Source organism: Halomonas ventosae (genome assembly GCF_004361885.1).
GTDB classification, from domain to species: domain Bacteria; phylum Pseudomonadota; class Gammaproteobacteria; order Pseudomonadales; family Halomonadaceae; genus Halomonas; species Halomonas ventosae_C.
The window spans coordinates 56,830-112,288 of the sequence record NZ_SNWH01000006.1; the positions used below are offsets into that span (position 1 = coordinate 56,830).

A 55,459-nucleotide genomic window follows, 5' to 3' on the forward strand; every position below is an offset into this window, starting at 1 on the left:
CGCGCACCCGTTCCTCCAGGGTCTCGTTGGTCTCCTTGAGGGCGATCTCGGCCAGGCGGCGCTCGGTGATGTCCTGGTAGAGGGCAAAGAAGCCCAGTATCGCCCCGCTGTCGCCGAAGTGAGGGGTATAGGTGACCAGCATGTAGCGCCGATCATGGCCGATCGACATCGAAACCTCGAAGTTGACCCGCTCACCGGAAAGCGCCCGCTCGATCCACGGCGCCCGCTCGCGTGCCATGCCGGGGTCCATGACCTCTTCCACGCGCTTGCCAATCACCGCATTGCGGTCGATGCCGAAGGCTTGCTCGTAGGCGCGGTTGGTGAAGAGATAGCGGCACTCCTTGTCGAAGTAGGCGATCAGCGCCGGCACGTTGTCGGTGTAGATGCGGATGTTGTTCTCGGAGCGGATCAGCGCTTCTTCAATGCGTTTCTGCTGGGTGATGTCCTGATAGGTATAGACGAAACCGCCTCCCGGCATGGGATTGCCCTGCACCTCCAGCACGCTGCCGTCCTGGCGATAGCGAACGTAGCGATGGGGATGACCCTCACGGATGTTGTCGATCAGCAGCCGCACGTGCTCCTCGGGATCACCGGGACCGTACTCGCCGTTGTGGGCGTTGTAGCGGAATATCTTGTCCATCGGGGCGCCGACGCGGATCAGATGGTCGGGGAAGCGAAACAGCTCCAGGTAGCGTTGGTTCCACACGACCAGCCGCAAATTCTGGTCGACCACGCTGATGCCCTGGTGGATATTCTCGATGGTGGCTTGCAGCAGGGCGCGGTTGAACTCCAGCACCTGGGAGGCCTCGTCGACGATGGAGATCACGTCCGAGATGCCGATGCCGCGCCCCTGCAGGGCCGAGTTGACGACGATGCGGGCCGAGGAGGCGCCGAGCACCGAGGCCAGGAGGCGTTCGGTGAACTGGATGACGTCGATGGAGGCGCGGGTGTTGTCCTCGAGCGGCTTGCCGGTGCGCCGGGCATAGTCCTCGAAGGCGCGGCTCACCTGGCCGGCGCCCAGGAAGCGCTCGCAGAGCACCTTGAGATCCCCCACCGTGGTAGCGCCTGTCCAGGGGCGATTCACCGAGGTCTGGCGGGTCTCGACACTGTCGACAAACAGCGAGGCCTGGATCCGCTCGACGACGCGCTGGGGCGTCATCTGCGAGATGAAGATAAAGCAGAAGAGATTGACGCCCAGGGACAGCATCACGCCGTGCGTGAAGCTGTCGCCGACATTGAGGCCGAACAGCGAGGTGGGTGATAGCCAGGGGATGCCCAGCGGGCCGCCGTCGAGCCAGCTTTCCGGCAGTACGCCGGCACCGATCAGGGTCGGCATCAGCAGGCTGTAGGCCCAGATGGCGAAGCCGGCGTTCAGGCCGACGATCACGCCGAGTCGGTTGCCGCGTTTCCAGTAGAGGCCGCCGATCAGCGCCGGGGCGAACTGGGCCGCGGCGGCGAACGAGAGCATGCCGGTATTGGCCAGCGAGCTGAACTCGCCGATTAATTGATAGAAGCCGTAGGCCATGGCCAGGATCACGGCGATGGTGATGCGTCGCGCGCGCAGCACCAGGCGACCATAGTCGCGCGGCTTGGTGTCGAACCAGCGCAGGCGGAATAGCGCCGGAATGACGATCTCGTTGGAGATCATGATCGAGACGGCGACCGCGGCCACGATCACCATGCCGGTGGCTGCCGAGAAGCCACCGATGAAGGTCAGCAGCGTCAGCCATTCGTTGCCCGCGGCCATCGGCAGGGCCAGCACGTAGGTGTCGGGGGAGATGTCGCTGTCGGCGAAGAGAGTCAGGCCGGCTGCCGCGATGGGGATGACGAAGAAGGCGAAGGCCACCAGGTAGAGCGGGAACAGCCAGCGGGCCTTGGTGGCGTCATCGCGGTGGATGTTCTCCACCACCGCCACGTGGAACTGGCGAGGCAGGCAGAGGATGGCCAGCATGGCCAGCAGGGTCTGGGCCCAGAAGCTCTGCCCGAAATCCTGGTCGGCGAGCTGACGCTGCAACTCGAGCTGGATCTCGGCACGTTCCAGCAGGTCGCCCAGGCCGTCGAACATTCCCCAGGTGACGTAGGCGCCGAGGATCAGGAAGGCCAGCAGCTTGATCAGCGACTCGAAAGCCACGGCTTGGATCAAGCCCTCGTGATGTTCGGTGGCATCGGTATGGCGAGTGCCGAAGAGGATGGCGAAGGCGGCCATCACCATCGCCACATAGAAAGCGGTGTCGCCGAACAGTGGCGCCCGGGTGATGTCCGTGGCATCGGTGATCACGCTGAAGGAAGTTGACACCGCCTTGAGCTGCAGAGCGATGTAGGGCAGGGTGCCGATCAGCGCCACCAGGCTGGCGAAGGCGGCCAGCGACTGGGTCTTGCCATAGCGCGAGGCGATGAAGTCGGCGATGGAGGTGACGTTCTGGTGCTTGGCGACACGGATCATCTTGGCCAGCACCGGCCAGAACAGCAGCAAGGTGAGGATCGGCCCGATGAAGATGCTGGCGAAGGACCAGCCCGCCGTGGCCGCCTGACCCACGGCGCCGTGAAAGGTCCATGAGGTGCAGTAGATGGCCAGCGCCAGGCTGTAGATCACCGGGCGGCGTCGGCTTGCGCCATATGCTCGAGCATGACGATCGCCTCGCCAGGCAATGGCAAACAGCACGGTGATATAGAGCAGTGAAACGGCGATCAACAGCCAGCCAGCGAACATGCTTTCTCCTCTTTTGCGGATGCAGCCATTCTAGGGCAAGGCCGGCTAACGGAGCAGCTCTCACCGCGGCGCCGTATCAGCTCTTCTGCAGAGTGTCTGGAAGAGCGGGTTGGAAGCCTCGACTCGGCGCATCCCATCGGTGCGCGGGCGCCGTGATTCTTCCTCCAGGGGTAGCATGTCGCGGGTTGTGCAGTTCATCAGGTAGGCCTGGTGACTTACCTGGTCCACGTACGCCTTCTCGAAGCGGTAGAGGATAAACTCGACCAGGCGACCCCCATCGACCTGACTCACCGCTATGTTATCGCGGTCCACGATGGTGAAAGCTGTGGTCAAGGGAAAGGCGAAGGTCCAGGGACGCCAGAACATCCGCGCCTCCTCCACGGAAACCACCTCGGCCGACGGCGGTAACTGCTGCTGCTTGTTCTCGAACCAGGTGTATTCGCTGTGGATCTGGTAGCCGAGCATGCCCAGGCCACCCAAGGCGGGGATGATCCAGCGCGGCAGCCGTTTGCCGCTTGCCTGCCGCAAGATCAGGCCAACCCCTGCGGCGCCAAGACCGGCGAAGATCGCCGCGATCAGATGCCATATCATGATGGATGCGTCCTAAGAAAGCGATCGGGCTTCCCTGAGGAAGCCCGATCGGTCGTGATGGGACTGGCCCGGCTAGCCGGGCCAGGCGGCCATTATGGCCCAGAAGGTCCTGCGAGGTCAGTGCCCGGTCGCGATACCCGCACCTTTCGGATAGCGCACGCTTTCCACCAGATCCTGGATCTCCTGCGGAGGCTCGTCGGTCGCACTGGAGACGGCGAAGGCCACAGCGAAGTTGACGATCGCGCCCACCGCGCCGATGGAGAGCGGCGAGATCCCCAGCACCCAGTTGGCGGCGGTATCCGCCAGGTTGTTGGTTCCCGGAATGAAGAACCATCCCTTGTAGACGAAGATGTAAACCAGGGTGAAGATCAGGCCTGATAGCATCCCGGCAATTGCTCCCTTGTTGTTCACCCGCTTGGAGAAGATCCCCATCATCAGCACCGGGAACAGCGAAGCCGCCGCGATGCCGAAGGCCAGCGCCACGACCTGGGCGGCGAACCCGGGCGGGTTGGCACCAAGGTAAGTGGCGACGACGATAGCCACCGACATCGAGATGCGTGCTGCCAGCAACTCACCTTTCTCGGTGATGTTGGGGTTGACCGCCCCCTTGATCAGGTCATGGCTGATCGCCGAGGAGATCGCCAGCAGCAGGCCGGCCGCGGTGGAGAGCGCGGCCGCCAGGCCCCCTGCAGCAATCAGGCCGATGACCCAGGACGGCAGGTTGGCGATTTCCGGGTTGGCGAGTACCAGGATGTCGTTATTGACCTGCAACTCGTTGCCTTCCCAACCGCGTTCGGAGAAATCGGCCGAACCGTTGTACATCTGGATGTTGCCGTCGTTATTCTTATCCTCGAAGGTGATCAGCCCGGTCTCTTCCCAGGTCCGGATCCACTCGGGACGGTTTGCATAGGCGATGGGGTTGGTGGCGGCTTCTTCGTAGTTTTCGACCTGGCCCGCCATGTCCGGATAGATGGTCGTCGCCAGGTTCAGGCGTGCCATTGAGGCCACGGCCGGTGCGGTCAGGTAGAGCAGGCCGATGAACACCAGTGCCCAACCGGCTGACCAACGGGCGTCGGCGACCTTGGGCACGGTGAAGAAGCGTATGATGACGTGGGGCAGGCCGGCGGTGCCGATCATCAGCGACAAGGTGAACAACACCATGTTCAGTTTGTTGTCGACCATCGCCGTGTACTCGTTGAAGCCCAGCGCGACCACCACTTCGTTGAGTTTGGCCAGCAGTGGCTGACCCGAGGCGGTGTGATCGGAAAACAGGCCCAGCGCCGGTATTGGATTACCGGTCAGCTCCAGCGAGATGAACACGGCCGGAATGGTATAGGCGATGATCAACACGATGTACTGGGCCACCTGGGTGTAGGTGATACCCTTCATGCCGCCCAGCACCGAGTAGAAGAACACCACGATGGCAGCGATGATCAGGCCGGTGGTCGCATCGACTTCCAGGAAGCGCGAGAAGGCCACGCCGGCGCCGGCCATCTGGCCGATGACGTAGGTGACCGAGGCCACGATCAGGCAGACCACGGCCACCATGCGTGCGGTTCTGCTGTAGAAGCGGTCACCGATGAACTCGGGCACCGTGAACTTGCCGAACTTGCGCAGGTAGGGCGCCAGCAACAGGGCCAGCAGCACATAGCCACCCGTCCAGCCCATCAGGAAGGTCGAGTTGGCATATCCGCCAGCGGCGATGAGGCCCGCCATGGAGATGAAGGAGGCGGCGGACATCCAGTCGGCGCCGATGGCCATGCCGTTGGTGATGGGATGGATCCCGCCGCCGGCAACGTAGAAATCCTTTGTCGAACCCGCCTTGGCCCATATCGCGATACCGATGTAGATCGCGAAAGAGGCCCCCACGAACAGGACGTTGATCACAAATTGACTCATGCCGACTTACTCCCCGAGGCCGAACTGTTTATCGAGTCGATTCATCTTCCAGGCATAGAAGAAGATCAACACTATGAAAGTCAGAATGGATCCCTGCTGGGCGAACCAGAACCCCAGGTCGGTGCCACCGACGGGGATGCCGGCGAGCAGGGGGCGAAACAGGATGGCGCATCCGTAGGACACCAGGGCCCAGACAATCAGGCACCCTGTAATCAGGCGCAAGTTTGCCTTCCAGTAAGCAGCGGCATTGGCTTTGTCGTCTGCCATAGTAGAGCTCTCCACTTGTGAAGTTCAGGTTGGGAAGTTGCCCAGTGCGTTGCGGTGACTCAAGACGCGTCGTGTCGATGGAGCCAGCCTGGCCTGAGCGGTCTTGATCAGCTTGTCATCAGGTTGCCCGCTTCTTGTCGAGATGCAATGTCGACGCGAGATTGTCCTGCATGGCTCGGGGGCAATAGTGGGCAGCAAACGCCTAAAATGAATCCCATACTTTCGTATCATGAAAAGATACCGATGGAATGGATTTAAAAAAATATCATATATATCAATATCATGGATTTATTCTGCGCAAAAGGTCGAGCGAGGGAGTCTGCGCGTATAGGACGATGGTATAGCCCAGAATTCCAGTGGGGGTTGACGTCAGCCAAGGGAGGTCTATGACGATGGTCTAACGCTCTCAGGATGGGACGATTGTCTAGGTTATTTCCTCAAACCCGACTTTGCTATCTTGGGTGCTCGCAGGAATCGGGGCTCAACCCCGCCAGCGGTGCGGTCGATGCCGCACGCAATAGAGGATGGTGCTATGGTCGACGTAGAACTCTCTCAGCCGCCTTTCAGCTTCCTCGACGAGGAGGGGCGGGATCGGGTGCGCAGCGGTATCGACCTGGCCTATTTCGAGCGTGATCAGATCATCCTCGATGCCGGCCAGCCCGGGGAGTACGTCTTCCTGATCCACAAGGGGGAGGTCGCGGAACTCGACCCGACCCTGCCCGGTGCCCAGTCACGCATTGGCCACTACACCGTCGGCGACCTCTTCGGTGCCATCAGCATCCTCAACGGCAAGAGTCGCTATCGCTTCCGGGCCGAGCAGGAGTGTCTGTGCTATCTGCTGCCCAAGGGACTGTTCAAGCAGCTCTGTGAGGCCTACCCGGCCTTTGCCGAGTTCTTCCGTCAGCGTCTGGCACACAAGACCCGACTGCTCACCGAGCGCCGCGCAGAGGGCGGGGTGGCGATGGCCGGCTTCATGCTCGCCAGGGTCGATCAATGCATGCGTGACCCGATCCTTGTCGAGAGCACGACCAGCATCGCCGGCGCGGTGCATACCCTCAATGATAGCCATGCCGACAGCCTGCTGGTGCAGGGCGAGGAGGGGGCCGGCATGGTCACCAAGACCGACCTGCTCAATGCCCTGGTAGTGGAGGGGCTGCCCCAGCAGGAGCCGGTGCGGGAGATCGCTCACTTCGCTCTGATCACCGCCCGTCGCGACCAGTACCTGTTCGAGGTGCTGGTGCAGATGACCCGCTTCAAGGTGGAGCGAGTGGTCGTCATGGAGCAGGACGCTCCCGTTGGGGTCGTGGAACTCACCGACGTGCTCAGCTACTTCTCCAGCCGCAGCTACGTGGTCAGCCTGCAGGTGGAGCAGGCCAACAGCCTCGAGGCACTGGCCGGCGCCAGCCGCCGCACGCCGGAGCTGGTGCGTGCGCTGATGGCCCAGGGCGTCAAGCTGCGCTTCGCCATGGGACTGCTGGCCGCCATCAACGGGCGCATCATCAACAAGGCTTGGGGCTTTGTGATCGACGAGTGCTACCACGCCGACAGCTGCCTGATGGTGATGGGCAGCGAGGGGCGCGGCGAGCAGATTCTCAAGACCGACCAGGACAATGGCTTGATCCTCGCCGATGACCTGGAATGGCCGGATTGCCATGAACAGATGCAGCGCTTCACCGAGACCTTGATCAAACTGGGCTACCCCTCCTGCCCGGGCAACATCATGGTCTCCAACCCGGAGTGGGTTGGCACCGAGACCGAGTGGCGCGGTCGCATCGCGCAATGGGCGGCGAGTCGCGACGGCGAGAGCCTGCTGCGGCTGGCCATCATGCTTGATTCCCATGCCGTGGCCGGCAAAACCACCCTTCTCGAGCGGCTGCGCGAGGAGCTCTTCGAGCGCTGCAGCCGCGATGAGATCCTGCTTTCCTACTTCGCGCGCACGGCGCTGCGCTTCTCCACGCCGCTGACGCTCTTCGGGTCGCTGAAGAAACCCCAGCACGGCATCGATATCAAGAAGGGCGGCATCTTCCCCATCGTCCACGGCGTGCGCACCCTGGCGCTGGAGCGTCGCATCACCGCGACCTCCACCCTGGACCGCCTCGACGCGCTGGTGGCCGACGGTCGCCTGGAAGAGCGCTTCGCTGAGGACCTGGGGGAGGCCCTGTCGTTGTTCACCGAATTGCGTTTGCGTCAGCAGCTCGAACGCCTCGACAACCCGGACGGTCGGGACGAATCGCCCGACCGGGTGGTGGTTCAGGAGCTCTCGTCGCTGGAGCGGGACCTGCTGCGTGAGGCGCTGCATATCGTCAAGGACTTCAAGCAGCGGCTGTCTTACCGCTTCCACCTTGAGTACTCGTGAGTCATCGGGGCTGTTTCAGGGAACGATATTCACGACAGGAGGCTCTTCCATGCTCAAGGCTCTGCGGCGTGCCGCCGACCGTCGACGACATGCCCATGGTGACTATGGCTGGCTCTTCACTCCCTACACGGGAAACGAGATGGTGGCCATCGACTGCAAGACTACGGGGCCCGATGCCCGCCACGCCGAACTGGTGTCGCTGGCGGCGGTGCGTATCCGCGATGAGCGGGTTCTGACCAGCGATTCACTGGACCTATGCCTGGCCCGGCCGGCAAGTCTTGCCGGCGACGCGATCGGTCTCCACGGCCTGCGGGGCATCGATCTAGCCGATGGGACGGAGATCGAGGAAGCTCTGGCGCGCTTTCTCGATTTCGTCGGCAATCGTCCGCTGGTCGGCTGGTGCCTGAAACTGGACTTGGCAGTGCTCAACCATTACCTGCGCCCCCTCTTCGGCTTCGACCTGCCCAATGCCGGTATCGACGTGGCACAGTGCTATCAGCGCCAGCTGCACCGCAACCACCCTGAGCGGGATGTGCGACTGTGCCTCGAGCAGGTAGCCGAGCTCCTAGAGATGCCGGTCATGAGGCGTTACAGCGCTCTGGGTGACGCCGTGACCACGGCGTTGATCCATCTGCGCCTGGCGCGAGGTGCCCTGTTGGCGGAACAGCGTTTCTGTTGAATGGGCATGGCCGCGGCATTTCGCCAGGCGAGCAGGAGGGTGGTAGGATGTCGCCATTATTCCCAGCCGCCCAGTCAGCACCCGAAACCATGCAAGACGCCCTGATGTTCGATCCTCTTGATACCCCAGCACCCGATGGCCCGTCCGCCGATGTGCCGGCCTCGCCTCGCGAGAGGCTCGATGCCCGCGGCAGGCGCGAGTTCAACAAGCTGCACAAGCGCCTGCGTCGCCAGGTGGGTCACGCGATCATCGATTACGGGATGATCCACGACGGCGATCGGGTGATGGTCTGTCTCTCCGGGGGCAAGGACAGCTACACATTGCTGGAGATCCTGCGCAACCTGCAGCGCAACGCCCCGGTGGCCTTCTCGCTGGTGGCGGTGAACCTTGACCAGAAGCAGCCCGGCTTTCCGAAGCAGGTATTGCCTGAGTATCTGGAGGGCCTGGGTGTCGAGTACCACATCCTTGAGCGCGATACCTATTCGGTCGTGAAGGAGAAGACCCCCGAGGGCAAGACCACCTGCGCGCTCTGCTCGCGGCTGCGGCGCGGCTCGCTCTACGGCTTCGCCGAAGAGATCGGTGCCACCAAGGTGGCGCTGGGCCACCACCGCGAGGACATCCTCGAGACGCTGTTCCTCAACATGTTCTTCGGTGGCAGCCTCAAGGCGATGCCGCCCAAGCTGCTCTCAGATGATGGGCGCAACATCGTCATTCGCCCCCTGGCCTACTCCCGGGAGGCGGACATCGCCGAATTCGCCCGGCTGATGGACTTCCCGATCATTCCCTGCAACCTGTGCGGCTCCCAGCCCAATCTGCAGCGTCAGGTGGTCAAGGAGATGCTCGCCGAGTGGGAGGCCCGGCAGCCGGGGCGTCTGGAGAGCCTGTTCAAGGCGGTGACCAATGTGGCACCTTCCCAGCTGGCTGACCGCGAGCTCTTCGACTTCGCCGGCCTCGAGGCGAAACAGGCGCAGAGGCAGGCCGACCGCATCGATATCCATCAGCAGCTGTAAGCTTTACGCCGTAAGGGCCAGACAATCGAATCGCCCCCGTGACAAGGTCACGGGGGCGATTCGATTCAGGCTGCCTTCGAGCTTCGAGCTTCGAGCTTCGAGATTTAGTGCGCGCCCTCCTCCTCGGCCAGCTCGGTCAGCGCCTGCAAGTCGAGGATGTTGACCTCACGACCCGAGACGGCCACCAGTCCTTGTGACTGAAAACGGCCGAGGATACGGCTCACGGTCTCGACGGCCAGCCCCAGGTAGTTGCCGATGTCGGCCCGGGACATGGAGAGTCTAAAGCTGTAGGGAGAGTAACCGCGGCGGCGGAAGCGGTCGGAGAGTCCGGTGAAGAAAGTGGCTAGACGCTGGTCGGCGGTCTTGCGCGAGAGCAGCCTCATCATGCGGCGATCATCCCGCATCTCCTTGCTCATACTGCGGTAGAGTTGGCCCCGGAGCTCGGGCAGCGACTCGGAGAGGGCGTCGAGACGGTCGAAGGGGATCTCGCAGACCGTGGTGGTCTCCAGTGCCACGACCGTGCCGGGATAGCGCTCCTCGTCGATGCCGTCGAGTCCCACCAGTTCGCTGGGCAGATAGAAATTGGTCAACTGGTCATCGCCGCTGCCCTCGGTGGTCACCTGCTTGAGACTACCGGAGCGTACCGCGAAGACGCTGGTGAATGGGCTACCCTGCCTGAACAGCGCCTCGCCCTTCTTGAGAGGCGCCCGACGCCGGATGATGGCGTCGAACTGCTCCATGTCCTGAACCTCTAGCGCCAGAGGCAGGCAGAGCGAGCTGAGACTGCACGTCTGGCAGCGGGTCTCGTTCAGCAAGCAACGGCGCGCGGTGACAGGCATGCTCTTCTCCATCAATGATGAGTGCCATCACAGTATGGAGGATAGTGGCCCACCGGCAAAGTATTCCTGATGAGGTAGGCGTATCTGCAGGCGCGGTGGCATTGTGCTCATCCGCCGGCTCGGGCATCGAAGGCCTCGGCCAGGTGGTGGACCAGCAGCCTGCCCACTGGAGTGACCTTGAGGTACTGATCACCTCGTCGGAGCAGGCCGTCCCGTTCGGCAGGCGCCAGCCGAGCCAGGGCGACGGCCAGATGTCGTCGGTCGGCGTCCCCGCCGAATTCCTCGTCGAGCAGCGACAGGTCAAGGGACATGTCGCACATCAGGCGCTCGATGGCGTATGCGCGCAGATGATCGTCGTCGCTAAGTACAAGGCCTTGCGCTACCGGCAGGTGCCCGGCATCGAGGCGTGCTGCGTAGTCGCTCAGTGCCAGGGGGTTGCGGGCGGCGATACCGCCTATTCGACTCAGGGCGCCCACGCCCAGGCCCAACTGGTCACCGGACGGAAGGGCGCTGTAACCCGCCAGGCCGCGTGACAACTGGCCCTGAACCTGCGCCTTGGCCAGTGGGTCGTCGCCACGAGCGAAGAGCTCCATGCCGATATGCACGTAGCCGGCGTCGGCAAGCATAGCGAGGGCAGTGTCGAGGATCGCCAGCTGTTCGTCCGGTGAAGGCAGTTCCTCGGCGCGGATTCGGCGCTGTGGCGGGAAGTGCGCGGGGCGGTGGGAATAGGGGAGCAGCGACAGGCGGGCCGGAGCCATGGCGAGTACCTGTTCGAGTGTCTCGGCAAGGCTCTCGCGGGTCTGGCCCGGCAGGCCATGCATCAGCTCCAGCCCCAGCGAGCGGAAGCCCAGGCGGTGAGCCTCGTCGATCAGCTGTTCGGTGAGCACCCGGGGTTGGTATCGGTTGATGGCATGCTGGACCCGCACATCCAGGTCCAGTACTGAGAGGCTCAGCCGGTTGAAACCCAGCGCCTGGAGATGGCGCAGGGTGAAGACATCGGCATCGCGTGGATCCACCTTGATGCTGTAGTCCCGGTGATGCGAGTTCGAGAGCCCGAAGCGTGCATCGATTCTGTCGACCAGGTCGCTCATCTGGTTAAGGGTCAGGAAGCTCGGGGTTCCGCCGCCCCAGTGCAGTCGCGAGACTTCCCGTGTGCTGTCCAGGTGGCGCGAGGTGAGGAGCATTTCCCGGTCGAGCCGCGAAAGGTACGATTCGCTTCGCCGGGTGTCCTGGGTGGTGAGCGAGGGGCGGGCACAGTGGTGGCAGCTGTGGCGACAGAAGGGCAGATGCACATAGATGGACAGCGCATGTTCGCTGGCGTTGCTGCGCGCCAGTGCTGCCGTGAGGTCGGCCTCGGAGAAGTCCGCCGTGAAGTGCTCACTGGTGGGATAGCCGGTGAAGCGTGGCCCACCGGCGCCCAGATGACGCAGCACGGCTTTATCGAGGGTCAGGGCGGTACCGCGGGAACGGTCGTCGACGACGGCTCTAGCGGTCATGGTGGGCACTCCGACACGTTAATATATCGGTATGTTAGTGTCCGGTGCCGTAAGCCGCGTTGAGCTGCGTCAAAAGGGGCGAAAATCCCCTCGGATTCAGTGCCCCGCCGAGGCGGGGAGCAGCGTCCGCAACTGCCAGAGGGCGAAGGCGATGATCGACAGCGCAGCCAGCGTGCGAGTGGCCGGATGGCGGATCAGCGCACCGAGCTGGCGGGCGGCGAGTCCAGTGGCCAGCAAGGCCGGTAGGGTGCCGAGGCCGAAGGCACCCATCAGGGCGGCGCCGTACCAGGGATCGGCGATGGCCAGGCTCCAGGCCAGCATGGAGTAGACCAGCCCACAGGGCAGCCAACCCCATACAGCGCCCAGGGCTACTGCCTGGGGGATCTTTACCACCGGTAGCAGACGTCGACCCAGTGGTTCGAGATGCTTCCATAGCCGGCGCCCCAGCGCCTCGACCCGCAGCAGTCCCTTCCACCAGTCGGCGATGTAGAGGGCCATCAGGATCAGCATCACCGCGGCCAGGGCCTGGAGAACCAGGCGGGCCTGGGGGGTCAGGGCGATCAAGGTGCCGAGTCCCGCCACCCCGGCGCCGGCCACCATGTAACTGGTGATCCGCCCCAGGTTATAGCCCAGTAGCAGGCCAGCGAGGCGTGCCGGGCTGCGCATGCTGGGCGGTACGGCGAAGGTTAGAGCACTCATGATACCGCCGCACATGCCGATGCAGTGGGCGCCACCGAGCAGGCCGAAGACGAAGGCGGCGGCCAGCGGGGGCAGGTCGAGGCCGGTGGGGTCCATCAGTCGCGGCGGACCTCGTCCTCGGCGGGCGTATTAGGCTCGCAGGGCCGCCGCTCCTCCTTGGGGCGGTCGTTCTCATCCTCGTCGAAGAGGATGCGGTAGGCGGGCCCTTCCAGGTCCTCGAACTGGTCGTGCTTGACGGCCCAGAAGAAAGCCCAGACGGCCAGCCCCAGCAGGGTCAGCGAGAGGGGAATTAGCAGGTAGAGGATGCTCATGCGTTCACCAGCCTGGGGGCAGCGCTGCCGACCCGGCGTGAGGGGACGTGGCGAGTTAGGCGCAGGGCATTGCCGACCACCACCAGCGAGCTGGCCGACATGCCGATGGCCGCCAGCCAGGGTGGCACGAACCCCATCGCCGCCAGGGGTAGCGCCGAGACGTTATAGACCAGTGACCAGCTTAGGTTCTGGCGGATGATCCGCCGGGTGGCTTGGCCGGTCTCGATGGCCTCGACGATACGCCCCAGGCGTGGGCCGAGCAAGACGGCATCGGCGCGCGTGCGGGCCAGGTCGGTGGCCCCGTTCATGGCGATGGCCACGTCGGCGCCGGCCAGCACTGGAATGTCGTTGATGCCGTCACCGACCATGGCCACGCGTTCACCGCCGGCCTGCAGGGTCTGGAGATGGGCCAGCTTGTCCTCGGGACTGGCCGCCGCCTGCCAGCTGTCGATGCCCAGGCGCCGGGCCATGTCCGCTACCGCCGCGGGGGTGTCGCCGGAGAGCAGCTCTACCGCCAGCCCCCGTGCCTGTAGAGCCTCGACGGTTTCACGGGCATCCTCCCGGAGGCGGTCGTGAAGGGCGAACCAGGCCCGCGGCCGGCCATCCTCAGCCAATAGCAGCCATTGCCCCTCGCCGGGCACAGCCGGGAAGGCTTGGGGAGCGGCGAAATCGGGCTTGCCGAGCCGCCAGCGGCGACCACCGAGCCAGCCTTCCAGGCCCTGGCCGGGTCGGCTGAGCACTTCTTCGGCATTGACGGTGGTCTCGCGGAAGGGACGGAAGGCCCGTGCAATGGGGTGTTCCGAGTGAGCCTCCAGGGCTGCCGCCACACAGCGTGCCGTGGGCACATCGAGGGCATCGTCCGAGTCGCCGATCGGGCGGGTCTCTACCAGGCTCATCTCGCCGCTGGTCAGGGTGCCGGTCTTGTCGAAGATCACCCGGTCGAGCTGCGATAGGGTCTCCAGGGCATCGGCTCGAGTGATCAGCACGCCGCGCCGATGCAGGCGGCCATGCGCGGCCGTGAGTGCGGTGGGGGTGGCCAGCGCCAGGGCGCAGGGACAGGTGACCACCAATACCGATAGGGTCACCCACAACACCCGCTGCGGGTCGATGAACCACCAGGCGAGCGCCACCCCGACGGAGATGATCAGCACCTGGAGCACGAAGTGGTGAGCCATGCGTGCTGCCAGTTGGGCGATGCGCGGCCGGCTGGCGAAGGCACGGTCGGTGAGGTCGACGATGCTGGCGACCCGGGCATCGGCCCCGGCGTGGGTGACGCGCACCGTCAAGGGGCTCTCGATGTTCTGGCTGCCACCGGTGACGCGGTCGCCGATTCCGCGAGCCACTGGCTGGTACTCCCCGGTGAGCATCGATTCGTCGAGGCTTGACTCGCCGGCCTCGATGATCCCGTCGGCCGGCACGCCATGGCCAGGCATGACCAGCACGCGGTCGCCAGCGGCAAGCTCGCTGGCGGGCAGGATGCGCTCCTGCCCTGCTTCGGTGAGACGAATCGCCGAGAGTGGCAGGGCGCCGGAGAGGGCATTGCCGCTGTGCCCGCTGCGGCGGCGCGCCCGCCCCTCCACGTAGCGGCCGAAGAGCAGGAAGAAGGTGAACATGGCCACCGAGTCGAAATAGACATCGCCATGGCCGGTGATCACCGCATAGCCGCTGGCCAGGTAGGCGGCGCCGATGGCCAGTGCCACCGTGACGTCCATGCCCAGCACCCGGGTCTTCAGGTCGCGCAGGGCGTTGCGGAAGAACGGCTGGGCTGAGAAAAGCACGACCGGTGTGGCCAGGGCGAAGGAGAGCCAGTGGAAGAGGGCGAGGAAATCGGCACTGATCTCATCGGGGCCAGCCACATAGAGGGGAATCGAGAACATCGTCACCTGCATCATGCCCACGGCGGCGACAATCAGGCGGCGTACGTTCATGCGCTCTTCGTGTTGCAGGCGCTGTTGAGCGGCATCGGGCTCCCAGGGCTGGGCCGGATAGCCGATGCCCGCCATCTCGGCAAGAATCCGCGACAGGGCGATGCGTTCAGGATCCCAGCTGATCCGCAGACGGTGATGCGTGAGGTTGACCGCGCTGGCGGCGACCCCTTCCAGGGCATTGAGACGGTGTTCGATCAGCCAGGCACAGGCGGCACAGGTGATACCGTCAACCGACAGGGTGGCATGCACCGTGCCGTCGTCTCCCTCGGGATGCACGAAGCGCGCCTGCAGTCCCGGATCATCGAAGATTGCCCAGGTCTCGGCCTTGGCGGCTTGGCGATCGTTCGGTCGCTCGGGCAGTTCGGTGCGAAAGCGATAATAGCTCGCCAGGCCACCCTCGACGATGGCATGGGCCACTGCCTCGCAACCGGGACAGCACAGGGGGTATTCGCGGTCGTCAAGGCGGATCCGCCATGGCGCACCCGCCGGCACGTCACTGCCGCAATGGTAGCAGTCGGGCATTTTCCTGGTAGCAGCGGTTGTCGGCAATGCGGTCATCTAGATTCCGGGGGAGAGCGTGATCCCACCGTCTGTCGGAAAGTGCGCCTCACCCGTCAGCCGCCATTCGGCATCCTGCCCTTGCGTGGGCTGAAGGTGAAGGTACCAACGGTAGTTCAGCGGTGTGTCGATCATGGTCACATAGCGCCCGTTGCGGACATGTTCCAGAATCAGCGAGCGGTCGCGGCTGCTCTCGGTGGGAAAGATCAACTTCAGAAAGAGGCGCGCCGGTCGGCGATCCCCTTGCAGGTCGACGACAATGTCGCCGGTGAGAGGGTCGGCATGCATCACCGCTTCGAGCCCCAGCTCGCGGGCATGTTCCTGCTTGGCCAGTTGCTTGTTGATGGCCAGGCCCTGCTTGTAGTAGTCCTGTTCCACCGTGCCATCGTAGAAATGGATCGACAGGATCAGATAGACGATGCTGAAGATTACCGATGAGGCCAGCAGACTGATCAGAAACCAGGGCCAGAACTGTTTGTACCAGGGCGGAATGAACTCGGGCTCCGCACTCATCAGCGCGTCTCTCCTATGAAGCGGCTTTCCCGCTCGATGGCGATGTCCGCATCGAGCGCTTCCAGTCGCAGGACGATATCGGCGCTGGGACGGTCGATGGCCTCCGGGGGCACGCTGGCCTGGATAACCAGCTGGCGCGACTCGCCGGCAGGCACGCTGACCTCATGGGTGTCCAGGGTCAAGCCTGGCAGGCCCGAGGCCTTTAGCCGATAGTCATGCTGTTGATTGTCCAGATTGCGTACGGTGAGGGTGTAGACATTGCTGATACGGCCGTCAGCTGCCATTTGGAACAGCTGGTTGCGCTCACGCTCGACGTCGAGGCCGAGTGGTGTGCGGTCCGCCACCGCCCAGGTGAAGGCAGCGATCATCGCCAGCAGGACGGCCAGATAACCTATTAGACGGGGGCGCAGGATATGCGTCGGCTTGCCTTCCAGGGCATTCTCGGTGGTGTAGCGGATCAGGCCGCGAGGATAGTTCATCTTGTCCATCACGCTGTCGCAGGCATCGATGCAGGCGGCACAGGTGATGCACTCGTACTGCAGGCCGTCACGGATGTCGATGCCTGTGGGGCAGACCTGCACACAAAGCTCGCAGTCGATACAGTCGCCATAGCCTGCCTCGCGAGCCTGAGCATGGCTGAGGCTCTTCTTGCGGGGGCCGCGTGGCTCGCCGCGGGCACTGTCATAGGAGACGATCAACGTGTCACGGTCGAACATTACCGACTGGAAGCGGGCATAAGGGCACATGTAGATGCACACCTGCTCGCGCAGCCAGCCGGCATTGAGGTAGGTGAAGACCACGAAGAAACCGACCCAGAAGTAGGACCAGCCATGGGCCTCGAGGGTGGGCAGCTCCACCACCAGGTCGCGGATGGGAGTGAAATAGCCTACGAAAGTCACGCCGGTGGCCAGGGCGATCAGCAGCCAGATGGCGTGTTTGGCAGCCTTGCGCCTTAGCTTGTCGGCATTCATTGGTTGCTTGTCGAGCTTGATACGGCGGTTGCGCGACCCCTCCAGGCGATGCTCGACCCAGATGAACAGGAAGGTCCAGACGCTCTGGGGGCAGGTATAGCCGCACCAGACGCGACCGGCGAAAACCGTGATGAAGAACAGGCCGAAGGCACAGATGATCAGCAGCCAGGAGAGCAGCATGAACTCCTGGGGATAGAAGGTCGCCGAGAAGATATGGAACTCGCGACCGGGGAGGTCGAACCAGATGGCTGGGCGATCACCCCAGGGCACCCAGGGCAACAGCAGGAAGGTCAGCATCAGCGCCCAGTTCGAAGTGCGACGCAAGCGCTGGAAGAAGCCCTTGATCTCACGCACATAGAGGTGGCGCCGACTGGCGTACATATGCTGGGTGGCCGTTTCGTGGGGCGTGTGATGTCCCACGGCCTCCGGGGTGACATCACGGGTCGGTATCTTGTTGCTCATGGCAGGCTCACGGCTGGCAAGCAGGGCAGGGTCGAGGCCACTGCAGATGAGCCTATTGTATCGGGGTGGCCGTACAACGAGAAAGAGTGCGACCGGAGGCCGCACCCTTTTCTTTCAAGTTCTTTCAAGCCGATGGCCGATGCCTCACTGCTGGCGGCTCAGGCTGTAGACGTAGGCCGCGACGAGATGAACCTTGTCCTCGCCGATGTAGGCAGCTTGGGCCGGCATTTGGCCGTTGCGGCCGTTGCGCAGGGTCTGGCGTATCGAGTCGGCCAGCGTCTGTCCCGGGGCCTGGTAGAGCCAGGCTTCATCGGTCAGGTTGGGTGCCCCTATTGCCTGATTGCCGGTGCCATTGGGGGTGTGGCAGGCGGCACACACCGAAGCAAAGACCGCTGCCCCTTTCTTGGCCCGTTCGGGATCCTCGGCCTTGCCGGAGAGCGAAAGCACATATTGGGTGACGTTTTCGATGTTCTCGCTACCCAGCTGCTGCCAGGAGGGCATCAGGCCGTTGCGGCCGTTGGTAAGGGTCTGGACGATGTTCTCCGGTGCACCTCCATACAGCCAGGCATCGTCGGTGAGGTTGGGGAAGCCATAGCCACCCTTGGCATTGGAACCATGGCAGACGGCGCAGTTATTGAGGAAGATGCGCTCGGCTACCTGCATGGCCTCGCCGTCCTGGGAAAGCTTGGGGATCGGCACCTCCTGGTACTGGGTAAAGATCGGGGCAAAGCGTTCCTCAGCACGTGCCACTTCCTCCTGCCACTGCTTCTCCTGGCTCCAGCCCAGCAGGCCAGAGAAGTTGCCAAGACCCGGGTAGAGCAGCAGGTAGCCCAGCGAGAAGATCACGGTGGCAATATAGAGCTGGAACCACCAGCGGGGCAGTGGATTGTCATACTCCTCGATCTCGTCGGCGGCATGGCCGGTGGTTTCGACGTTGCCTCCGGCATCCGGGGCCTTGTCGGTCTTGCGATTGGCAAACAGCAGCCAGAAGGCAATCCCGATGGTGCTCAGCGTGATGACGATGATCCAGGTACTCCAGAAGCTGGAAAGGGAGTCACCCCAAAGATTGTTCATGTGTTCCTCTCTCCCTTGTCGTGTCGGGAATCGGCCTCGGCGGAGGCTTTCTGGTCACGGTTCGGCTGTTCATCCTCGTCGGCGAAGGGCAGATTGGCCGCTTCGTCGAAGTCCGGCTTGCGTCGCTTCGAGTAGGCCCACAGGGTGAGTCCCACGAAGGCGATGATCAGCAGGATGATGATCACGCCATTGACGGTCCCGTTCTCCATGGTCAGCGTGAATCCTTGAGCACGGTACCCAGCTGCTGCAGGTAGGCGATCAGGGCGGTGATCTCCCGCTGGCCCCTCACGGCCTCGCTGGCGCTGGCGATCTGCTCGTCGGTGTAGGGCACGCCCAGCCTCTGCATGGTGCGCATCTCGCCGGCGATACGCTCACCGCTCAGGGTGTTCTCGAACAACCAGGGATAGGCGGGCATCACCGATTCCGGCACCACGTCCCGGGGGTTGTAGAGGTGGGCGCGGTGCCAGTCATCGCTGTAGCGGCCGCCCACGCGGGCCAGATCCGGGCCGGTGCGCTTGGAGCCCCACAGGAAGTTGTGGTCGTAGACCGATTCGCCGGCCACGCTGTAGTGCCCGTAGCGTTCCGTCTCGGCCCGGAAGGGACGTACCATCTGCGAGTGGCAGCCCACGCAGCCCTCACGGCGGTAGATGCCGCGACCCGCCAGTTGCAGGGCAGATAGGGGCTCGAGACCCTTGACGGGTTCCGTCGTTTGCTTCTGGAAGAATAGCGGCACGATCTCGGCCAGGCCCCCGAAACTGATTACCACCAGGATCAGTATGGCAAGCAGGCCGACATTCTTTTCGACTATCGCGTGTCTCATTGGTGTCTCGTTCCCTGGTTGGCTCAGGCAGTCTGCGGAAGCGGCTGACGGGCGCCTTCACCGCGGCGTATGGTCATGAAGACGTTGGCGGCCATGATCAGCATGCCAGTCACCCAGCACAGGCCACCGATCAAGCGCACGATGTAGCCTGGGCCGCTGGCCTGCACGGCCTCGACGAAGGTGTACATCAGGGTGCCGTCGGGATTCACGGCGCGCCACATCAGGCCCTGCAGGATGCCGTTGACCCACATGGATGCGATGTAGAGCACGGTACCCACGGTGGCCAGCCAGAAGTGTGTCGCGATCATGCCCACCGAGTACATCTCGGTACGCCCGAACAGCCGCGGGATCAGGTGGTACATGGAGCCGATGGTAATCATCGCCACCCAGCCCAGGGCGCCGGCATGCACGTGACCGATGGTCCAGTCGGTATAGTGGGACAGGGCGTTGACGGTCTTCACCGCCATCATCGGTCCCTCGAAGGTGGACATCCCGTAGAAGGACAGGGCAACCACCAGGAAACGCAGGGTCGGGTCGGTACGCAGCTTATGCCAGGCCCCCGAGAGCGTCATCATGCCGTTGATCATGCCGCCCCAGGAGGGGGCCAGCAGGATGATTGACAACACCATGCCCAGCGACTGGGTCCAGTCGGGCAGGGCGGTGTAGTGTAGGTGGTGTGGGCCAGCCCACATGTAGACCATGATCAGCGCCCAGAAGTGGACGATGGACAGACGGTAGGAATAGACCGGGCGCTCGGCCTGCTTGGGCACAAAGTAGTACATCATCCCCAGGAAGCCCGCGGTCAGGAAGAAGCCCACCGCGTTGTGGCCGTACCACCATTGCACCATGGCATCGATGGCCCCGGCATAGATGGAGACGGAGAAGGTTGCGGTGACCGGGAGGGAGGCGCTGTTGACGATGTGCAACACGGCCACGGTGATGATGAAGGCCGCGAAGAACCAGTTGGCCACGTAGATATGGGACGTCTTGCGCAGCTTGATGGTCCCCAGGAAAACGATGGCATAGCTGATCCACACCACGGCCAGCAGGATATCGATCGGCCACTCCAGCTCGGCATACTCCTTGGTGCTGGTGTAACCCAGCGGCAGGGTGACGACCGCGGACAGGATGACCGCCTGCCAGCCCCAGAAGGTGAAGGCTGCCAGCTTGTCCGAGAACAGGCGCACCTGGCAGGTACGCTGGACGACGTAGTAGGAGGTCGCAAAGAGTGCCGAGCCACCAAAGGCGAAGATCACGGCGTTGGTGTGGAGCGGACGCAGGCGACCGAAGCTCGTCCACGGCAGTCCAAGGTTGAGTTCCGGCCAGACCAGTTGCGAGGCGATGATGACACCAAGGGCCATACCCACGATGCCCCACACCACCGTCATGATCGCGAACTGCCGAACTACCTTGTAGTTGTAGGTCGGGTGTTCAAATGCTGTGCTCATGTCAGGTTCCCATCGAACGCGGTTTGGGGGTTGCCGAGGCCTTTGTGACCCGGCGCGACCTCCACAGGATGATACAGGTCGATAACCAATCCTGATTCTAGCGCAGGTATGCCGTAAGCTGAACACACCAATGGATTGATTCGTGAACTCGAGGAGGCATGGATTGTCAGACTCATTTGGTTGGGATTTGCCGATTATCACACCCGAGGCGCTGCGCCGATTGCTGAAGCTTGGCGAAACCGGTAGCTGGAATATCGCCGGGCTCGGGCCTCTGGAGGTGCGCGGAGAATGCCGCATTGGCCGGTTGCTGATGACCCACGGCGCCGGTGCCGGACAGGATTCGCCCATGCTGCGAGGCTTGCGTCATGCCCTGGCCGGAGAGGGCGTTCAGACCCTGGCCTTCGAGTTCGCCTACCTGCAGCAGATGCGCCGTGAGGGGCGACGGCGACCGCCGCCGCAGGTTGATCGTCTGGTCGAGGAATTGGCGCAATGGTGCGACAGTGTGTCGCATACGGACCTTCCGAAACCTTGGTTTGGTGGCAAATCGCTGGGTGGGCGAGTCGCCAGTCTGCTGGCGGCTCGTGATACTGCCCGTGGCCTGGTGCTGTGCGGCTATCCCTTCCATCCGCCCGGTAAGCCCGAACGTCTGCGCCTTGCTCACTGGCCGCTGCTGGCATGTCCGACCCTGGTGGTGCAGGGCGCGCGCGATCCCTTCGGGAGCCGTGACGAGGTGGCAGGCTATGCGCTTCCCGGGTCGGTGCGGTTTCATTGGCTCGAGGAGGGCGACCATGACTGGAAACCGCGCCGCGCCGGGGGCAGCACCCAGGCGCAGCTGATCGACGAGGCGGCAGCGGCGATCGTCGCCTTTATGGCAGCCCACCCCTGAAACGCGCGTATCGCGTGCGATACTGGCAAGTCGATGAAAGGGCGAAGGTTCTTGGCTTTCGGAAAGCGGTTCCGGGCGATGCGAAAAGCGTTGACATCAGTCGGCACCCCTGTAGAATGCAGCGCCACGTGACCGGGGGTGGTTAGCTCAGCTGGGAGAGCACCAGCCTTACAAGCTGGGGGTCACAGGTTCGAACCCTGTACCACCCACCATCGTCCAGGCGATGCCCGATCATGTCGCAGCAAGCACGCAGCGGACCGGTAGTTCAGTTGGTTAGAATGCCGGCCTGTCACGCCGGAGGTCGCGGGTTCGAGTCCCGTCCGGTCCGCCATCGTGCTCCCCGTTGCAGTCATCTTGTGGACCGGTAGTTCAGTCGGTTAGAATGCCGGCCTGTCACGCCGGAGGTCGCGGGTTCGAGTCCCGTCCGGTCCGCCACGATGGCATGACGACAGCAGCAAACTTGCAGTAACGCGTGGGTGATTAGCTCAGTTGGTTAGAGCACCAGCCTCACATGCTGGGGGTCACTGGTTCGAGTCCGGTATCACCCACCATGCGGACCGGTAGTTCAGTCGGTTAGAATGCCGGCCTGTCACGCCGGAGGTCGCGGGTTCGAATCCCGTCCGGTCCGCCATCTGCAGACCACTTTTCCAGCCCCGAGACCCTTCAGGTCTCGGGGCTGTCTCATTTTAGGGGCTGTCTTGTTTTAGCCCAAGGCGTTCAGCTGCGCTTTTTTCATAGGCGTTGAAGATTTTTCACCTCAGCGAAGATGCGAGACTCGCCGCTGTTTCACGCGGCTGGCGGCATGGCGCTGAAGCATGGTGAATGGCCGTCGTATCGGCCCTCCTGCCTGTCTGGGCAAACTTCGGCCGCCTTGCTCCCGAGCGTGGCATCGTTGCAGCGTTTAGTCCCCGGCTATTTCTGATGAACCGAGCGGCGCTCTCCGGGTTCTCAGGGAATAGGGCTCGGCTGCGTTGATTGGTGAGGCAAACCGTTTGCGCTGATGCTGTCTACGCTGATGAGACCCACTCCCCCGGTCTGTCATTCCCTTGTCGACTGATCGGGGAACCGGGCATACAGGAGGGCATCGATGAGTATCTTCGATCATGTGCAGAACCGCTTCTCTCGCGTCCAGCAGGAAGAGATGAGCCTGCAGGAGTACCTGGAACTCTGTCGTCGGGAGCCCGTGGCCTATGCCACGGCAGCTGAGCGAATGCTGGAGGCCATCGGCGAGCCAGAGGTGATCGATACCGCGAAGGATTCGCGGTTGTCACGCATCTTCTCCAACAAGGTGATTCGCCGTTACCCCGCTTTTGCCGAGTTCTACGGCATGGAGGAGGCCATCGAGCAGATCGTGGCCTATTTCCGCCATGCCGCCCAGGGGCTCGAGGAGCGCAAGCAGATCCTCTATCTGCTTGGCCCGGTGGGCGGCGGCAAGTCATCCCTGGCCGAGCGGCTCAAGCTGCTGATGGAGAAGGTGCCCTTCTATGCCATCAAGAACTCGCCGGTCTACGAGTCGCCGCTGGGGCTATTTTCCCCGGAGGAGGATGGCGAGCTGCTGGAGAAGGAGTACGGCATCCCCCGGCGCTACTTGAAGAGCGTGATGTCGCCCTGGGCTGCCAAGCGCCTCAAGGAATACGGCGGCGATATTTCCCGGTTCCGCGTGGTGCGCCTTTATCCCTCGCGGCTCAACCAGATCGCTATCTCCAAGACCGAGCCTGGCGACGAGAACAATCAGGATATCTCCTCCCTGGTCGGCAAGGTCGACATCCGCCAGCTCGAGCTCTACTCCCAGGATGACCCGGATGCCTACAGCTTTTCCGGCGGGCTGTGTCGAGCCAATCAGGGGCTGATGGAGTTCGTCGAGATGTTCAAGGCACCGATCAAGGTGCTGCATCCGCTGCTGACGGCGACTCAGGAGGGCAACTACAACCCCACTGAGGGCATGGGGGCGATCCCCTTCGATGGCGTGGTGCTGGCCCACTCCAACGAGAGCGAGTGGCAGACCTTTCGCAACAATCGCAATAACGAGGCCTTCCTCGACCGGGTCTACATCGTCAAGGTGCCCTATTGCCTGCGGGTCAGCGAGGAGATCAACATCTATCGCAAACTGCTCGAGCACTCCTCGCTGGCCGAGGCGCCCTGCGCGCCGGATACCCTGCGCATGCTGGCGCAGTTCGCGGTACTCTCGCGACTCAAGGAGCCGGAGAACTCGAGCATCTACTCCAAGATGCGGGTCTATGACGGCGAGAACCTCAAGGATACAGACCCCAAGGCCAAGTCGATCCAGGAGTACCGCGATGCCGCCGGGGTCGACGAGGGCATGGAGGGGTTGTCGACGCGCTTCGCCTTCAAGATCCTCTCCAAGGTGTTCAACTTCGACAACCACGAGGTGGCAGCCAACCCGGTGCATCTGCTGTATGTGCTCGAGCAGCGCCTTGAACAGGAGCAGCTTCCCCGGGAGACCTTCGAGCGCTATCTGCGCTTCATCAAGGAGTTCCTGGCCCCGCGTTACGTCGACTTCATCGGCAAGGAGATCCAGACGGCCTATCTCGAGTCGTACTCCGAGTACGGCCAGAATATCTTCGACCGTTACGTCACCTACGCTGACTTCTGGATTCAGGATCAGGAGTATCGCGATCCCGAGACCGGTGAGTTCCTCGACCGTCAGGCCCTCAACGAGGAGTTAGAGAAGATCGAGAAGCCGGCCGGCATCTCCAACCCCAAGGACTTTCGCCACGAGGTGGTCAACTTCGTGCTGCGGGCGCGTGCCCAGAACAATGGCATGAATCCCAGCTGGCAATCCTACGAGAAGCTGCGCGGGGTGATCGAACACAAGATGTTCGCCAACACCGAGGAGCTGCTGCCGGTGATCTCCTTCAACGCCAAGGCTTCGTCGACAGACCAGAAGAAGCACGAGGACTTTGTGGCGCGCATGGTCGATCGCGGCTACACCGAGAAGCAGGTGCGCCTGCTCTCCGAGTGGTATCTGCGGGTACGCAAGTCGCAGTAGGCCGAGGAGGTCACCATGACTTATTTTATTGATCGTCGAGCCAATGCCAAGCACAAGAGCGCGGTCAACCGCCAGCGCTTCCTCGACCGCTACCGCACCCATATCAAGCGCTCGGTCGAGGAGGCGGTGAGCCGCCGTTCGATCACCGACATGGAGCGTGGCGAGAAGGTCTCGATTCCTGCACGGGACATCTCCGAACCGGTCTTCCAGCATGGCCCGGGCGGCAAGCGCAGTATCGTTGCGCCGGGTAACAAGGAGTTCGTCGAGGGCGACCGGCTGCGCCGCCCAGGCGCCGGGGGCGGTGGTGATGGCGCCGGGGAGGGCGCTGCTTCCAACCAGGGCGAGGGCATGGACGAGTTCGCCTTCACCCTGAGTCGCGAGGAGTTCCTCGACTTCGTCTTCGATGGCCTCGAGTTGCCCCACCTGGAGCGCAAGAACCTGGTGGACCTTGATGAGGTGCGACCGGTGCGTGCCGGGCTTTCGAGGGAGGGGGTGCCGGCGCGTATTAACATCGTGCGTTCCATGCGCGAGGCCCATGCCCGGCGCATCGCCATGCGGGCGCCAATTCGCCGCGCCCTGCGCGAGGCCATGGAGGCGCTGGCCGAGGAGGAGCGCAAGGATCCGGTGCTGCGCAATCCGGCGCGCATCACCGAGCTCAAAGCGGAGATCGAACGTCTGGAGAAGCGTCTGGAGGCGGTGCCTTTCATCGATACCTACGACCTGCGCTACAACAACCTGGTCGACCAGCCGCAACCCTCGAGCAAGGCGGTGATGTTTTGCGTAATGGACGTCTCGGGCTCCATGACCCAGGCTCACAAGGACATCGCCAAGCGCTTCTTCCTGCTGCTTTACCTCTTCCTCGAGCGTAACTACGAGAAGCTTGAGCTGGTCTTCGTGCGCCACCATACCGCGGCCAAGGAGGTCGATGAGGAGGAGTTCTTCTACTCTCGCGAGACCGGCGGTACCATCGTCTCCAGTGCCCTGACGCTAGTCGAGGAGATCATCGAGGCGCGCTACCCGCCGGGGCAGTGGAACCTCTACGTGGCGCAGGCCTCCGACGGCGACAACTGGGACGACGACTCCATTACCTGCCGCAAGCTGCTCGTCGAGCGCCTGATGCCGCGGTTGCAATATTTCACCTACGTGGAAATCACTCCGCATGCCCACCAGGCGCTGTGGGAGGAGTATGAGCGTGTGGCGGCCGAGTACGCCGAGCGTTTCGCCATGCGCCAGATCGTCGAGGCCGGCGACATCTATCCGGTCTTCCGCGAGCTGTTCAAGCGCCGCATTGCCAGCAGCTGACCACCAGTGCAGGCGGCCTTAGGAGGCAGTATGACCCGACGTACGCCTATCGCGACCGGTTCCGATTGGAACTTCGAGATTCTTGACGCCTTCGAGGAGGAGATTGCACGCCTGGCCGACGAATATCGCCTGGATACCTATCCCAACCAGATCGAAGTCATCACCACCGAACAGATGATGGATGCCTATGCCAGCGTGGGCATGCCGGTGGGCTACCATCACTGGTCCTTCGGCAAGCAGTTCCTGGCCGTGGAGCAGGCCTATCGCCGCGGCCAGATGGGCCTTGCCTACGAGCTGGTGATTAACTCCGACCCCTGTATCGCCTACCTGATGGAGGAGAACACGCTGATGATGCAGGTGCTGGTCATGGCCCACGCCTGCTATGGCCACAACTCCTTCTTCAAGGGCAACTATCTGTTCCGCACCTGGACGGATGCCTCGTCCATCGTCGACTACCTGGTGTTCGCGCGGAAGTACATCAGCGAATGTGAGGAGCGCCACGGTGTGGCCGCGGTGGAGCAGTTGTTGGATGCCTGCCACGCCCTGCAGAACTACGGCGTCGACCGTTACAAGCGCCCCTCGCCGGTTTCCGCCGCCGAGGAGGCGCGGCGCCAGAAGGAGCGTGAGGCGCACCTCCAGGCCCAGGTCAACACCCTGTGGCGCACTATCCCGGGGCGCCCGCGCGAAGAAGATGCCCTGCCCGGCATGGCCGACGAGGAGGACCCGCTGGGTCTGCACGAAGGCGGCCGTTATCCCCCCGAGCCCCAGGAGAACCTGCTCTACTTCATCGAGAAGAATGCCCCCTTGCTGGTTCCTTGGCAGCGTGAGGTGGTGCGTATCGTGCGCAAGCTGGCGCAATATTTCTATCCTCAGCGCCAGACCCAGGTAATGAACGAAGGTTGGGCGACCTTCTGGCACTACACCCTGATGAACCGGCTCTATGATGAGGGTCTGGTCGACGAGGGGCTAATGCTGGAGTTCCTGCAGTCGCATACCGCAGTGGTCAACCAGCCGGCCTATGACAGCCCCTACTTCAGCGGCATCAACCCCTACGCGCTGGGCTTTGCCATCTTCACCGACCTGCGGCGCATCTGCGAAGCGCCGACGGAGGAGGACCGGCAGTGGTTCCCCGATAGCGCCGGTAGCGACTGGCGGGAGACCCTTGAGTTCGCCATGAAGAACTTCAAGGACGAATCCTTCATCCAGCAGTTTCTATCGCCCAAGGTGATTCGTGAGCTCAAGCTGTTCATGGTGGTCGACGACGACCAGCAGGAGATGCTGGAGGTGGCGGCGATCCATGACGAGCGCGGCTATCGGCGCATCCGCGAGTCGCTTGCCACCCAGTATGCCCTGGCGCTGCGTGAGCCCAACATCCAGGTCTATTCGGCAGACATTCGCGGCGATCGTTCGCTGACTTTGCGCCACGTCCAGGATAGCCGGCGTCCGCTGGCGCGCAGCGTCTATCCGGTCATCCGTCACCTTTACCAGCTATGGGGCTTTCCGGTGCAGCTGGAGTCGGTGCAGGATGAGGAGGTAGTGCGCCGCTACCACTGGCCGCTGCCTGAGGAGCGGCGCCGTGACTGAGGCGTTCTAACGACGAGACCCGCGCCATGGCGCGGGTCTCGTAATTTCTCTTGCTTCCTGTGAGGGCGAGAGCAGCTCAGGCTTTGGCGGTCCAGGATTGACACCAACCTTGAGGATTGACGCTGTTTTGCGGGAACAGCTGGCAGCCTTGGTTTTCGGCCTTGAAGAACATGCAGTTGGCGCAGTGTTCGCCTTGCTCGTAGGCCGGGTTGTCACTGGCGTTGCTAGCATTCGTGACGTAGTTCAGAGCCTTGGCCTGGGCAGAGTTCGGATCCAGGGGCGGCAGCTCCTGGGCGAAAGCGCTCTTTGACAAGACACCTGCACCCAAGGGTAGGGCGGCAAGGCCCAACAGGCTATTGCGCATAAAATCACGACGGCGATGGTCGGTCATGGTCTCTCCTTGTCATCACGATGGGTCTGGACGGTACAGCTGGCATTTCCTTCTGCCTGCCCCGTTTTCTTCTTGGCAGGTGGTTGGGCCACCTTCGATTCGACAGGCGCATCCCTGCACCATTCGTCCAGTCCATGATAGTAAACCCTCGGCAGGATCGCGAACCTGCCGGGTTGAATGCGACAATTCGGCGCATGGTCGTCGACCCTGGTGGCGTATCTTGCTAGCCGCTCGCCAGCCCGCGGTTCAGCGCCCGCCACGGCACTGCTATACTCGCGTCAGCTGCGGTGGTGACCCGCCGTAAACGAGATGCGCACACAAGCGCTCAGCGCGGGGAGATGTTCGATGCAGAACGCGGTGATTCTGATTAATGCCGAGAAGGGGCAGGTGAAAGCTGTCGCCGAACGGCTGGCCGATATCGAGGGGATCAGCGAAGTCTATTCCACCTGTGGCCGCTATGACCTGGTGGCTATCGCACGTACGCCTGATTTCGAGAGCCTGGCGGAGCTGGTAACCGGACACCTCAATGCCGTGGAGGGCATTCGCGACACCGAGACGCTCAATGCCATGCAAGTCCACTCCCGGCATGACCTGGAGACCATGTTCTCGCTGGGCTGGTGAGGTGACGTCGGGCCACGCGCCCGCCTCTTGATCGGACAGGGAGCGTTGAGGCATGGCTGCAAGACAACCGCGTGTAACCCACCGTTGGAGTTCGAAGCTGCGTCGCCTCGGCATCACGGCGCTGTTTGTGGCGGTGGCCACCGGGCTTTGGCACTTCCAGGAGCGCGAGCTGCGCGACACCCTCAGCTGGCAGGGCGTGACCACCTGGCAGGCACTCACGCCGCTGAGCTTCCATCGCGTGCTTCGCAACGATGGCTTCCTGGTGGGATGGTCCGACGTGCGGGTCAATCCGCTGTGGGTCAGTTACCTGCTGCGCGAGATCGATGACCCGAATATCGGGCCGCGCCCGGGCTTTCAGCGTGATTGGCGGACGCTGTGGCCGATCTCGCCGGAGAGCTACCTGGGCAGCGGCTACGATCGGGGACATCTCGCTCCCAACTATGCCATCGCGGTGGTCCATGGCCGGGCGACGCAGCGCGATACTTTCCTGATGAGCAACATGTCGCCCCAGCGGCCCGATCTCAACCGGCGACTATGGCAGCGCCTGGAGGAGGTGGTCATGGATCACTTCGTGCCGCGCTTCGGCACCCTTCAGGTGATCACCGGTCCGGTCTTCCCTGCCTCGTTCAGCGACAACGTGCTCAATCGGGTCGGCCTGGTGGAGGTGCCGGAGGCCTTCTACAAGATTCTGGTGGTGCCGGGCGATGCGCCGCGAGCCCTGGCCTTCCTCATGCCGCAGGGTGTGGCGGGCGACGAGCCACTGGATGCCTTTCTGGTGAGCATCGATGAGCTGGAGGCTCGCACCGGCCTGAACTTCTTTCCCCGCCTGCCCGAGGCGGCCGCCATGGCGCTGGAGGCCGAGGTGCAGCCCGCGGGTTGGGGGCTTGAGGCCGTGGCCAGGCTGCCCGGCCGTTTCTGAACCGCGGGCACAAAAAAACCGCGAATATGGCGTCGCGGTTTCCTGAGGGGCTGCAATGTGGACTTGTCTGCATGAGGCGAGAAGTCGTGGTGCCCAGGAGAGGACTTGAACCTCCACATCCGTAAGGATACTAGCACCTGAAGCTAGCGCGTCTACCCATTCCGCCACCTGGGCGCATCATGCGGTCGTCGTGTTCGCGAACATCGCGTAGGCGATGGTGCCCAGGAGAGGACTTGAACCTCCACGTCCGTAAGGACACTAGCACCTGAAGCTAGCGCGTCTACCCATTCCGCCACCTGGGCGAACACGAGCGATTCGAGCTGACAAAGAGCATGGGAGAAAACTCCCGAGCATCCCACATCGAGCGATGGGACGCCGTTGGTGCCCAGAAGAGGACTTGAACCTCCACGTCCGTAAGGACACTAGCACCTGAAGCTAGCGCGTCTACCAATTCCGCCATCTGGGCAGGCGAGGGGTATGTTACCCGATTGACTTGCCGATGCAAGCGGATACGGCCCCGTCGCGAAGGATTTTTCTCGCCTGTCAGTCTTTGTTGGCGTCGCCATGGTTGGGTGACAGGGGTTGCGGCGCTATACTGCGGCTATGACAATCGATTCGAAACGCCAGATACCACGCGCCGGACGTCGTCCCCGCGCCCTTTCGATCACGCTGCTCCCGATGCCGCCAAGGATGCCCACTGCATGACCCACTGGACGCTCAGCGACGATCCGCACGCCAAGCGCGAAGCCCACAAGTACGACAAGCCCGCTCCCAGCCGTGAATACCTGCTGGCCCGCCTGGAAGAGGCCGGCAAGCCGCTCACCCACGAGGCGATGAGCCAGCAGCTGGGCCTCGACGACGAGGATCTTCAGGAGGCGGTACGCCGACGCCTGGCAGCGATGGAACGCGACGGCCAGGTACTGCGCAACCGGCGGGGCGCCTATGCACTGATCGACAAGCTCGACCTGATCAAGGGCAAGGTGCTGGGCCACCGTGACGGCTTTGGCTTCCTGCTCCGCGACGATGGCAAGAAGCCCGATCTGGTGCTGCCGCCGCGGCAGATGCGCCGGGTCTTCCACGGCGACCATGTGCTGGTGCGCATCAGCGGGCGCGACCGCCGCGGCCGCGACGAGGCGACCATCGTCGAGGTGCTGGCGCGCAATACCCAGACCATCGTCGGGGTCTACCGCGCCAACACGCAGGAGTTCGGGGTGCTGATCCCCGAGAACGCGCGCATTACCCAGGAGATCATCATTCCCCACAGTGCCTGTGGCGGGGCCCAGGACGGCCAGGTGGTCTCGGCGAAGATCACTCAGCAGCCCGAGACCCGAGTGCAGCCCGTGGGCGAGGTGGTCGAGGTGCTCGGCGAGCGCATGGACCCGGGGATGGAGATCGACATCGCCATTCGCAGCTACGAGATCCCCGCTGAGTTCCCGCCGGATGTCCATGACCAGATCGCCGGCATGTCCGCCGAAGTCGCCGAGCAGGACAAGCAGCATCGCATCGATCTGCGCGACGTGCCGCTGGTCACCATCGACGACGAGAGCGCCAAGGACTTCGACGACGCTGTCTGTGCCTGGAAGACCAAGTCGGGCAGCTGGAAGCTGCTGGTGGCCATCGCCGATGTTTCCCACTATGTACGCCCCGGCAGTGCCCTGGATCAGGAGGCAATCCGTCGTGGCAATTCGGTGTACTTCCCCGGCCAGGTAGTGCCGATGCTGCCTGAGCTGCTTTCCAACGGGCTCTGCTCGTTGAACCCGGCCGTCGACCGCCTGGCGCTGGTTTGCGAGATGAACATCTCACAGAGCGGGGCGATTAGCCGCTACCGCTTCTATGAGGCGGTGTTTCAGTCCCATGCGCGCCTCACCTATAACAAGGTGGCTGCCATCCTCGATGACGATGGGCAAGAGGGCGAGGCCCTGCGCGATGAGCACCGCGCACTGGTTCCGTCGTTGAAGAACCTTCACGCCCTCTACCGACTGCTGCGCGAGGCCCGGGATGCGCGCGGCGCCATCGACTTCGAGACCACCGAGACGGCCATCGTCTTCAACGATGAGCGCAAGATCGAGAAAATCGTGCCGCGCTCGCGCAACGATGCCCACAAGATCATCGAGGAGTGCATGCTGGCGGCCAACGTGGCCACCGCGCGCTTCCTCGACAAGCACGACCTGCCGGCCCTCTATCGTATCCACGAGAAGCCCTCGCCGGAGCGTTTGGACAAGCTGCGCTTGTTTCTCAATGAGCTGGGCCTGTCGCTGGGCGGCGGCGACGACCCGAGCCCGCAGGACTACCGTGACCTGGCCGAGGCGATCAAGGGGCGCGATGATGCCGATGTCATCCAGACAGTGATGCTGCGCTCCATGAGTCGAGCCGTCTACTCCCCGCAGAACGAGGGGCACTTCGGTCTGGCCTATCCGGCTTATGCCCACTTCACCTCGCCGATCCGGCGCTACCCGGACCTGCTGGTCCACCGCGCCATCCGTTCGGTGATCCGTGGCCCACGCAAGACCAATACCGTGTTGCGTGCCGAAGGGGCCAAGGTGGAGCCCCCCAGCAAGTGGGCGCCCTACACCTTCGAGCAGATGCTCGAGCTCGGCGAACACTGCTCGATGACCGAGCGGCGAGCCGATGATGCCACCCGCGATGTGGAGGACTGGCTCAAGTGCGAGTTCATGTCCGACAAGCTCGGCGAGGTCTATGATGGCAGTATCGCGTCGGTGACCCAGTTCGGCATTTTCGTGCGCCTCGATGAGGTGTACGTGGAGGGGCTGGTGCATGTCACCTCGCTGCCCTCGGACTACTACCATTACGAGCCCGAGAAGCATCGTCTCAAGGGGGAGCGTAGTGGCATGAGCTACCGTCTGGGCGATGGCGTCACCGTGCAGGTGGCCCGCGTCGACCTGGACGAGCGCAAGATCGATTTCGAGCTGGCTGACGACAAGCCACGTCCCAAGCGGGCGCCGCGCAAGCGCCGCGGTGGGGATAAGTCCGCCGCGGCGGGCGCCGGCAAGCCCGGTGACAAGTCCGGCAAGGGCGGTCGCCGTCGCCGCGGTCCGCGTCGCTCAGGGGCCCGCGGCTGATGGCGTCAGAGCGCAGGGCTCGACACCACAGTCGCTCGGGGCAGGCGCACGATGCCCGCCGTCACTCAGCTAGTGAGAGGCCTCGCGTGCCGACGCCGCCCGGAGGGCTCGACGCCGTCTTCGGGGTACATGCAGTGCGCGCGCTGCTCGACCGTGGCGAGGTGCCCCGCGAGGTCTGGGTCCAGGAGGGCAGCGCCGCTACGCGCCTGGTCGAGCTGGTCGAGACGGCTCGTCAAGGAGGCGCACGCCTGCTTTCCTGCCCTCGGGACGCGCTCGACCGGCTCGCTCAGGGGGCCTCGCACCAGGGCATCATCGCCTTCGCCACGCCGCTCGTCTTCGACGGCGAGACCTCGCTATGGTTAAGGCTCGAGGGCTGGCCGCATGCGGCGCCACCGTTGCTGCTGGTGCTCGACGGTGTTACCGACGTGCATAACTTCGGTGCCTGCCTGCGCAGTGCCGATGCGGCAGGTGTGCATGGGGTGATCGTGCCCAAGGACCGGGCGGCACCGCTCAATGCCGTGGTGCGCAAGGTGGCCTGCGGAGCTGGCGAGAGCATGCCGGTCTACCAGGTCACCAACCTGGCTCGCGCCCTGGCCAGACTCAAGGAGCTCGGCATATGGATCACGGGTACCGCTGGCGAGGCTGAGGCGAGCCTCTTCGAGGCCGATTTTAGCGGTCCTGCGGCGCTGGTGATGGGGGCCGAGGGCAAGGGCATGCGCCGCCTCACCCGCGAGGCCTGCGATACCCTGGTCAAGCTGCCCATGGCCGGCAGCGTCTCCAGCCTCAACGTCTCGGTGGCCACCGGCATCTGCCTATTCGAGGCGGTGCGTCAGCGCCAGGCTTCGCCTGGCGCTTGAAGTCTTGAGCTGGAAGCTTCAAGAAAAACTCTTGGTGTCAGGGTTGGTAGTACCATGCTGCCTTCCAGCTTACAGCTTGCGGAGCCCGCCTCTATTCTTTAGAATGCTTGCGCCCGCTCCTCCTGCGAGCGCGTCTTCCTGTCTTCTGACAATCACTCCTTGCTTCCCCTGAGCGATCCGAGATCGCCACTGTGGAAGCTGCCAAACCGCAAGGAGATTTCATGCGTCACTACGAGATCGTCTTCATGGTCCATCCGGACCAGAGCGAGCAGGTTCCGGCCATGGTTGAACGCTACACCGGCCTCGTCACCGAGAGCGGCGGCACCGTCCATCGCCTCGAGGATTGGGGGCGTCGCCATCTGGCTTACCCGATCAACAAGATCCACAAGGCTCACTATGTGCTGATGAACATCGAGTGCAGCGGCGAGACCCTCGACGAGATCGAGAACATCTTCCGTTTCAACGACGCCATCATTCGCAGCCTGGTGGTCCGCGCCAAGGAAGCCGTCACCGAGGCCTCCCCGATGATGAAGCCGGTGGAAGAGAAACGTGTGCGTCGCGACGAGAAGCCGCGTAGCACCGAATCTGCCTGAGCCCATCCCATCGCCCCTCTGAAGGAGTCTTCCCATGGCACGCTTTTTCCGTCGCCGCAAGTTCTGCCGTTTCACCGCTGAAGGCGTAAAACAGATCGACTACAAGGATCTGGATACGCTCAAGGCCTACATCACCGAGACCGGTAAGATTGTTCCCAGCCGTATCACCGGGACCAAGGCCCGTTACCAGCGCCAGCTGTCCACTGCCATCAAGCGGGCGCGCTACCTGGCCCTGCTGCCCTACACCGACAGCCACCAGTAATGTACTGCGCGTGATGCTCGCCCTTGCCCGCTGGATGATGCGCGGCACGCCCCACGCCGCTGCGGGGGCGGCCGTGGCTACCGCGATTCCCTGGCTGTTCTGGCTGGGGGCCGCGGTGGCGGCGCTGTTCGCGCTGCGCCACGGCCTGACCGCATCGCTGCCGGTCATCCTGGCCGCGGCTCTGCCAGCCGGTTGGTGGTGGACCCAGGGCGACGTCATTCCACTGGCCAGTGTATTGCTGGTCGTGCTGATGGCGGTAGTGCTGCGTGCCCGACTGCGCTGGAGCGAGGCGCTCCTCGCCGGCACTCTGGCCGGGGAGGCGATGATCCAGCTGGATATCTTCCTGCCGCCCGGTGGGGCCGGTCCCGTGCTGGAACAGCTGCGCCAGGGCTCGCCGGACATCGCTGCGATGCTCGCCGAGCTCTCCCGCCAGGGCATGGACACTGAGCAGCTGGCGGGCCTGCTGATCAGTAGCGTGAGCGCGCTGATCGTGTTGCTCGCCGCCGTGGCCTGCCTGGCCTTGGCGCGCGGCTGGCAGGCCTGGCTCTATAATCCCGGTGGATTCCGCGAGGAGTTCCACAGCCTGCGCCTGGCACCCCGAGAACTTGCCGTGCTGGTGGTGTTCGGCGTGTTGGGAGCGCTGCTGGGGCTTCCGGCCCTGGGCATGCTGACCTGGGTGCCATTGCTGGTGGCGGGCATCGCGCTGGTGCATGGTTTTATCGGATTGAAGGGAATGAACGGGTTGTGGCTGGTCGCCTTCTACGTGCTGCTGATCACCACCTGGCCCATGATTCTCATCGTGCTGCTCGTGGCCTTCATCGATACGTTCGCGGACTTTCGCGGACGACTGGCCCGCAGCCACTGACAAGAGGTTTTCGAGAATGGACGTCATTCTGCTCGACAAGATTGGCAAACTGGGTAGCCTGGGTGACCAAGTCACCGTCAAGCCCGGTTTTGGACGCAACTACCTGGTACCCTACGGCCTGGCCGTGCCGGCCACCAAGGAGAACATCGAGGCCTTCCAGGCCCAGCGTGCCGAGCTCGAGGCCCAGGCCGCCGAGCGCAAGGCCGAGGCCGAGGCGCGCGCCGAACAACTCAACGAGATCGAACTGTCGCTAGTCGCCAAGTCAGGCGATGAAGGCAAGCTGTTCGGTTCCATTGGTCCGCGTGATCTGGCCGAGGCCATCTCCAGTGCCGGGATCGAGGTCGCCAAGAACGAGGTGCGCATGCCCCAGGGGCCGATTCGCCAGACTGGCGAGTACGACATCGATCTGCACTTGCATGCCGAAGTCGACGCCACCGTGCGTGTGGTGGTGGTGGCCGAGTAACGCTAGCGCGACAGCGCCGCCTCTTGGGGTCGCTGTGCAGTGCTGTGTGAGGGGGCGAGGAGCGGATCCTCGCCCCCTTTGCTGCGTGCTTCCTTGCCGTCCCGGTGATCTCCCGTATCCGGCCCCGAGCATGGGGTCACGGTGTGGCATCGCGTAGAATACGCCTGCTCTTTTCTTCCTGAAGGTCCGCGCACCATGAACGAACTCCTCACCTTCGATCGCGAAACCGCCGCCCTCAAGGTCCCGCCGCACTCGCTTGAGGCCGAGCAGTCTGTGCTCGGCGGTCTGATGCTCGACAATCCGGCATGGGACAACGTGGCCGATCGCCTGGTGGCGGATGATTTCTATCGCTATGAGCATCGCCTGATCTTCAATGTCATGGCCGGTCTGGCTGAAGCGAACCGGCCGTTGGATGTTGTGACCCTTTCCGAGGCGCTGGAAGGGCGCGACCAACTCGATACCGTAGGCGGCCTCTCTTACCTGGCGGAGCTGGCCAGGAACACGCCGTCGGCCAGCAATATCCGTGCCTATGCCGACATCGTCCGCGAGCGCGCCACCCTGCGTAAGCTGATTCGTGCGGCCGGTCAGATCGCCGAGGGGGCCTTCAGCCCCCAGGGGCGTCCCGCCGACGAACTGGTCGACGAGGCCGAGCGGCTGGTGTTCCAGATCAGTGAGGAGCGCCCCAAGTCAGGTGGGCCGATCGGCATGAGCGAGCTGTTGACCAAGGCGGTGGATCGCATCGACGAGCTGTTCAATCTGCAGGGCGAGATGACCGGGCTCTCCACCGGCTTTCGGGACCTCGATGAGATGACCTCGGGGCTTCAGCCCTCGGACCTGGTGATCATTGCCGGGCGGCCCTCCATGGGCAAGACCACCTTTGCCATGAACCTGGTTGAGCATGCGGTGATCTCAAGCGACAGGCCGGTGATGGTGTTCTCCATGGAGATGCCGGCCGACTCGCTGATGCTGCGCATGCTCTCCTCGCTGGGGCGTATCGATCAGACCCGGATGCGTACCGGGCAACTGGAGGACGAAGACTGGCCACGGCTGACCTCTGCGGTCAATCTGCTCAAGGATAAGCAGCTGTTCATCGACGACACCGCCGCGCTCTCACCCAACGAGCTGCGCTCGCGGATTCGCCGGGTGGTGCGTGAACATGGCAACCTCGCCCTGATCATGATCGACTACCTGCAACTGATGCAGATCCCCGGCTTCTCCGAGAACCGCACCGGCGAGATCTCCGAGATTTCCCGTTCGCTCAAGGGACTGGCCAAGGAGTTCGGCTGCCCGGTGGTGGCGCTCTCCCAGCTCAATCGCTCGTTGGAGCAGCGCCCCAACAAGCGACCGGTGATGTCGGACCTGCGTGAGTCCGGTGCCATCGAACAGGATGCCGATATCATCGGCTTCGTCTATCGCGATGAGGTCTACAATCCGGATAACCCCGATAATCAGGGACTGGCTGAGGTGATCATCGGCAAGCAGCGTAACGGCCCCATTGGCACCGTACACATGGCGTTCATCGGCAAGTACACTCGCTTCGAGGATCTGGCTCCGGACAGCTACCGCGAGGCCTTCGGCCAGTGACGGCGCCCTTGAGTCCGATGATTGGCCCCGTATAATGCCGAGCCCTCGAATCTCACAGGAAGGAGGCAGCATGGCAGGCGGATTTCGACGTGGCAATCGCCAGCGTATCCCTAAGCTCGAGGGGCGCGGGGAGCTCCAGTCGATCGAGCGTGAAGGCCCCTTCAAGGAGTGGCTGGGGATGCCCGACCTCTATCGCTACTACCTGGTGGTGGATGGCCAGACCTACAGCTACCAGACCGAGGACGCCGATTTGCCGGTCGAGGTCGGTGATCGGGTGGTCTTCCGCTATAAGGAGACCAAGGCCGGCAACTGGGTGGACCGCAACTCCCTGGGCAAGGCGATCGATCCCTCCGCCTATCAGTAGCTCCGGAACCTGACGAAACGGGCAGGGTCATAGCGTGATAATACCGACGACACATTACCGTCATCGGTTGCCGTCAGGCTGTGATCCTGTGTTTATCTCGACACCATCGACGACGACTCGGATATCAGGAGAAAGGAGCCATGGAATTCCAACAATTGAAAGCCTTCGTGGCGCGCCACGACAACTTCGAGATCCGCGTGATCGGCCATGCCGGCAGCCGGTTCTACCAGGTCGAACTGGAGGACGTGGAGGGGCAGCGCCACATGCTGACCCGTGCCGGCAAGCCGATTCTCTTCCGTTCTCTGGATGATGTCTATCTGGAACTCAAGCGTGCCGGTATCCATCGCGCCTACCTGGTACAGCAGGTGCCCCACGATGAAGTCATCGGGCGCGAGACCCACTACCAGGATCCGCTGACCTCGCGCATGCCGCTGGTCTTCTGATTGGACCCCTTGCCTGTGGTGGTATCATCTCCTCCTCACCGTCACGACAAGCCAGAATCGACAAGAGCTGGCCAAAAGCCGTACAGATAACATCCATAGTATAACTTTATTCGGTGCCCGGCGATTGCCTGATAGACTGGGGCAATACCGACAAGACACCGAGTGCAAGCTATGCAAGGCATGACATCGGCCAACATCGGCCAGACCCCGAACGACCTTGATGCCCCCGGCAATGGCCGGCTGGCCCATGCACCGCCCAACCACCCGCCGGTACCTCGGCCGAAGGTCGGCGTGGTGCTCGCCAACCTGGGGACGCCGGATGCCACCGACTACTGGTCGATGCGCCGCTACCTGAGCGAATTTCTCTCCGACAAGCGCGTGGTGGATTATCCAGACTGGAAGTGGCAGCCGCTGCTGCAGCTGATTATTCTCTCGCGACGCCCCTTCGCGTCCGGCAAGGCCTATCGAGGGATATGGAACACCGAGCGCGACGAGAGCCCTCTGCTGACCATCACCCGCGAGCAGACGCGCAAGGTGGCGGAAGGGCTCCACGCGCAGTATGGCGAGGGCGTGATGGTCGACTTCTGCATGCGTTACGGCAATCCCTCCACCGACAGCGTGCTGACACGCATGCAAGCGGCGGGTTGCGAACGGATCCTGTTCTTTCCGCTCTATCCGCAGTACGCCTCCCCGACCACCGCTACGGCCAACGACCAGGCCTTCCGTACCCTGATGAGGCTCAAGTGGCAGCCGGCAATTCGCACCGTGCCCGCCTACTTCGAACACCCCGACTACCTCGACGCCCTGGCCAATTCAGTGCGCGAGGCCTACGAGGCCGCCGAGACCCCGCCGGAGGTACTGGTGGCCTCTTACCACGGGGTGCCCAAGCGCTACCTGCTGGAAGGTGACCCTTATCACTGCCAGTGCCAAAAGACCACGCGCCTGCTGCGCGAGCGTCTAGGCTGGGAGGAGGACGCCATCCAGACCGCCTTCCAGTCCAAGTTTGGCCCCGAGGAGTGGGTGGGGCCAGCTAGCGTGGAACACGTCGCCGAGTTGGCCCGTCAGGGCAACAAGCATATCGCGGTGGTCTCGCCGGCCTTCTCCTCGGACTGCGTGGAGACCCTCGAGGAGATCAATGAGGAGATCCGCGAGAGTTTCCTTGCCGCCGGAGGCGAGAGATTTACTTACATCCCCTGCCTGAATGATCGCGACGACCATGTCGCCGCGCTGCTATCGATCATCGACAACGAGCTTAGTGGCTGGATGTAGACAGGATCAGTGGCCACGATCCGGGTGAAGGACGGGCTTCACACCTACCTCGTCGTCGTGCAGCTCCACGGGCTTTCCGCGGGTCTTCTGTACGTGCTCGAGCTTGAGGTGTAGCCCCGTCTTGGCCAGCAGGTGGGCGCTCACCGGAGCGGTGATGAACAGGAACAGCGTGATCAGCAGTTCCTGGATGACCGGCTGTCCCTGGGTCGTCGAGAAGTAAAATATCGAGCCGATCAGGATACAGCCGATACCCAGGGTGGTGGACTTGGTGGGACCATGCAGGCGCATGTAAAAGTCTTTCAGCAGCGTCATGCCCAGCGAGCCGATGAAGGCGAAAGTACCCCCGGCGATCAGAAAGAAGGAAATGACGCCTTCGAGAAACACATAGAAGTTCATGGTTGCTCCGTGGGTGCTGAGCTATTCGATGATGTCGCCACGCAGGATGTACTTGCAGATGGCTACCGTACTGATGAAACCGAGCATGGCGATCAGCAGGGCCGCCTCGAAATACAGCTTGGTGTTCAACCACAGCCCCATCAGCACGATCAGCGCGATGGAGTTCACGTACATGGTGTCCAGTGCCAGGACACGATCCGGCAGGCTCGGGCCGATGGTCAGGCGAAAGGCATTCAGGAGAATAGCCATCAGGATCAGCGCCAGGCTGATCTTTAGCGCGATGTCTAACATTCGTAGATCTCCTTCAACGGCCGCTCGTAGCGTTCGCGTATCGTTGTGATCAGCGTCTCCTCATCCTCCATGTCCAGGGTATGGATCAGCAACGACTTGCCATCCAGGCGCACATTGGCGGATACCGTCCCCGGCGTGAGACTGATGGTGCTGGCCAGGATTGTGATGGTGAAGCGCTCCTCAAGCATCAGCGGATATTCCACGAAGGCTGGCTGCATGCGCTGCCGGGGATTGATGATCAGCCAGGCCACATGCAGGTTGGCGATGATGATGTCACCCAGCACGCGTAGTACATAGTGCAGCAGCTTGCCTGGGTTCTTGACATGGGGCTGTGCGTCCCAGAAGCGATAGGTCAGTAGTGGGATAACCAGGGCGAGGACGCCTCCCAGCAGGATATGGCCCGGCGCCATGCTGCGGGCCATCATCAACCATACCACCAGCAGCAGGATCGATAGCAGGGGCAGGGGCAGCCAGGGACGGGGTTTGATCATGGCGATTCTCCGGCATTTGACAGGACCGCACGCACCATAATATCAGGATCGGCCAGCTGTTCGGCGGTGGCGCAGGTATAGTCGCTGACCGGTCCCGCGAGGATAACCAGCAGCGGTGAGGCACCGAGCAGCCAACCCACGCCCAGCCAGCGCGATCGCGAGAGGGACACGCCGGCAACCTCGCCCTCGTGGCTGCGCCAGAACAGCGTCGAGCCTGCCCTTGAGAGGGCGATGAGGGCGGCCAGGCCGGTGGCCAGCAGGATCGGCCATAGCCACGGCTGCTGAGAGGTCTCGGCAGCGTTCAGCAGCAGGGCCTTGCCGATGGCTCCAGACAGCGGCGGCAGGCCTGCCACGGCCACTGCACCGATGAAAAATAGCCCGGCCAGCCAGTTCCCGTGATGCATCGGGCGACCCTTGACCAGCCGCGTGGCGGCCTTGCCTCGTTGTAGGCCGATCATCTCGGCCAGCAGGAAGAGTCCGCCAGTGACCAGGGTGGTATGCACCAGGTAGTAGAGCAGGGCGGCGGTGGCCGCCGGTGAGCCCATGCCGATGCCGGCCAGCAGGGTGCCCACCGAGACCACGATCAGATAGGCCACCAGCAGGCGCAGGTCGCGGGCGGCAAGCACGCCGATGCCGGCCACCACCATGGTCGCCAGTGACAGCCACCAGACCCAGGGTTGCTCGAGGGCGGCCAGTGAGCCTGCCTGTTCGCCGAATACCAGGCTATAGACCCGCAGGATGGCGTAGATGCCAACCTTGGTCATGATCGCGAACAGTGCTGCCACCGGGGCCGGAGCGGCAGCATAGGCTCGTGGCAGCCAGAAATAGAGAGGCAGGAGGGCACTCTTGAGGCTGAACACCACGAGCAGCATCAAAGCGCCGGCGGTGACCAGTCCCTCTCTGTCGGCAGGCAGGTCCGACAGGCGAACCGCCATGTCGGCCATGTTGAGGGTGCCGGTGGCGCCATAGAGCACGCCGACGCTGATCAAGAACAGGGACGAACCTACCAGGTTGAGGACCACATAGTGTACCGCCGACTGGATTCGCGACTTGCCGCCGCCATGGATCAACAACGCATAGGAGGCCAGCAGCAGCACCTCGAAGAACACAAAGAGGTTGAAGATGTCGCCGGTGAGGAAGGCGCCGTTGATGCCCATCAGCTGCAGCTGGAAGAGGCCGTGGAAGTTGCTTCCGCGCTCGTCGTCGCCAGCACAGGCGAATACCACCGCGCCCAGGGCAAGCACCGCGGTGAGCAGCACCATCAGGGCCGAGAGGCGGTCGAGTACCAGCACGATGCCGAAAGGCGGCTGCCAGCCACCCAGTGCGTAGTATGTAACCTCGCCATCGGCGGCTCTTGCCACCATGACCATCGCGACGACCACCAGCAGGGCAGTGGCCGTGACACCCACCACGCGGTGCGTGCGCATGGTGCCATGCCGGCTGCGCAGCAGAAAGAGTCCTACCAGCAGCGGCAGCACGACGGGAAGAACGATCAGGTGCTGCATCACCGGTGGGGCTCCTCTTGCTTGCGACCGTCGACATGGTCATTGCCCATCTCGCTGCGTGCGCGCATCGCCAGGATCACGACGAAGGCGGTCATCGCGAAGCCGATTACGATGGCAGTGAGTACCAGTGCCTGGGGCAGTGGATCGGCAAAGTGCGTCTGACCATCGATGATGGCGGCTCCCCCGGTGGTCAGTCCGCCCATGGAGAATAGGAAGAGGTTGACTGCATAGGAGAGCAGGGTCAGCCCGACCACGACCGGGAAGGTCCGTCCGCGCAGGGTCAAGAAGAGCCCGCAGGCGGTCAATATGCCGGTGGTGATGGCATAGAGGCTTTCCATCAATGTTTCTCCTTGCTGGACTGCGAGAGATTCTCGTCATTGGCTGGTGCGCCCTTGGCCGGGCTGTAGGCCGTGGTGACCTTGCCGAGATTGGCCAGGATCATCAGGGTGGCGCCAACCACCGCCAGATAGACGCCCAGGTCGAAGAGGATAGCGGTGGCCAGCTCGACATCGCCGATCAGTGGCAGATAGAAGTGCCCGAAAGCCGACGTCAGGAAGGGCTTGTCGAACAGCCAGCTGCCGACCCCCGTCAAGGCGGCGATTCCGACCCCCGCAATGGCGACCGGTTGATACTCGAACTGCAATCGTTCCTGGGTCCAGTCCACGCCGCGGGCTATGTAGAGAAGAATCAGCGCCACGGCGGTGATCAGCCCGGCGATGAAGCCGCCACCGGGAAAGTTGTGCCCGCGCAGGAAGATGAACACCGAGACCAGCAGCGCCAGCGGCAGCAGCGCCATGGAAATGGAGGTCAGGATCATCGGGTAGCGGTCCGGAGACCACAGGCGACCCTCGGCATCGCTGTGGGGCATGAACAGGCGCAGGCGCCGCAGCAGCTTGAAGATAGCCAGCCCGGCCAGCGCCAACACGGTGATTTCGCCCAGGGTATCAAAACCCCGGAAGTCGACGAGGATGACGTTGACGACATTATGGCCCCCACCGCCAGCTACGCTGTTGTTGAGGAAGAAGCTAGAGATGCTGGCATTGTCACGGGTCAGTACGGCGTAGTTGAGACTGGCGACCACCATGCCCAGGGCACTCGCCACTATCGCGTCGTACAGGTTGCGAGGCGGCGAGGACTCCCGGTAGGTCTTCTGCGGCAGGAAGAACAGCGCGAGCATGAGCAGGATCATGGTCACCACCTCCACCGACAGTTGAGTCAGCGCCAGGTCTGGAGCGGAGAAGCGGGCGAAGGTCAGCGACACCATCAAACCCACCACGGACAGCATCAGCAGCGAAATCAGACGATGGCGGTGGGTCAATACCGTGCCCAGCCCACCGAAGATCAGCAGGGCCGCGCCCACTAGCAGGACACCATCTACTGGTCGCTGTGCCTCGTCGCCGGCCAGGCTCGGCATCATCAATAGGCCTAGGCCGCCGAGCAGCAGGGAGGCCAGCAGTAGCAGCCCCACATAGCGCTGCAGTGAGCCATTGTCGATCCTCTTTAGAATGATCTCGGCCCATCGTGCCAGACCCTGCATGGCGCACTCGAAGACGATTCGCGCATCCACCGGGCGAAAGCCCTTCAGGAAGCGACGCAGATCGGGGTGTCGCCAGTAGGTGGCAATGCCGGCAACGATGGCCACCCCGCTCATGGCCAGCGGCAGGTTGAAGCCGTGCCAGATCGCCAGGTGGAACTCGAGCGGCTTGCCCACCACCGCCCGTGTCGCGAGATCCATCAGTCCACCGGCCGTAAGCGAGGGAAACAGACCGACCAGCACGCACAGTGTCACCAGCAGTTCCATCGGAGCTCGCATCATGTGCGGCGGTTCGTGGGGCGTTTCCGGGGACGCTTCCCGTGGAGGTGCGAAGAAGACCGCATGCACCAGGCGCAGCGAGTAAGCCACCGAGAGGATGCCGCCAAGCGTGGCGAGTACCGGCAACAACCCGCTCAGCCCACCGAGCATCGGGGTGGCCAGTGTCTCGGTGAAGAACATCTCCTTGGAAAGAAAGCCGTTGAGCAGCGGTACCCCCGCCATGGCGGCACCCGCCAGGGTGGTCAGCAGGGCGGTGATCGGCATGCTGTGTCTGAGCCCTCCCAGGTACTTGAGCTCGCGGGTGCCGGCCTCGTGGTCGATGATGCCCGAGCTCATGAACAATGCCGCCTTAAAGGTAGCGTGGTTAAAGATGTGGAAGAGCGCAGCCAACACCGCCATGGGACTGCCGATGCCCAGCAGCACCGTGATCAACCCCAGGTGGCTGACCGTGGAGAAGGCCAGGATCCCCTTGAGGTCGGTCTTCATCAGCGCGAACCAGGCGCCATAAAGCATCGTCGTCATGCCGATCAGGGAGACGATCACGGTCCACATCTCGCTGCCGGCGATCGCCGGATGCAGGCGAGCCATCAGGAAAATGCCCGCCTTGACCATAGTCGCCGAATGCAGGTAGGCCGAGACCGGCGTCGGGGCGGCCATGGCATGCGGCAACCAGAACTGGAAGGGAAACTGGGCCGACTTGGTGAAGGCGCCCAGCAGCACCAGTACCAGCATTATGGGGTAGCGCGGGTCGGCGAGGATGACCGCGCCGCTGTCGAGCACCGTGTCCATGTCGTGGCTGCCGACGATGTCGCCCAGCAATAGCAGGCCCGCCAGCAGCGCCAGCCCCCCTGCGCCGGTTACGGCTAGCGCCATGCGCGCCCCCTTGCGAGCATCGCTGCGATGTGACCAGAAGCCGATCAGCAGGAAGGAGGAAATGCTGGTCAGCTCCCAGAACAGCCACAGCAGCAGCAGGTTGTCGGACATGACGATGCCGACCATCGAGGCCATGAACAGGATCAGGTAGGCATAGAAGCGCCCGAAGGGCTCCTCGGGAGAGAGGTAGTAATGCGCATAGAGCAGGATCAACAGGCCGATGCCAAGAATCAGGATATTAAAGAGCAGCGATAGCCCATCGAGGCGAAAGGCCAGCTCCAGCCCCAGCATTGGCACCCACTCGGCGGTAAAGCGCAGCGCCTCGCCGGTCTGCAAGGCGGGCACCTGACTCAGGGTCAGCAGCAGTGCCAGGGCAGGCAGCAGCGCGGTCGACTGCGTGCAGTGGCGTCGGCCGCTTCTCTGGGTGAATGCTGGCACCAGCATCCCTAGCAAGGGAAGCAGGGCTATCCACAGTAATATCATCGGTCAGTCGTCCTGCGGGATCTCGGGGAATGAGCTACCAGTTCGCGTGCGTCTCTCGGTCGGACGCCTTTGCGTTTTCTCCATACTCTAACGCAAAGAGGCAGCTCTCGCGCACCTTGCGCATTCAATGTCTTGTCATCGGTGGGGGGCTGCCAGAAGCCGTTAATTGTACAGTAGTTATACATGAGAATGGAGCTTGTTCGTCTTGTTCGTGCCTTGGCCGAGCCGTTTTCATAACGCCTCTCAAGGGCGCCGATGCGCAAGGTGACAAGAGATCGGTATCGTGTCGGTATTGCTTCGATCCGCTCGCCGGCGCCTGAACGGGCTGGCCTGACGGGCGGTTCTAGGTGATGATCGGACGGTTCATGGAATGTCCTGCAGGAGCGACGATGAGACGGATGCTGACCACCCACCTGCTGCTGGCCCTGCTGGCGGGCTATTCGGCGGTGCCTGCCAGCGAGACCAACCTGGCCGTGGCTGACGAGCGCGGCGAGACGAGCGGCGCTGTGGCCAAGCGCGAGGCCGGCGAGCAGGCGACCCGAATGGACTTCGCCCGCTGGCTCGCTGACTTTCGGCGCGAGGCGCGCTCAGAGGGCATCGGCGAGGCGACCCTGGCACGGGCCCTGGACGGCCTGCGCTATCGTCCGCGGGTGATCGAGCTCGATCGCGCCCAGCCCGAGTTCGTGCGGCCCATCTGGCAGTACCTGGACAGCGCCGTCTCAGCAACCCGGGTGACCACCGGGAGGCAGCGCCTGGCCGCGCATCGCGCCACGGCGCGGCAGATGGAGCAGCGCTACGGCGTACCCGCCGAGGTGATCGTCGCCATCTGGGGCATCGAGAGCAACTATGGCGGCAACTTCGGCAACTTCTCGACCCTGGAGGCCCTGGCCAGCCTGGCCTATGAGGGCCGCCGCCGCGACTTCGCCCGCAGCGAGCTGCTCGCGGCGTTGCGCATCCTCGAGGACGGGGATATCGCCCCGGAGCGCATGCTCGGCTCCTGGGCCGGCGCCATGGGGCACACTCAGTTCCTCCCGTCGAGCTTCGAGGCCTATGCCGTGGATGGCGATGGCGACGGCCGACGTGACATCTGGGGCAGTATCCCGGATGTGATGGCCTCTACCGCCCACTATCTCGACCGGGCCGGCTGGCAGGCAGGACAGCCCTGGGGCATTGAAGTCCGTGTTCCCGACGGTTTCCCCTTCGCTGACGCCGAGCTCTCCATCCGTCACCCCAGTCGCGACTGGACCCAGCGCGGCGTGCGCACCCTGGATGGCACGCCGCTGCCCGACTTCGCCGCGGCCTCGGTGATCGTGCCCGCTGGCGCCAAGGGCCCGGCCTTTCTGGTTGGCCCCAACTTTCGGGCCATCCTGCGCTACAACAACGCCACCAGCTATGCCCTGGCGGTGGGCATCCTGGCCGATAAGATTGCCGGACGCGGCGGCGTGGTGCAGACATGGCCCCGGGCAGAGCAGCCGCTGAGTCGTGACCAGCTGCGCGAGATGCAGCGTCTGCTCAACCAGCGGGGCTTCGCGGTAGGAGTGCCGGACGGGATCATGGGTCCCAATACCCGCCGCGGCCTGCGGGAGTTCCAGGCTGCCGTCGGCACACCCCCCGATGGCTTCGCCACCCGCAGTCTGCTCGAGCGCCTGAAACGCTGACCCCTTGGCCCAGAGGAGGCCATTACCCTGACACCATCGCCTGCCCTTGCTGGTCGCCCTGCTGCTCGGTCGCCGCTCCATCGGCCATCTGGGGCTGCTCGACGTAGATGAGACCTTCCTCCACGAGCCTGTTTGCGATGAGGATTCGCCGTTTGTTCCCCACGACCGGGACGAGTCGCGGTGATCTCTCGGTAGCTCAGAAGAGCCGGGCAAGCAGGGCCGTCACCGCGGTCTCCACGCGCAGGATGCGCGGTCCCAGGTGAATGCCCTGGCAGCCTGCGACGAGCAGCTGGTCCACTTCCCAGGGGATGAAGCCACCCTCTGGCCCCACCACCAGCAGCACCGGTTCGTCGAGGCCGCGGGGGCAGTCGCTCGGCATACCGGGGTGAGCCACCAGGCCCCGGCGGTCGGTCATCAGGCCTGGCAGTTGCTTCTCGATGAAGGGGCGAAAGCCCTTGGCCAGGGTGACCTCGGGCAGCCGGGTGTCGCGGGCCTGCTCCAGGCCGAGCACCAGGTGGCGTCGAATCTTCGCCGCGTCGAGTTCCGGCGACTGCCAGTAGCTCTTCTCCACCCGGCGGGTGTTGAGCAGGGTCATGTGCTTTACCCCGAGGGCGGTGACATGCTCCAGGGTGCGCGCCAGCATTCGCGGGCGGGGCAGGGCGAGCACCAGGTGTACCGGCAGGCCCGGCGGCGGCGACTGGTCCAGGGCAGTGACATCGAAGCAGGCTTCCTGCTCGTCCAGGGTCAGCAACTGGCCGCGTCCCAGGCGCCCTCCCTCGATCCCCAGGGTCAGGCTGTCGCCGGGCCTCGCCCGATGGACCTCGCGCAGGTGGGCCAGGCGTCGCGGGTCGTTGACTCGGGCTAGGCGGTGATTCTCGATGTCGTCGGGAGAGAGCAGTATCAGGTTCATGGGCCTCGCCGCGTTGGAGACGGAATGATGGCTATGCCTTGCATGGTCGGTGTCGCGATGCACAATGGCCATACAGGAGTATCCGCTTCTGCGTATAACAAGGAGCAGCGCCGTGCGCGTGATTCGCAAGTATGCCAACCGCAGGCTCTATGATACCGAACAGAGCCGCTACGTGACCCTCGAGGACCTGCGCGGCCTAATCCTCGACGAGGTGCCCTTCCGTGTCGAGGACGCCAAGAGTGGCGAGGATCTGACCCGTACCATCCTGCTGTCGATCATCATCGAGCAGGAACAGGCCGATGGCGATGCCCAGGTGTTCTCCAACGACCTGCTCGCCCAGTTCATTCGTGTCTATGACATGGCCCAGCCCCTGCCCCTGGCCCGCTACCTGGAGCAGGGCACCAAGCTAATGCTTGAGCAGCAAAAACGCGTGCAGGACCAGTGGCAGCAGGCCATGCGTCACTCGCCCATTGAACTGATGCGCGAACTGGCCGAGGAGAACATGAAGTTCTGGCAAAAGACCATCAATCAGGCCGGCTCCCCAGACGATGACGACAAGGGCAGCGGCACGCCGTGAACGACGTTGCAGACGCGTTTCTGACATAATGCCGCGATGTTTCCTGCATGATGGTGAGGTAGTCCAGCGGATGAAGGTTTTGATCATCGGCGGCGGTGGCCGCGAACATGCCCTGGCCTGGAAGGTCGCCCAGTCCCCTCGAGTCGAGACCGTCTTTGTGGCGCCGGGCAATGCCGGCACCGCCCGCGAGCCCGGCCTTGAGAACGTAGTCATCGGCGCCGAGGACCTGGATGGCCTGGTGGCCTTCGCCCGGGCGCAGGAGGTGGCGCTGACCATCGTCGGGCCCGAGGCGCCGCTGGTGGCGGGTGTGGTGGACCGCTTTCGCCAGGTGGGCCTGGCGATCTTCGGGCCGACGGCCGGCGCGGCCCGCCTTGAGGGCTCCAAGGCTTTCTCCAAGGACTTCCTGGCCCGCCACGCCATTCCCACTGCCGACTACCGCAGCTTCACCGCGGTGGCGCCGGCGCTCGAGTACCTCGAGGAGAAGGGGGCGCCCATCGTCATCAAGGCCGACGGCCTGGCTGCCGGCAAGGGCGTCATCGTGGCCATGACCCATGATGAGGCAGAGGCCGCGATCCGCGACATGCTCGAGGCTAATGCCTTCGGCGATGCCGGGGCCCGGGTGGTGATCGAGGCATTCCTCGAGGGCGAAGAGGCGAGCTTCATCGTCATGGTCGACGGCGAGACGATCCTGCCCATGGCCACCAGCCAGGACCACAAACGGGTCGGCGATGGCGACACTGGCCCCAACACCGGCGGCATGGGGGCGTACTCCCCGGCACCGGTGGTCACCGACAAGGTCTTCGAGCGCATCATGGCGCGGGTCATCCGGCCCACGGTGCAGGGCATGGCCGAGGAGGGACATCCCTACACCGGCTTCCTCTATGCCGGCCTGATGATCGACGCCGACGGCAACCCGCGGGTGATCGAATATAATTGCCGCTTCGGCGACCCCGAGACCCAGCCGATCATGTTGCGCCTGGCGTCAGACCTCGCCGAGTTATGCCTGGCCGGCGCCCATGGCGAGCTGGCCGGCCATGCCTGCGACTGGGAGCCGCGCGCCGCGGTGGGCGTGGTGATGGCCGCGGGCGGGTATCCGGGCCGCTACCGCAAGGGGGATGCCATCGCGGGGCTCGAGGCCGCCGAAGCCAGCGGCTGTAAGGTCTTTCATGCCGGCACCGCCGAGGATGAAATGGGCCGGGTGGTCACCGCCGGGGGGCGGGTGCTGTGTGTAACCGCGTTGGGTGAAGGTGTCGCGGCGGCTCGCGACCTGGCTTATCGGGGGGTGGCCAAAATTAGCTGGCCCGATGTGCTCTACCGCCGGGATATCGCGCATCGGGCGATCGCCCGTGAGCGCGTCGACGCCTGACAGCAGGTAACCATACGATCAGGAGCGAGCATGGAACGTGTCAGACTGAGCTTTCCCGCCGAACAGGTGATGCATCGCCACCCGCTGACGGTGCGCATCACCGACATGAACTATGGTCGCCATCTGGGCCATGATGCCCTGGTATCGCTGCTGCACGAGGCCCGCGTCGCGGCCCTCGCATCGCGCGATCTGCACGAGTGGAACCTGGGCGGCTATCCCAGCATGGCCGCGGATCTCGCTGTGCAGTACCAAGCCGAGACGCGTTGGCCCGATGCGCTGGTGGTGGAGACGGCCATTCCCGCGCCGGGGCGCAAGGCGATTAGCGTCTACCATCGCATCCTGCGTAAGGCCGATGGCGTGACGGTGGCTACTGCGCGTATCAACCTGATGCTGGTCGAGGCGCAAAGCGGCCGGCCGGTAGCGATTCCGGACGCCGTGCGCGCTGCCCTGGCAGGAGTGAGCTGATGTCCCGGGAATATCCGATCATCGCCCTGACCGGCTCTTCCGGTGCCGGCACCACCACCGTCAAGCGTACCTTCGAGCGCATGTTCGCCCGGGAAGCCGTGCATGCCGCCTTCGTCGATGGTGACGCCTTTCACCGCTATACCCGACAGGAGCTGGCGCGGATCATCCTCGACGAGCCGGAGCGCAAGGACGAACTCTCCCACTTCGCCGTGGAGGCCAATCTGCTCGACCGTCTCGAGGCGCTGTTCCAGGAGTACGGCGAACATGGCAATGGCACCTTCCGTCACTACATCCATGCCGAAGACAAGCAGATGATCGAGGCCGGCTGCCAGGTGGGCACCTTCACCGAGTGGCAACCGCTGCCTTGCGGCACGGACCTGCTGTTCTACGAGGGTCTGCATGGCGGGCTGGTCACCGCCGAGTTCGACATTGCCCGCCACGTGGATCTGCTGGTGGGGGTGGCGCCGACCATGAACCTGGAATGGATCCAGAAGATCGACCGCGACATGCGCCACCGCGGTTACTCCCAGGTCGCGGTGATCGAGACCATCCTGGGACGCATGGATGACTACGTGCGCTACATCCAACCGCAGTTCTCGCGCACCCATATCAATTTCCAGCGAGTGCCCACGGTGGATACCTCCAACCCCTTCGAGGTGCAGGATATTCCCACCGATGCCGAGTCCTTCGTGGTGATCCGCTTCCGCGATCCTGCCACGGTGGACTTCCCTTACCTGCTGGCAATGATCCAGGATGCCTTCATGAGCCGGCCGCACACCCTGGTGGTCCCAGGGTCGCGGTTGTCACTGGCCATGGAGCTAATCCTGGGCCCGCTGGTTCGCCATCTGCTCGCCCAGCGGCGCTTTCGCTGACCCGAGACCCGACCGGAGGAACAACCATGGATTGCCTGTTTTGCAAGATCATCGACCGCGAGATTCCCGGCGACATCGTCTACGAGGACGACCAGGTGCTCGCCTTCAACGACATCAATCCTCAGGCCCCCACCCACATCCTGATCGTGCCCAAGCAGCACATCGCCACCCTCAACGACATCAAGGAGGACGATCTGGCGCTGGTCGGTCGTCTGCAATACACCGCTGCGAAGCTGGCATCGAAGCAGGGCTTTGCCGAGGACGGCTACCGGGTGGTGATGAACTGCAATGAGCAGGGTGGCCAGACCGTCTATCATATCCACATGCATCTGATGGGCGGGCGCCGCTTCACCTGGCCGGCTGGCTGATCGACGCCCTGCGGCTCACCACCGCGGGCGACCGAGCCCACGACGCCTCAGCTGCCTTCTCGAGAGACCCGCCATGCGCCTTTCCCGCACCGACAACCTGATCCACCAGTTCGATACCGTATTGAGAACCCTAGTGCCCCATGCGGCTGCGCCCTCGCGGCCGTCACCGGCGACCGCGGAGATCCACGACGAGCCGCTGAGCGACGAGCAGCGCCGACATGCCGCCGGGCTGATGCGCATCAACTACACCGGCGAGGTCTGCGCCCAGGCCCTCTACCAGGGCCAGGGATGCACTGCCAAGCTGCCTGAGGTGCGCGGCCAGATGGAGCAGGCCGCCCAGGAGGAGATCGACCATCTGGCCTGGTGCGACGCCCGGCTACAGGAGCTGCATGACCGACCCAGCCTGCTTAACCCGCTGTTCTACGTGGCCTCCTTCGGCCTGGGGGCCACGGCTGGCGCCGTGGGCGACCGGGTCAGCCTGGGTTTCGTGGCGGCCACCGAGGAGCAGGTGGGCCACCACCTGGAGGAGCACCTGGTCAAGTTGCCGCCGGGGGACCAGCGCTCCCGGGCGGTGCTGCGCCAGATGGCCATCGACGAGGCCCACCACGCCCAGTTGGCCCTGGAAGCCGGCGGCGCCCGCTTCCCCGCCCCGGTCAAGCTGGGCATGAAGCTAATGTCGAAAGTGATGACCAAGAGCGTTTATCGCATCTGAACACGCTTGGCCAGTGGGTCGCTAGGGAAGCGGCGCTGGGGACAGGTCGTAGAGGGGGTTCTACGCCATGGATGGCGTCGGTAGCGCCCAGGGAGGGGTTCACAGTGCCCCCTCGGCGGTCCGGCGCTCCGGGATCTGTCGCCAGAATAGCCGCTGGTGCGAGATCCTCCAGTAAAGTGCCTACTCCTCAACAATGGTGAAGGAGTGGGTGATCTTGACCCCGCCCTTGACCAGCATGATGGAGGCGCTGCAGTACTTCTCGGCCGAGAGTTCCACGGCGCGCGCCACTTGCTTCTCCTTCAGGCCCTTGCCGCTGACGGTGAAGTGCACGTGGATCCTGGTGAACACGCTGGGGATCTCGTCGGCGCGCTCGGCCTCGAGGCTGGCCACACAGTCGGTGACGTCGGCGCGGGCCTTGTCGAGGATATTGAGGACATCGAAGGAGGTGCAGGCGCCCATGCCCATCAGCAGCATCTCCATGGGCCGCGGGCCGGTGTTGTGTCCGCCGTGGTCGGGCGGGCCGTCGATCACCACGCTGTGGCCGCTGCCGCTCTCGGCAACGAATTGACGACCATCGGTCCATTTCACGCTGGCTTTCATGGGATCGGCTTCCTTCAGTTGAGTTCGATGACAGCAGGCCAGGCAGCATAGCAGCTGCGACTCCTGTGCTCAGCCCTGGTGCATTGCTCGGATATCGCTTGAGGCTTTATCGGCGACAGTCCTGGGAGGGGGCGCTGTGAACCCCTCCCTGGGCGCTACCGACGCCATCCCTGGCGTAGGACCCCCTCTTCGGCCTGTCCCCGATGCCTCTCGCTTCGAGTCACGGCTTGTGCCTTGCCTGAAGCCACTGCTCTAGTGCCGCCAGACGCTCAGGGGTGCCGACGTCGACCCAGGCGCCACGGTGGTGGTGGCCGCCGACACGTCCCTCGGCCATGGCGCGCCGCAGCAGCGGCGCCAGGGCGAAGGCCCCCGGGGATTCGCTGGCCACCAGCGCCGGGTCGAGCAGGCTGATGCCGGCGAAGGTCAGCCGCGGCTCGCCCTCGGCATGCACCCGGCCATCGGCGTCCAGGCGGAAGTCGCCCTGCGGATGATGGTCGGGGTTGTCCACCAGCACCAGCCGGGCCAGATCGTCGCCCAGGGCGGGGAGAAGGGTTGGGTCCAGGTCACACCAGACGTCGCCGTTGACCAGTAGGAAGGGCGCCTCGCCGAGCAGCGGCAGCGCCTCGCGGATGCCGCCGCCTGTCTCCAGGGGTGTCTGCTCGCGGCTCCAGGCGATACGCACCCCGAGGTCGCTGCCGTCGCCCAGCGCCGCGACGATCTGCTCGGCACGGTAGCTGACGTTGATCACCACCTCGCGGATGCCAGCCGCCCGCAGGCGCTCCAGGTGATGGAGGATCAGTGGCCTGCCGGCCACCCTGAGCAACGGCTTGGGGCAGTGGTCGGTGAGGGGACGCATGCGGGTGCCGAGTCCCGCGGCCAGGATCATCGCCTTCATGTGCCGACCTCCAGGCGCGCCGCCAGCGTCGGACGGAAGGTGTCGGCGAGCCAGGTGCGAAAGGTATCGTGCCCGGTGAGTCCCGCCAGGCTATCCTCCAGGTGTCCGAGGAAGTGCGGCAGCCGCTCGAGGTAGCCCTCGCGGGCGTCGCGCAGGGTCAGCCGGCAGAAGATACCCAGTACCTTGAGCGAGCGCTGGGCGGCCATGGCGTTGGCCCGGCCCAGGAAGCTGGCCTCGCTGGTGGTTGCGGGCAGTCGGCCGTCGGCGACGGCCTGTACCCGAAAGCTCTCCGTCCAGGCCGCGAAGCGAGCCGGGGAGAAGCGGCAGTAGCGACCCCGCAGCAGCGAGATCAGGTCGTAGCTGAGCGGGCCGGCCACGGCGTCCTGGAAGTCGATCAGGTGCAGGGCCTCGTCCTGCACCATCAGGTTCATGGCGTCGAAGTCGCGATGCACCGCGACCACCGGCTGGGCCAGGGCTTCGGCGATCAGCGTCTCGCGCAGAGCCGCCCAGCCCGGCGGCGTGGCCATGCCCAGCCACTCCCCCAGGCACCAGTCGGGGAAGAGGTTGAGCTCGCCACCGAGCAGGGCGGCGTCGTAGGCTGGCAAGCCCTCGACGGGGGCGCGATTCTGCAGCGCGTGGATCAGCTCGAGGGCGCGCTCGTGCCAGGCCAGGGTGACGGGGGCATCATCGCCCTGGAAGCACTCCTGCAGCGGCGTGTCACCGAGGTCATCGAGCTCGATGAAGCCCTCTGCCAGGTCCACGTGATGCAGGGCCGGCACCGGCAGTCCCGCCTCGCGCCAGCGCTTGGCGATGGCCACGAAGGAGCGGCTGTCCTCGCGCTCCGGTGGGGCGTCCATCAGCATGCGGGTGGTGCCGTCGGGCAGTTGCAGCCGGAAGTAGCGCCTGAAGCTGGCGTCGCCGGCGGCGAGCTGTATTGCGATGGCGGATGCCGGCAGGGCGTGGCAACGAGCGGCCCATTGGTGCAAGCGTAGCGCTCGCGTGGGGTCGGTGGCCTTGGGCATCGTCATCTGAACTCCTGGTGTGAGAGGGCGGGTGCGGTTGACGGCCCCCTGGAGGCCCCGCATGCTGAGTTCCCGGCCGCGTCGGTGATGGCCGAGCGCATGCTGGCAGGACAAGCCGGATGCGGCCTGTATAATACCGATTCACCCCGCCAAGGACATCGTGGAGCATGGGCAAGCGATTCTCGTGGACATGGACGACCCTGGCAGGCCTGGCCTGTACCGGCCTGGCGAGCGGGCCGCTGATGGCGGCGCCGCCCGAGTCGCTTCCGGCGGATCAGCTCGACTGGCAGCCGTGGGGCGAGGCGCGCCCCGCCGGCGAGCTGTGTAGCGGCCGCTACGTGATGCCGGACTACCGGCTGCCGCCGCCGCCCGGCGATAAGGTCAGCAGCGAGTCCGACCGCGCCGACTACGGAGCCCAGGGCGATACGATGCTCACCGGTGAGGTGTTGCTGCGCCGTGGCACGGCGCAACTCGAGGCGCCCCAAGTGCGCGTACCCGGGCCCCGTGAGACTGCCTACGCCGAGGGGCCGCTGACGCTTCGCGATACTGGCCTGCTGGTGCGCGGCGAGGCCGCACAGCTATCGCTGACCGGCGATGCCGCGCGCATCGACACGGCCCACTACGTGGCCCACGAGCAGCACCTGCGGGGTGACGCGGTACGTCTGGCGCGTCTCGAGGATGGCCGCTACCGCCTCACCGAAGCGAGCTTCACCACCTGCGAGCCGGGCAGCGACCTCTGGCGCCTGGTGGGCAATGACATCCTGCTCGACCGCGAGCGCGGGGTGGGCACTGCCACCCATGCCCGACTGGAGGTAGGCAAGGTACCGGTCTTCTACTGGCCATGGGTGCGCTTCCCCCTCGACGAGCGCCGTCAGACCGGTTTTTTGTGGCCGGTGCTCGGCCTCTCCAGCGACTCGCTGGACTATGCCCAGCCCTTCTACTGGAACATCGCCCCCCATCATGACGCCACGCTCACGCCGCGCTGGATCAGCGACCGCGGCCTGCTGCTGGGCGGCGAGTACCGCTACCTGTTCGAGC

54 protein-coding genes and 8 tRNA genes (2 of these 62 running past the window's edge) are annotated in these 55,459 nt (G+C 63.9%); 33 read left to right on the top strand and 29 right to left on the bottom strand.

Translation table 11 applies throughout. The features are described 5' to 3' along the window. From DFO68_RS06530 to DFO68_RS06545, 4 genes are all read right to left on the bottom strand, one after another. Positions 1 to 2,710, bottom strand: the 5' portion of a protein-coding gene (locus DFO68_RS06530; RefSeq protein WP_133482873.1) for a hybrid sensor histidine kinase/response regulator. The gene continues 1,232 nt to the left of window position 1, outside the view; the window shows 2,710 of its 3,942 coding nt (coding positions 1–2,710); it begins with the start codon at positions 2,708 to 2,710; the stop codon falls past the left edge of the window. 60 nt (positions 2,711 to 2,770) lie between these two features. Then, the gene (locus DFO68_RS06535; RefSeq protein WP_133482874.1) at positions 2,771 to 3,301 is read right to left on the bottom strand and encodes a hypothetical protein; all 531 of its coding nucleotides are present in this window, start codon (positions 3,299 to 3,301) and stop codon (positions 2,771 to 2,773) included. Positions 3,302 to 3,418: 117 nt separating this feature from the next. Then, positions 3,419 to 5,200, bottom strand: a complete 1,782-nt coding sequence (locus DFO68_RS06540) for a sodium:solute symporter family protein (RefSeq protein ID WP_133482875.1) — start codon at positions 5,198 to 5,200, stop codon at positions 3,419 to 3,421. A 6-nt stretch (positions 5,201 to 5,206) separates the two neighbouring features. Beyond that, complete coding sequence (locus tag DFO68_RS06545) at positions 5,207 to 5,467, bottom strand: DUF4212 domain-containing protein (protein ID WP_133482876.1); 261 nt, start codon at positions 5,465 to 5,467, stop codon at positions 5,207 to 5,209. Between the two features lie 532 nt (positions 5,468 to 5,999). Here DFO68_RS06545 and DFO68_RS06550 point away from each other — a divergent pair. From DFO68_RS06550 to ttcA, 3 genes are read left to right on the top strand one after another with little or no spacing between them, the layout of a single operon-like run. Further along, positions 6,000 to 7,823: a putative nucleotidyltransferase substrate binding domain-containing protein gene (locus DFO68_RS06550; protein ID WP_133482877.1), complete on the top strand. Its 1,824-nt coding sequence runs from the start codon at positions 6,000 to 6,002 to the stop codon at positions 7,821 to 7,823. Positions 7,824 to 7,872: 49 nt separating this feature from the next. After that, positions 7,873 to 8,502, top strand: coding sequence for a 3'-5' exonuclease (locus DFO68_RS06555; RefSeq protein ID WP_133482878.1), 630 nt, complete (start codon positions 7,873 to 7,875; stop codon positions 8,500 to 8,502). A 47-nt stretch (positions 8,503 to 8,549) separates the two neighbouring features. Beyond that, positions 8,550 to 9,512 carry a tRNA 2-thiocytidine(32) synthetase TtcA gene (ttcA, locus tag DFO68_RS06560; RefSeq protein WP_243726447.1) on the top strand — a complete coding sequence of 321 codons (963 nt, stop codon included), beginning with the start codon at positions 8,550 to 8,552 and terminating at the stop codon, positions 9,510 to 9,512. A gap of 104 nt (positions 9,513 to 9,616) precedes the next feature. Here the strand turns inward: ttcA and fnr are convergent, their stop codons facing one another. From fnr to ccoN, 11 genes are all read right to left on the bottom strand, one after another. After that, positions 9,617 to 10,351, bottom strand: coding sequence for a fumarate/nitrate reduction transcriptional regulator Fnr (gene fnr, locus DFO68_RS06565; RefSeq protein WP_133482879.1), 735 nt, complete (start codon positions 10,349 to 10,351; stop codon positions 9,617 to 9,619). A gap of 107 nt (positions 10,352 to 10,458) precedes the next feature. Beyond that, the gene (gene hemN, locus DFO68_RS06570) at positions 10,459 to 11,847 is read right to left on the bottom strand and encodes an oxygen-independent coproporphyrinogen III oxidase (protein WP_133482880.1); all 1,389 of its coding nucleotides are present in this window, start codon (positions 11,845 to 11,847) and stop codon (positions 10,459 to 10,461) included. Between the two features lie 96 nt (positions 11,848 to 11,943). Next, on the bottom strand, positions 11,944 to 12,642 hold the full coding sequence (locus DFO68_RS06575) for a sulfite exporter TauE/SafE family protein (RefSeq protein ID WP_133482881.1): 699 nt from the start codon (positions 12,640 to 12,642) through the stop codon (positions 11,944 to 11,946). Then, on the bottom strand, positions 12,642 to 12,857 hold the full coding sequence (ccoS, locus tag DFO68_RS06580) for a cbb3-type cytochrome oxidase assembly protein CcoS (protein WP_133482882.1): 216 nt from the start codon (positions 12,855 to 12,857) through the stop codon (positions 12,642 to 12,644). Before ccoS ends, DFO68_RS06575 begins: the two co-directional genes overlap by 1 nt. Further along, the gene (locus tag DFO68_RS06585; protein WP_243726448.1) at positions 12,854 to 15,307 is read right to left on the bottom strand and encodes a heavy metal translocating P-type ATPase; all 2,454 of its coding nucleotides are present in this window, start codon (positions 15,305 to 15,307) and stop codon (positions 12,854 to 12,856) included. The genes ccoS and DFO68_RS06585 overlap by 4 nt, the downstream gene beginning before the upstream one ends. Positions 15,308 to 15,343: 36 nt before the next feature. Beyond that, positions 15,344 to 15,856, bottom strand: coding sequence for a FixH family protein (locus tag DFO68_RS06590; RefSeq protein ID WP_133482884.1), 513 nt, complete (start codon positions 15,854 to 15,856; stop codon positions 15,344 to 15,346). Next, on the bottom strand, positions 15,856 to 17,289 hold the full coding sequence (gene ccoG / locus DFO68_RS06595; RefSeq protein ID WP_133482885.1) for a cytochrome c oxidase accessory protein CcoG: 1,434 nt from the start codon (positions 17,287 to 17,289) through the stop codon (positions 15,856 to 15,858). Before ccoG ends, DFO68_RS06590 begins: the two co-directional genes overlap by 1 nt. A gap of 144 nt (positions 17,290 to 17,433) precedes the next feature. Continuing rightward, on the bottom strand, positions 17,434 to 18,363 hold the full coding sequence (gene ccoP / locus DFO68_RS06600; RefSeq protein ID WP_133482886.1) for a cytochrome-c oxidase, cbb3-type subunit III: 930 nt from the start codon (positions 18,361 to 18,363) through the stop codon (positions 17,434 to 17,436). Then, a complete protein-coding gene (locus DFO68_RS06605; protein ID WP_133482887.1) occupies positions 18,360 to 18,572 on the bottom strand; it encodes a cbb3-type cytochrome oxidase subunit 3 in 213 nt (70 codons plus the stop codon). The genes ccoP and DFO68_RS06605 overlap by 4 nt, the downstream gene beginning before the upstream one ends. Before the next feature lie 2 nt (positions 18,573 to 18,574). Next, positions 18,575 to 19,183 carry a cytochrome-c oxidase, cbb3-type subunit II gene (gene ccoO, locus DFO68_RS06610; protein WP_133482888.1) on the bottom strand — a complete coding sequence of 203 codons (609 nt, stop codon included), beginning with the start codon at positions 19,181 to 19,183 and terminating at the stop codon, positions 18,575 to 18,577. Between the two features lie 23 nt (positions 19,184 to 19,206). Next, a complete protein-coding gene (ccoN, locus tag DFO68_RS06615) occupies positions 19,207 to 20,631 on the bottom strand; it encodes a cytochrome-c oxidase, cbb3-type subunit I (protein ID WP_133482889.1) in 1,425 nt (474 codons plus the stop codon). 163 nt (positions 20,632 to 20,794) lie between these two features. Here ccoN and DFO68_RS06620 point away from each other — a divergent pair, with 163 nt between their 5' ends. From DFO68_RS06620 to DFO68_RS06660, 9 genes are all read left to right on the top strand, one after another. Beyond that, entirely contained in the window at positions 20,795 to 21,517 is a 723-nt protein-coding gene (locus DFO68_RS06620; RefSeq protein WP_243726449.1) for an alpha/beta family hydrolase, read from the top strand. A gap of 136 nt (positions 21,518 to 21,653) precedes the next feature. Beyond that, positions 21,654 to 21,729: transfer RNA gene (locus tag DFO68_RS06625), tRNA-Val, on the top strand. 42 nt (positions 21,730 to 21,771) lie between these two features. Continuing rightward, positions 21,772 to 21,848: transfer RNA gene (locus tag DFO68_RS06630), tRNA-Asp, on the top strand. Between the two features lie 27 nt (positions 21,849 to 21,875). Further along, positions 21,876 to 21,952 (top strand) — tRNA-Asp (locus DFO68_RS06635). A 39-nt stretch (positions 21,953 to 21,991) separates the two neighbouring features. Beyond that, positions 21,992 to 22,068, top strand: a tRNA-Val gene (locus DFO68_RS06640). A 3-nt stretch (positions 22,069 to 22,071) separates the two neighbouring features. Then, positions 22,072 to 22,148, top strand: a tRNA-Asp gene (locus DFO68_RS06645). Positions 22,149 to 22,604: 456 nt separating this feature from the next. Next, positions 22,605 to 24,527, top strand: coding sequence for a PrkA family serine protein kinase (locus DFO68_RS06650; RefSeq protein ID WP_133482890.1), 1,923 nt, complete (start codon positions 22,605 to 22,607; stop codon positions 24,525 to 24,527). A 15-nt stretch (positions 24,528 to 24,542) separates the two neighbouring features. Then, complete coding sequence (locus tag DFO68_RS06655; RefSeq protein WP_133482891.1) at positions 24,543 to 25,829, top strand: YeaH/YhbH family protein; 1,287 nt, start codon at positions 24,543 to 24,545, stop codon at positions 25,827 to 25,829. Between the two features lie 30 nt (positions 25,830 to 25,859). After that, a complete protein-coding gene (locus DFO68_RS06660) occupies positions 25,860 to 27,413 on the top strand; it encodes a SpoVR family protein (protein ID WP_133482892.1) in 1,554 nt (517 codons plus the stop codon). Positions 27,414 to 27,489: 76 nt separating this feature from the next. Here DFO68_RS06660 and DFO68_RS06665 read toward each other — a convergent pair whose 3' ends face one another. After that, positions 27,490 to 27,804: a high-potential iron-sulfur protein gene (locus tag DFO68_RS06665; protein WP_133482893.1), complete on the bottom strand. Its 315-nt coding sequence runs from the start codon at positions 27,802 to 27,804 to the stop codon at positions 27,490 to 27,492. A 345-nt stretch (positions 27,805 to 28,149) separates the two neighbouring features. On the opposite strand from DFO68_RS06665, the gene DFO68_RS06670 reads away from it, so the two are divergent. After that, positions 28,150 to 28,425: an Lrp/AsnC family transcriptional regulator gene (locus DFO68_RS06670; protein ID WP_133482894.1), complete on the top strand. Its 276-nt coding sequence runs from the start codon at positions 28,150 to 28,152 to the stop codon at positions 28,423 to 28,425. Positions 28,426 to 28,477: 52 nt separating this feature from the next. After that, positions 28,478 to 29,344 (top strand): DNA/RNA non-specific endonuclease, encoded by an 867-nt coding sequence (locus DFO68_RS06675; protein ID WP_133482895.1) that lies wholly within the window; start codon positions 28,478 to 28,480, stop codon positions 29,342 to 29,344. Positions 29,345 to 29,431: 87 nt separating this feature from the next. Here DFO68_RS06675 and DFO68_RS06680 read toward each other — a convergent pair. The 3 genes from DFO68_RS06680 to DFO68_RS06690 all read right to left on the bottom strand — a co-directional run bounded on the left by DFO68_RS06680 (position 29,432) and on the right by DFO68_RS06690 (position 29,810). After that, a tRNA-Leu gene (locus tag DFO68_RS06680) sits at positions 29,432 to 29,518 on the bottom strand. Positions 29,519 to 29,559: 41 nt separating this feature from the next. Then, positions 29,560 to 29,646 (bottom strand) — tRNA-Leu (locus DFO68_RS06685). 77 nt (positions 29,647 to 29,723) lie between these two features. Beyond that, a tRNA-Leu gene (locus DFO68_RS06690) sits at positions 29,724 to 29,810 on the bottom strand. A 235-nt stretch (positions 29,811 to 30,045) separates the two neighbouring features. Here DFO68_RS06690 and rnr point away from each other — a divergent pair. The 10 genes from rnr (at position 30,046) to hemH (ending at position 39,124) form a co-directional block, all read left to right on the top strand. Beyond that, a complete protein-coding gene (rnr, locus tag DFO68_RS06695) occupies positions 30,046 to 32,424 on the top strand; it encodes a ribonuclease R (RefSeq protein WP_133482896.1) in 2,379 nt (792 codons plus the stop codon). 86 nt (positions 32,425 to 32,510) lie between these two features. Beyond that, positions 32,511 to 33,281 (top strand): 23S rRNA (guanosine(2251)-2'-O)-methyltransferase RlmB, encoded by a 771-nt coding sequence (gene rlmB, locus DFO68_RS06700; RefSeq protein WP_373190389.1) that lies wholly within the window; start codon positions 32,511 to 32,513, stop codon positions 33,279 to 33,281. 221 nt (positions 33,282 to 33,502) lie between these two features. Continuing rightward, positions 33,503 to 33,874, top strand: coding sequence for a 30S ribosomal protein S6 (gene rpsF / locus DFO68_RS06705; protein WP_133482898.1), 372 nt, complete (start codon positions 33,503 to 33,505; stop codon positions 33,872 to 33,874). 34 nt (positions 33,875 to 33,908) lie between these two features. After that, a complete protein-coding gene (rpsR, locus tag DFO68_RS06710; protein ID WP_016853668.1) occupies positions 33,909 to 34,136 on the top strand; it encodes a 30S ribosomal protein S18 in 228 nt (75 codons plus the stop codon). Between the two features lie 13 nt (positions 34,137 to 34,149). Then, positions 34,150 to 35,001: a hypothetical protein gene (locus DFO68_RS06715; protein WP_133482899.1), complete on the top strand. Its 852-nt coding sequence runs from the start codon at positions 34,150 to 34,152 to the stop codon at positions 34,999 to 35,001. A gap of 16 nt (positions 35,002 to 35,017) precedes the next feature. After that, a complete protein-coding gene (rplI, locus tag DFO68_RS06720; RefSeq protein ID WP_133482900.1) occupies positions 35,018 to 35,464 on the top strand; it encodes a 50S ribosomal protein L9 in 447 nt (148 codons plus the stop codon). A gap of 195 nt (positions 35,465 to 35,659) precedes the next feature. Then, positions 35,660 to 37,048, top strand: coding sequence for a replicative DNA helicase (gene dnaB / locus DFO68_RS06725; RefSeq protein ID WP_133482901.1), 1,389 nt, complete (start codon positions 35,660 to 35,662; stop codon positions 37,046 to 37,048). A gap of 70 nt (positions 37,049 to 37,118) precedes the next feature. After that, on the top strand, positions 37,119 to 37,412 hold the full coding sequence (locus tag DFO68_RS06730; RefSeq protein ID WP_133482902.1) for a hypothetical protein: 294 nt from the start codon (positions 37,119 to 37,121) through the stop codon (positions 37,410 to 37,412). 140 nt (positions 37,413 to 37,552) lie between these two features. Beyond that, complete coding sequence (locus DFO68_RS06735; protein ID WP_133482903.1) at positions 37,553 to 37,855, top strand: DUF6482 family protein; 303 nt, start codon at positions 37,553 to 37,555, stop codon at positions 37,853 to 37,855. A gap of 180 nt (positions 37,856 to 38,035) precedes the next feature. Next, positions 38,036 to 39,124 (top strand): ferrochelatase, encoded by a 1,089-nt coding sequence (gene hemH / locus DFO68_RS06740; protein WP_133482989.1) that lies wholly within the window; start codon positions 38,036 to 38,038, stop codon positions 39,122 to 39,124. A 6-nt stretch (positions 39,125 to 39,130) separates the two neighbouring features. Here hemH and DFO68_RS06745 read toward each other — a convergent pair whose 3' ends face one another. Genes DFO68_RS06745 through DFO68_RS06770 form a run of 6 tightly spaced genes read right to left on the bottom strand, consistent with a single transcriptional unit; the run spans position 39,131 to position 44,976 of the window. Then, positions 39,131 to 39,520: a Na+/H+ antiporter subunit G gene (locus DFO68_RS06745; protein ID WP_133482904.1), complete on the bottom strand. Its 390-nt coding sequence runs from the start codon at positions 39,518 to 39,520 to the stop codon at positions 39,131 to 39,133. Positions 39,521 to 39,541: 21 nt separating this feature from the next. Next, entirely contained in the window at positions 39,542 to 39,811 is a 270-nt protein-coding gene (locus tag DFO68_RS06750; protein WP_133482905.1) for a K+/H+ antiporter subunit F, read from the bottom strand. Further along, the gene (locus DFO68_RS06755; RefSeq protein WP_133482906.1) at positions 39,805 to 40,302 is read right to left on the bottom strand and encodes a Na+/H+ antiporter subunit E; all 498 of its coding nucleotides are present in this window, start codon (positions 40,300 to 40,302) and stop codon (positions 39,805 to 39,807) included. Before DFO68_RS06755 ends, DFO68_RS06750 begins: the two co-directional genes overlap by 7 nt. Continuing rightward, positions 40,299 to 41,810 carry a monovalent cation/H+ antiporter subunit D gene (locus tag DFO68_RS06760; RefSeq protein WP_133482907.1) on the bottom strand — a complete coding sequence of 504 codons (1,512 nt, stop codon included), beginning with the start codon at positions 41,808 to 41,810 and terminating at the stop codon, positions 40,299 to 40,301. Before DFO68_RS06760 ends, DFO68_RS06755 begins: the two co-directional genes overlap by 4 nt. Beyond that, the gene (locus DFO68_RS06765) at positions 41,807 to 42,145 is read right to left on the bottom strand and encodes a Na+/H+ antiporter subunit C (RefSeq protein WP_133482908.1); all 339 of its coding nucleotides are present in this window, start codon (positions 42,143 to 42,145) and stop codon (positions 41,807 to 41,809) included. The genes DFO68_RS06760 and DFO68_RS06765 overlap by 4 nt, the downstream gene beginning before the upstream one ends. After that, the gene (locus tag DFO68_RS06770; protein WP_133482909.1) at positions 42,145 to 44,976 is read right to left on the bottom strand and encodes a monovalent cation/H+ antiporter subunit A; all 2,832 of its coding nucleotides are present in this window, start codon (positions 44,974 to 44,976) and stop codon (positions 42,145 to 42,147) included. Before DFO68_RS06770 ends, DFO68_RS06765 begins: the two co-directional genes overlap by 1 nt. Positions 44,977 to 45,365: 389 nt before the next feature. On the opposite strand from DFO68_RS06770, the gene DFO68_RS06775 reads away from it, so the two are divergent. Both DFO68_RS06775 and DFO68_RS06780 read left to right on the top strand, forming a co-directional pair. Further along, positions 45,366 to 46,634, top strand: coding sequence for a lytic murein transglycosylase (locus DFO68_RS06775; RefSeq protein ID WP_133482910.1), 1,269 nt, complete (start codon positions 45,366 to 45,368; stop codon positions 46,632 to 46,634). A gap of 46 nt (positions 46,635 to 46,680) precedes the next feature. After that, a complete protein-coding gene (locus tag DFO68_RS06780) occupies positions 46,681 to 46,818 on the top strand; it encodes a hypothetical protein (protein ID WP_243726451.1) in 138 nt (45 codons plus the stop codon). A 12-nt stretch (positions 46,819 to 46,830) separates the two neighbouring features. Here the strand turns inward: DFO68_RS06780 and DFO68_RS06785 are convergent, their stop codons facing one another. Next, positions 46,831 to 47,544 (bottom strand): 16S rRNA (uracil(1498)-N(3))-methyltransferase, encoded by a 714-nt coding sequence (locus tag DFO68_RS06785; RefSeq protein WP_133482911.1) that lies wholly within the window; start codon positions 47,542 to 47,544, stop codon positions 46,831 to 46,833. Between the two features lie 112 nt (positions 47,545 to 47,656). On the opposite strand from DFO68_RS06785, the gene phaR reads away from it, so the two are divergent. The 6 genes from phaR (at position 47,657) to coq7 (ending at position 51,904) form a co-directional block, all read left to right on the top strand. Beyond that, entirely contained in the window at positions 47,657 to 48,121 is a 465-nt protein-coding gene (phaR, locus tag DFO68_RS06790; protein WP_133482912.1) for a polyhydroxyalkanoate synthesis repressor PhaR, read from the top strand. A 70-nt stretch (positions 48,122 to 48,191) separates the two neighbouring features. Then, positions 48,192 to 49,487, top strand: coding sequence for a phosphoribosylamine--glycine ligase (gene purD / locus DFO68_RS06795; RefSeq protein ID WP_133482913.1), 1,296 nt, complete (start codon positions 48,192 to 48,194; stop codon positions 49,485 to 49,487). A gap of 30 nt (positions 49,488 to 49,517) precedes the next feature. Next, complete coding sequence (locus DFO68_RS06800; RefSeq protein WP_133482914.1) at positions 49,518 to 49,952, top strand: acyl-CoA thioesterase; 435 nt, start codon at positions 49,518 to 49,520, stop codon at positions 49,950 to 49,952. Continuing rightward, positions 49,952 to 50,824, top strand: a complete 873-nt coding sequence (locus tag DFO68_RS06805) for a phosphoribulokinase (protein ID WP_133482915.1) — start codon at positions 49,952 to 49,954, stop codon at positions 50,822 to 50,824. The genes DFO68_RS06800 and DFO68_RS06805 overlap by 1 nt, the downstream gene beginning before the upstream one ends. A gap of 26 nt (positions 50,825 to 50,850) precedes the next feature. Beyond that, entirely contained in the window at positions 50,851 to 51,192 is a 342-nt protein-coding gene (locus DFO68_RS06810) for a histidine triad nucleotide-binding protein (protein WP_133482916.1), read from the top strand. A 73-nt stretch (positions 51,193 to 51,265) separates the two neighbouring features. After that, on the top strand, positions 51,266 to 51,904 hold the full coding sequence (coq7, locus tag DFO68_RS06815) for a 2-polyprenyl-3-methyl-6-methoxy-1,4-benzoquinone monooxygenase (RefSeq protein WP_133482917.1): 639 nt from the start codon (positions 51,266 to 51,268) through the stop codon (positions 51,902 to 51,904). Positions 51,905 to 52,084: 180 nt separating this feature from the next. On the opposite strand, the gene DFO68_RS06820 is transcribed toward coq7, so the two are convergent. The 3 genes from DFO68_RS06820 to DFO68_RS06830 all read right to left on the bottom strand — a co-directional run bounded on the left by DFO68_RS06820 (position 52,085) and on the right by DFO68_RS06830 (position 54,421). Continuing rightward, the gene (locus DFO68_RS06820) at positions 52,085 to 52,504 is read right to left on the bottom strand and encodes an OsmC family protein (protein WP_133482918.1); all 420 of its coding nucleotides are present in this window, start codon (positions 52,502 to 52,504) and stop codon (positions 52,085 to 52,087) included. Positions 52,505 to 52,724: 220 nt separating this feature from the next. Then, a complete protein-coding gene (murU, locus tag DFO68_RS06825; protein WP_133482919.1) occupies positions 52,725 to 53,399 on the bottom strand; it encodes an N-acetylmuramate alpha-1-phosphate uridylyltransferase MurU in 675 nt (224 codons plus the stop codon). Further along, positions 53,396 to 54,421 (bottom strand): aminoglycoside phosphotransferase family protein, encoded by a 1,026-nt coding sequence (locus tag DFO68_RS06830; RefSeq protein ID WP_133482990.1) that lies wholly within the window; start codon positions 54,419 to 54,421, stop codon positions 53,396 to 53,398. The genes murU and DFO68_RS06830 overlap by 4 nt, the downstream gene beginning before the upstream one ends. 167 nt (positions 54,422 to 54,588) lie before the next feature. On the opposite strand from DFO68_RS06830, the gene DFO68_RS06835 reads away from it, so the two are divergent. Beyond that, on the top strand, positions 54,589 to 55,459 hold the beginning of the coding sequence (locus tag DFO68_RS06835; protein WP_133482920.1) for an LPS-assembly protein LptD. It continues 1,610 nt past the right edge of the window; the window shows 871 of its 2,481 coding nt (coding positions 1–871); it begins with the start codon at positions 54,589 to 54,591; its stop codon lies beyond the right edge, outside the window.

Coding starts and splice junctions, on each gene's coding strand:
- fnr (WP_133482879.1), bottom strand. CDS start 10,351: ATGCCTGTCACCGCGCGCCGTTGCTTGCTGAACGAGACCCGCTGCCAG.
- DFO68_RS06785 (WP_133482911.1), bottom strand. CDS start 47,544: ATGAACCTGATACTGCTCTCTCCCGACGACATCGAGAATCACCGCCTA.
- hemN (WP_133482880.1), bottom strand. CDS start 11,847: ATGACCGCTAGAGCCGTCGTCGACGACCGTTCCCGCGGTACCGCCCTG.
- DFO68_RS06730 (WP_133482902.1), top strand. CDS start 37,119: ATGGCAGGCGGATTTCGACGTGGCAATCGCCAGCGTATCCCTAAGCTC.
- DFO68_RS06650 (WP_133482890.1), top strand. CDS start 22,605: ATGAGTATCTTCGATCATGTGCAGAACCGCTTCTCTCGCGTCCAGCAG.
- rplI (WP_133482900.1), top strand. CDS start 35,018: ATGGACGTCATTCTGCTCGACAAGATTGGCAAACTGGGTAGCCTGGGT.
- DFO68_RS06590 (WP_133482884.1), bottom strand. CDS start 15,856: ATGAGTGCGGAGCCCGAGTTCATTCCGCCCTGGTACAAACAGTTCTGG.
- DFO68_RS06665 (WP_133482893.1), bottom strand. CDS start 27,804: ATGACCGACCATCGCCGTCGTGATTTTATGCGCAATAGCCTGTTGGGC.
- purD (WP_133482913.1), top strand. CDS start 48,192: ATGAAGGTTTTGATCATCGGCGGCGGTGGCCGCGAACATGCCCTGGCC.
- ccoS (WP_133482882.1), bottom strand. CDS start 12,857: ATGAGCATCCTCTACCTGCTAATTCCCCTCTCGCTGACCCTGCTGGGG.
- DFO68_RS06810 (WP_133482916.1), top strand. CDS start 50,851: ATGGATTGCCTGTTTTGCAAGATCATCGACCGCGAGATTCCCGGCGAC.
- DFO68_RS06675 (WP_133482895.1), top strand. CDS start 28,478: ATGGCTGCAAGACAACCGCGTGTAACCCACCGTTGGAGTTCGAAGCTG.
- coq7 (WP_133482917.1), top strand. CDS start 51,266: ATGCGCCTTTCCCGCACCGACAACCTGATCCACCAGTTCGATACCGTA.
- rnr (WP_133482896.1), top strand. CDS start 30,046: ATGACCCACTGGACGCTCAGCGACGATCCGCACGCCAAGCGCGAAGCC.
- ccoN (WP_133482889.1), bottom strand. CDS start 20,631: ATGAGCACAGCATTTGAACACCCGACCTACAACTACAAGGTAGTTCGG.
- DFO68_RS06770 (WP_133482909.1), bottom strand. CDS start 44,976: ATGATATTACTGTGGATAGCCCTGCTTCCCTTGCTAGGGATGCTGGTG.
- DFO68_RS06585 (WP_243726448.1), bottom strand. CDS start 15,307: ATGCCCGACTGCTACCATTGCGGCAGTGACGTGCCGGCGGGTGCGCCA.
- DFO68_RS06745 (WP_133482904.1), bottom strand. CDS start 39,520: ATGAACTTCTATGTGTTTCTCGAAGGCGTCATTTCCTTCTTTCTGATC.
- DFO68_RS06545 (WP_133482876.1), bottom strand. CDS start 5,467: ATGGCAGACGACAAAGCCAATGCCGCTGCTTACTGGAAGGCAAACTTG.
- rpsF (WP_133482898.1), top strand. CDS start 33,503: ATGCGTCACTACGAGATCGTCTTCATGGTCCATCCGGACCAGAGCGAG.
- rpsR (WP_016853668.1), top strand. CDS start 33,909: ATGGCACGCTTTTTCCGTCGCCGCAAGTTCTGCCGTTTCACCGCTGAA.
- DFO68_RS06660 (WP_133482892.1), top strand. CDS start 25,860: ATGACCCGACGTACGCCTATCGCGACCGGTTCCGATTGGAACTTCGAG.
- DFO68_RS06655 (WP_133482891.1), top strand. CDS start 24,543: ATGACTTATTTTATTGATCGTCGAGCCAATGCCAAGCACAAGAGCGCG.
- DFO68_RS06800 (WP_133482914.1), top strand. CDS start 49,518: ATGGAACGTGTCAGACTGAGCTTTCCCGCCGAACAGGTGATGCATCGC.
- DFO68_RS06550 (WP_133482877.1), top strand. CDS start 6,000: ATGGTCGACGTAGAACTCTCTCAGCCGCCTTTCAGCTTCCTCGACGAG.
- DFO68_RS06830 (WP_133482990.1), bottom strand. CDS start 54,421: ATGCCCAAGGCCACCGACCCCACGCGAGCGCTACGCTTGCACCAATGG.
- dnaB (WP_133482901.1), top strand. CDS start 35,660: ATGAACGAACTCCTCACCTTCGATCGCGAAACCGCCGCCCTCAAGGTC.
- ccoP (WP_133482886.1), bottom strand. CDS start 18,363: ATGAACAATCTTTGGGGTGACTCCCTTTCCAGCTTCTGGAGTACCTGG.
- DFO68_RS06735 (WP_133482903.1), top strand. CDS start 37,553: ATGGAATTCCAACAATTGAAAGCCTTCGTGGCGCGCCACGACAACTTC.
- DFO68_RS06715 (WP_133482899.1), top strand. CDS start 34,150: ATGCTCGCCCTTGCCCGCTGGATGATGCGCGGCACGCCCCACGCCGCT.
- DFO68_RS06575 (WP_133482881.1), bottom strand. CDS start 12,642: ATGGACCCCACCGGCCTCGACCTGCCCCCGCTGGCCGCCGCCTTCGTC.
- DFO68_RS06805 (WP_133482915.1), top strand. CDS start 49,952: ATGTCCCGGGAATATCCGATCATCGCCCTGACCGGCTCTTCCGGTGCC.
- ccoO (WP_133482888.1), bottom strand. CDS start 19,183: ATGAGACACGCGATAGTCGAAAAGAATGTCGGCCTGCTTGCCATACTG.
- ttcA (WP_243726447.1), top strand. CDS start 8,550: ATGTCGCCATTATTCCCAGCCGCCCAGTCAGCACCCGAAACCATGCAA.
- DFO68_RS06750 (WP_133482905.1), bottom strand. CDS start 39,811: ATGTTAGACATCGCGCTAAAGATCAGCCTGGCGCTGATCCTGATGGCT.
- DFO68_RS06820 (WP_133482918.1), bottom strand. CDS start 52,504: ATGAAAGCCAGCGTGAAATGGACCGATGGTCGTCAATTCGTTGCCGAG.
- ccoG (WP_133482885.1), bottom strand. CDS start 17,289: ATGAGCAACAAGATACCGACCCGTGATGTCACCCCGGAGGCCGTGGGA.
- DFO68_RS06555 (WP_133482878.1), top strand. CDS start 7,873: ATGCTCAAGGCTCTGCGGCGTGCCGCCGACCGTCGACGACATGCCCAT.
- DFO68_RS06775 (WP_133482910.1), top strand. CDS start 45,366: ATGAGACGGATGCTGACCACCCACCTGCTGCTGGCCCTGCTGGCGGGC.
- DFO68_RS06765 (WP_133482908.1), bottom strand. CDS start 42,145: ATGGAAAGCCTCTATGCCATCACCACCGGCATATTGACCGCCTGCGGG.
- murU (WP_133482919.1), bottom strand. CDS start 53,399: ATGAAGGCGATGATCCTGGCCGCGGGACTCGGCACCCGCATGCGTCCC.
- DFO68_RS06605 (WP_133482887.1), bottom strand. CDS start 18,572: ATGGAGAACGGGACCGTCAATGGCGTGATCATCATCCTGCTGATCATC.
- DFO68_RS06755 (WP_133482906.1), bottom strand. CDS start 40,302: ATGATCAAACCCCGTCCCTGGCTGCCCCTGCCCCTGCTATCGATCCTG.
- hemH (WP_133482989.1), top strand. CDS start 38,036: ATGACATCGGCCAACATCGGCCAGACCCCGAACGACCTTGATGCCCCC.
- DFO68_RS06670 (WP_133482894.1), top strand. CDS start 28,150: ATGCAGAACGCGGTGATTCTGATTAATGCCGAGAAGGGGCAGGTGAAA.
- DFO68_RS06535 (WP_133482874.1), bottom strand. CDS start 3,301: ATGATATGGCATCTGATCGCGGCGATCTTCGCCGGTCTTGGCGCCGCA.
- DFO68_RS06540 (WP_133482875.1), bottom strand. CDS start 5,200: ATGAGTCAATTTGTGATCAACGTCCTGTTCGTGGGGGCCTCTTTCGCG.